We start from the raw sequence: 55403 nt of genomic DNA, 5'->3' as shown, positions 1-55403 counted from the left end.
GGTCATGGTGGGGCTGGTCCTGGCCTCGACCCTCATCAGCCCCTTCACCACCCCGGTGACCATCGGGTTGTTGTCTCCACTGCTCCAAGGGGACTACCAGGGGACACTGTCCCGGGCCGGGTACGGCAACGGCTTCGCGCTCACTTTCGTCCTGCTGCCCTGCGGGGCGGGCCTGCTGGCGAGGACCCTCCTGTCCGGTGGTTCCCTGAACCGGCTGCTTCGGACCGCGGTGCCCGCGGCGCTGTGGGGCTCGTTGGTGCTGACCTACGTCAATGCCAGCGGAGCCCTGGGCACCTTTCTCACCCATCCGCGTCCTGTGCTGCTGGCAGCGGCCCTGGCCGTGGCCTCGACCGTGTGCGTCCTGTGCTTCGCAGTGGGCCGCGTCACCTCGCGGCTGCTCCGTCTGGACGCCTCCACAGCGTCGTCCGTCACCCTCGCCTGCGGCATGAACAACAGCAGCGCCAGCGCTGTTCTCCTCACCACCGCGCTTCCCGACCGCCCGCACCTCCTTCTCCCCGTCCTCGCCTACGGCCTCCTCCAGAAACTCGCCGCCGGTCGCGTCGTACGCGATCAATCGCCCCGCTAGCCTGAGGCTGTGGCGCGCATCGTGCTTGTCGAGGACGACGAGACCATCGGGGGCCACCTCGCCGCGGCGCTGCGGGGTGCGGGGCACGACAGCGAGTGGTGTCCGGATGGTGCGTCGGCGCTGGCCCGTGCTGTTCGCGGGCCTGCCGACCTGGTGCTGCTGGACCTCGGGCTGCCGGACGCCGACGGCTTCGAGCTGTGCCGGCAAGACGCTCGACGTCCACGTGGCGGCATTGCGCCGCAAGCTGGGCGACCAGGTGCGCATCACCCAGAGAAGACAGCGAAGGGCGCCAAAGCAGTAGTGAAGAGGGCGAAGGGCGCCAAAGCAGTGAAGAGGGCGAAGGGCCCGGCGCCGGTCACGGCGAAGAGTGCGAAGAGCACCGTGAAGAGAAGGGGATGACGAGGACGAGTGGGTGCGGGCCAGCCGGTGGAACGGCATGGGTGCGCAGTCGCTTGCGCGCACGGCCGTGGCCTCGGCGGTCTGTTCAAGGGCGGTGGCGTTGCTCGAGGGCGCGGCGACCGAGGTCGGTAGAGCATGCCGAGTCCGGTGAGTGCGACGCAGGGCTACACATAGACGGGCTGGACGTTTCCGGTGACGAACATCGGACGATCTCGCGGAAAAAATCTCCGAAGAAATCCGGCGCGCATGTCGATCCGCCCGGCTCCCGTTCGACGCAATGGGTGAGCGGCGGGGAACGGCCCCGCCTGAACCGATGGAGTCACCATGCCGCGTTACCTCTCCCTCGTGAAGATCGACGAGAAGACCGCCCCCGCCGAGGGCCCCAGCCCGGAGCTGATGCAGCGGATGGGGGAGCTGATCGAGGAGATCACCAAGGCCGGGGTGATGCTGGACACCGCGGGCCTGACGCCGACCGCGCAGGGGACGCGGGTGCACTGGGAGGGCGGGAAGATCTCGGTCACCGACGGGCCGTTCACGGAATCGAAGGAGGTCGTCGGCGGGTACGCGATCATGCAGTGCAAGGACAAGGCCGAGGCGATCGAGTGGACGAAGCGGTTCCTCAAGACCCACGAGGAGTTCTGGACCGTGACCTGTGAGGTGCGGGAGATCGCCGAGGGCTGAGCGTTCCTTGGCGTACGGGCGCCGGGGGTGTTCGATGGTGGGCTGTGGAACCACAGCCCACCCCCACCCCCGGCACGCCTGCCACCACGGCCATCGAAACCGTCTTCCGCCTGGAGTCCCCCCGTCTCATCGCCGCCGTCACCCGCATCGTTCGCGACGTCGGTATCGCCGAGGAACTCGCGCAGGACGCGCTGGTCGCGGCACTGGAGCGGTGGCCGCGGGAGGGGGTGCCGGACAACCCGGGTGCCTGGCTGACGGCGGTCGCCAGGCACCGCGCCGTCGACCTGGTCCGGCGCCGGGAGAACTACGCCCGCAAGCTCCAGGAGATCGGCCGCAGCCTGGAGACGACGGCGCTGCCACAGGAACCCCCCGACCCGGGCGACATCGACGACGACCTGCTCCGCCTGGTCTTCACCGCCTGCCACCCGGTGCTGTCCGCCGAGGCCCGCACCGCCCTCACCCTGCGCCTGCTCGGCGGCCTGACCACCGCCGAGATTGCCCGCGCGTTCCTCACCCCGGAGCCGACGATCGCCCAGCGCATCGTCCGCGCCAAGCGCACCCTGGCCACGAGGAACGTCGCCTTCGAGGTGCCGTACGGCCCCGACCGCGAGGCCCGCCTCGGCTCCGTCCTGGACGTCATCTACCTGATCTTCAACGAGGGGTATGCGGCCACCGCAGGCGACGACTGGCTGCGCCCCGGCCTGTGCGAGGACGCGCTGCGGCTGGCCCGCCTACTGTCCGGCCTGATGCCGACGGAACCGGAGGTGCACGGACTGACCTCGCTGCTGGAGTTCCAGGCATCCCGCACCGCCGCCCGCACCGGCCCGAACGGCGAGCCCGTCCTCCTGAAGGACCAGAACCGCCGCCGCTGGAACCGCATGCTCATCGCCCGCGGCATCACCGCCCTCGCCCGAGCCGACGCCACCTTCCCCAAGCTCTCGGCTTCTTCCCCGAGTTCTCGGCTTCGTTCGGACAGGGGGGACCCCCATGAGCAGGGGGGACCCCCATCGGGCGCCCCGGGGCCGTACACCCTCCAGGCGGCCATCGCCGCCTGCCACGCGCTCGCGTACACCTACGAGGAGACCGACTGGCGCCGTATCGCCACCCTCTACGGTCTCCTCGCCACCCAAACCCCCTCTCCTGTCGTGGAGTTGAACCGCGCGGTCGCCGTCTCCATGGCCGACGGCCCTGCCCCCGCCCTGGACATCGTCGACACCCTCGCCGCCGAACCCGCACTGCGCGACTACCACTTGCTCCCGAGCGTCCGCGGCGATCTGCTCCAGCGGCTTGGCCGTACGGAGGAGGCTCGCACGGAGTTCGAGCGGGCCGCCTCCCTGGCCCGCAACGAGCGGGAGCGCGGACTGCTGCTGGCCCGGGCGGAGGAGTGCCGGCTTCCGGTCGGTCCGCCGGACTCCCCGCATTCGTAACTCGTTCCCACCGGTCCCATCAGGATCGGACGTTCGTTGGCGGGGCATGACTGTGGAGATGGACATGGAGATGGACATCTGGCCAGTCGCGGTGGATCCTCCACGACTGGCGCGCATGAGCTGTTGGCTGCCGGGTCAGGGCGATGGGCGACCAGTTCGTCCTCGGCCCGGAGCACCTCCTGACGACGTCGACGTGCGTTGGCGGGGCGGCGTGCTGGACGCGGGAGCGAGCGTCAGCGGAATGCCACGGCGCGGAAGGCATCGTGGACATCGGCCAGAGGCCCGATCGCGGGTGCAGTAGAGCTTGTTGGCCAGCAGTACGGCCCAGCGCCCTATCGGGGGTGTGACCCACATGCCGTGCCGGTGAAGCCGTAGTGCACCCAGATGCCGTCGGTCTTAAGGTGCGTCTGGGCGGCTGCGTGCCTGTCTCCGTGGTCGTCGCGTCGACGCCGGTAGTGCGCTTTGGCGCCGGGTGAGGCGGTGATCGCGGAAAAGGCCGCTGCGCTCGCGGCCCGCATCACCGCCAGTAGGGCCAGACGCCGGTGGGAACGGTTCCGCCCTGGCCCATGTGCCCGCCGAAGATCCCGAAGAGCGAAGACGCGCCGTGGCAGGCGAAGAGCAGGCCGATGACGATCCGGAAGAGACCCAGCGCATAGGGCGTGGCCTTGTCGGCGTTCTTGCGGAGGGATGACATCGGTGGGCCCTTTCGACGGAGGTGACAACTTCGACGGGGGCAGCCACCGGCATAGGTTAGGCGTACCTAAGTGTAAGGGCAAGTGTGTGCGGCCCGCGCCCTGGTTCAGGTGCGGCCTGGCGCAACAGCTGTGCCGTCTCAGGGCTGTTGAGTCGACTGCCCTGCGAGAGATCGCAGGCCATACGCGGCAGGCGCCCTGCGGAACGCGCTCTTGTTAGGTAAGCCTTGCCTAGCTTATGGTCTCACCGGTCGGTTTCTGTCGCGCACTCGAAGGTGCGGCCGGTCCGACATTTCCTGCTGCGCAGTCCTGCCCGAATGGGAGAAATCGCCGTGCCCAGATCCGTGCCTGTCATAGGCGCTGCTGTCCTGTACGTCTCATGGGTCTTGGCAGTGCAGGGGGCGAAGTGAGAGGCAACCGGCTGGCGTTCGACACGGTCCTGACCGCCCTGGCTCCGGCGGTCTGGGGCAGCACCTACCTGGTGACGACGGAGCTCCTGCCGCCCGACAGGCCGCTGCTGGCCTCCACCGTGCGAGCGCTGCCGGCCGGGCTGGTGCTGCTCGCGGTCGGCCGGGTGCTGCCGCGCGGGGTGTGGTGGTGGCGTGCCCTGGTGCTGGGTGTGCTGAACATCGGCGCGTTCTTCTACCTGCTGTTCGTGGCCGCGTATCACCTGCCCGGTGGCGTTGCGGCCCTGGTGGTTTCGGTGCAGCCGATGCTGGTGCTGCTGCTGGCGGCAGCGTTGCTGAAGGACCGGATCCGGCCGATGCAAGTGGCGGCGTGCGTGCTCGGGGTGGTGGGGGTGGCGCTGCTGGTGCTGCAGCCGCAGGCGGGTCTGGACGCCGTAGGTGTGCTGGCCGGTCTGGGGGGCGCGGTCTGCATGGCGTCCGGCATCGTGCTCACCAAGCGCTGGGGTCGGCCGGCGGGGGTGAACGTACTGACCTTCACGGGTTGGCAGTTGACCGTCGGGGGCCTGGTTCTGGCGCCGGCCGCGCTGGTCGCCGAGGGACTCCCCGGTCGCATCACCGGCTCGAACATTGCCGGGTTCGGGTACCTGAGCGTGATCGGGGCCCTGGTCGCCTACGCGGTGTGGTTCCGGGGCATCGAGCGGCTTCCCGCACTGGCGGTATCGATCCTCGGGTTCGCCAGCCCGTTGGCCGCAACGGTCCTCGGCTACGCCTTCCTCGGCCAGGCGTTGTCGCCGCTCCAGCTGGCCGGCGCCGTGGCCGTCGTCGCCGCTGTCGTCCTGGCCCAGCCCCGGCAGCGGCCGAGAGTCCAGATATCGGCTGAGGAGCCCGTCGCTCATGCCTCGTGACCATGCATCAGTGAGTGGGGAGGAACCCGTGAAGACCGCACCGTTCGGCGCACGAATACGCCACACGCACCTGGGCAGTAGCCTTCCCGGCCTGCTGAAGGAGCAGGCGGAGGCTCAGCCCGAGGCCATGGTGGCCGCCTGCGGTGACCAGAGCCTCACCTACCGGGAGCTGGTGCAGGCGGGAAGCCGGCTGGCCGCCTGCCTGCAGCGGCTGGGCGTGGGCGCTGACGACAGCGTCGGTCTGTACGTCGAACCGTCCCTGGACCTGATGGCCGGCGCGTGGGGCATCCTGTTCGCTGGAGCCGCCTATCTGCCGCTGTCCCCGGAGTACCCCGAGGACCGGCTGCGCTACATGATCGAGGACAGCCGCACCCGCGTCATCGTCACCCAGGACCACCTGGCCGCGCGCCTGGCCGAGCTTGTCCCGCGAGGGACGCGGATCGTCACCCTGGCCGAGGCCGAGGCCCGCCGCGAAGAGCCCGGCACCGAGATGAGTCCCACGGTGCCCCGGCCGGACGACTTGGCGTATGTCATCTACACCTCGGGCAGCACGGGCAGGCCGAAGGGCGTGATGATCGAGCACCGCAGCATCATGTCCCAGATGCGGTGGATGCACGCCTGCGGACACCTGGGCAAGGGCACCACGGTGCTGCAGAAGACGCCGATGAGCTTCGACGCGGCGCAGTGGGAGATCCTGGCTCCTGCGGTGGGCGGTCGGGTCGTGGTGGGTGCACCCGGCATCTACCGGGACCCGCAGGCCCTGATCCAGACCCTCGTCAAGCACGAGGTGACCACGCTCCAGTGCGTGCCGACCCTGCTTCAGGCGCTGCTGGACAACGAGGAGTTCTCCCTGTGCACCTCGCTCCGACGGGTGTTCTCCGGCGGTGAGGCACTCTCCCGGCAGCTTGCCCGGACCTTCGCCGACGAGCTTCCGTGGGTCTCGCTGGTCAATCTCTACGGCCCGACCGAGTGCACCATCAACGCGACCGCGTATCTGGTCGACCCGGACGAGATCGGCGAAGGTGCCGGCACGATCCCGATCGGCGTGCCCGTCGACAACACCCAGTGCTTCATCCTCGACAAGGATCTCGCACCGGTGGACATCGGTGAGACCGGCGAGCTGTACATCGGCGGCGTCCAGCTGGCGCGCGGCTACCTCCACCGGCCCGAGCAGACGCGGGAGCGTTTCGTCCCCTCGCCCTTCGTCCCGACGGAGCGGCTGTACCGGACCGGGGACCTGGCCTACTGGAACCCGGACGGCACGATCCAGTTCTCCGGCCGGACCGACAACCAGATCAAGCTGCGCGGCTACCGCGTCGAGCTGGACGAAATCGCCCTGGCCATCGAGGAGCACACCTGGGTCAAGCGAGCGGCTGCCCTCGTCACCGACGACGCCCGGACCGGCTTCCAGAACCTGGTGGCGTGCGTCGAGCTGAACCCGAAGGAAGCAGCGCTGATGGACCAGGGGAACCACGGCGGTCACCACCAGTCCAAGGCGACCAAGCTTCAGGTGAAGGCGCAACTGTCCAACCCGGGCGTCAGGGACCCTGAGGAGCTCCACGCAAGACCAGTGGTGGAACTGCCCGGAAAGCAGGAGACCCAGCGTCAGCGGCGGGAGACCTTTGCCCGCAAGACCTACCGCTTCTACGAGGGCGGGCAGGTCACCCGGGCCGACGTCCTGGAACTTCTCGCCCCGCGGACGGTCAGCAGCTTCTCCTGCGGCCTTGATGAGGTGACGTTCGCCGAACTCGGCGAGATCCTCAGGTGGTTCGGCCAGTACCGCAGTGCGGAGCGGCTGCTGCCGAAGTACGCCTACGCTTCGCCCGGCGCGTTGTATGCGACGCAGATGTATCTGGAGGCCGGCGGGGCCGGCGGCGTGGCCGGCCTGGATGCGGGCGTGTACTACTACCACCCCGTCGACCACACCCTGGTCCGGATCGGTGATGCGGCCGACCCGTCGGGTACGTCTTTCGCGGTTCACTTCGTCGGCAAGAAGCGGGCGATCGAGCCGGTGTACAAGAACAACATCCAGGAAGTGCTGGAGTTCGAAACCGGGCACATGGTCGGCTTGTTCGAGGAGGTGCTGCCCGAATACGGGCTGAACATCCGCCCCTTGGCCTACCGCCCGTCCGTCAAGAACGGCCTGGACGTCGCCGACGAGGACTACTACCTGGGCACATTCGAGATTCACCCCAGCGACGGGATGCCCCCGCAGGACCCGACCGAGATCTTTGTGCAGGCCCACCCTGGAGGCGTGGCAGATCTGACGGCCGGTCAGTATTGTCATGTGCGCGGCGATCTCGTCCGCATTTCCGACGATCTGGTGCTCCGTAAGCATGTGATCGCCATCAACCAGAAGGTGTACGACCGGGCAGGCTTCGGCATCACCGCCGTCAGCCGGGCCGACCAGGAGTGGCTGGAGTACATCAGCCTGGGGACAAAACTGCACCACCTGCAGCGCAACGGCCTCGGGCTGGGCTTCATGTCGTCCGGCTACAGCTCCAGGACCGGCCATCCGCTGCCGGCGGCACGGCGCATGGACGACATCCTGGCCGCGTGCGGGATCGGGTCCGGCGCGTCGTACTTCTTCCTCGGCGGCAAGGTCAGCGAGGAGCAGATCCGCAGCGAGGGCATGCACGAGGACGCGGTCCACATGAAGGGCCCGGCGGAGATGATCAAGGACGAACTGGCCCATCTCCTGCCCGACTACATGATCCCGAACCGGGTCCTGGTGCTCGACGAGCTGCCGCTGACCGCGAACGGGAAGATCGACGGCAAGGCCCTGGCCGCCTCCGATGCCGTCCGCTCGGCCGATACGGCCGCTCCCTACGTCGCCCCCGCGACACGGACCGAGTGCTGGCTCGCCGAGGAGTGGGGCAAGGCGCTGAAGTACGAGAACGTCTCCGTGGAGGACGAGTTCTTCGCCTCCGGAGGGAACTCGCTGACCGCCGTCGCGCTCATCAACAAGATCAACAAGGAGTTCGGTACGCAGCTGCCGCTCCAGGTCGTCTTCGAGTGCCCGAAGCTGGCCGATCTGGCGGCCCGGATCGGGAGCGACGGCAGTGAACCGTCCTCACGGCTGGTGCTGCTGGACAACGAGGGTGCGGACAGCCCGGTGTTCTGCTGGCCGGGACTTGGGGGCTATCCGATGAACCTCCGCCTGCTGGGGCGCGAGGCGGGCATCGGCCGGCCCTTCTACGGGATACAGGCCCATGGCATCAACGCCGGAGAGACGCCCTACCCGACGATCCGGGAGATGGCCGCCGCCGACGTGGCCGAGATCCGGCGCGTGCAACCCAGGGGCCCGTACACGCTGTGGGGGTACTCCTTCGGCGCACGGGTCGCCTTCGAGGCGGCCTGGCAACTGGAGCAGGCCGGCGAGCAGGTGGCGAACCTGCTGTTGCTCTGCCCCGGGAACCCGAAGGTCCGCGAGGCCGACGGCGACCGCCACGGGCGTGCGGCCTCGTACCGCAACCCGGCGTATGTGACGATCCTGTTCTCCGTCTTCGCGGGCACCATCAGCGGACCCGAGCTGGATCAGTGCCTGGAGGTAACGCGGGACGAGGACAGCTTCTTGGCCTTCGTCCACAGCGTGTCTCCCGCCCTCGACGAGCAGCTCATCCGGAGGATCACCCGGATCGTGGCGGAGACGTACGAATTCGAGTACACCTTCCGCGAACTGGCCGAACGACGCCTGAACGCTCCGGTGGCCATCTTCAAGGCCGCGGGAGACGACTACTCGTTCATCGAGGGCCGCTCCGGTTACTCCGCCACGCCCCCCGCCGTGGTCGACCTGGACGGCGACCACTACAGCGTGCTGAAGGAACAGGGCGTCGCCGAACTGGTGTCGGCGATCCGATCCCACCTCGGCACACGCCACTCTCCCTCGTTCCGGTAAGCCCACCCCACAGCCCTCCGACGAAACCAAGGAGCCCTGAGCCCCTATGCCGCACGTCAACATCAAACACTTCCCCGTGGACTTCACCGACGAGCAGAAGAAACAGCTCGCCGAGACGGTCACCGCTTTCGTCACGGAGCACTTCGGCGTCCACGAAGGCGCCGTCTCGATCGCTCTGGAGCCGGTGGCCGAGCCCGGCTGGAACGAGACGGTCTACGTACCGGAGATCACGGGGCGTCAGCATCTGCTCATCAAGGCCCCGAACTACCGCGACAACTGACCGGCCGGCTCGGACAAAGCCCAGGTGGCACCATGCGCGACTTGGGCTTCAGCCGGAGGCGATTGCCGCGCTGCACCGTTGGTACCTCGGTGCCTGGCGGCGTGGCCGCGCGAAGCGGCGGACCGCACCCGGTGGATCGAGGAGCTTGCCGCCCACCCCACGTTGATTCAGCGGCCGATCATCACCGCCGACGACGGCACGATGGTGCTGGGACGGTCACCGGAGTCGGTTCGGTCCGTCCTCGCGTAATCCCGGGGTGTCGTTGCCGCCGCCGCGGGGTGGACGCCGCGAGGGCGGCTGTCCCCCCTCGCAGCGAGGCGTGTTCGCTTCCGGTGTTTCAGACGTTTCAGACGCCGGCGGCGGTGACGACGGCGTCGGTGGCGAAGCCCAGGAGCAGGCCGACGAGGATCATCCAGGTGGTGAGCTCCTTCAGGGCCGCGCGGCGGGCGACGGCCAGGAGTTCGATGACGACGTAGAGGATCGATCCGGCCGCCAGCCCCAGGAAGGCGATGGAGAGCGTGTCGCTGACCAGGTGCTGGCCCAGCAGGGTTCCGGCGAAGGTGGGGCCGCCGCCGATCAGGCCGAGCAGCGCGAGACTTATCCAGGAGGGGCGGGTGCCCTCGGCGGCCAGAGGCGCGACGATGCCGAAGCCTTCGGTGGCGTTGTGCAGACCGAAGCCGATGATGAGCAGCACGGCCAGCGAGATCTCGCCCTTGGCGGCGGAGTTGCCGATGGCCAGGCCCTCGGCGAAGTTGTGCAGCCCGATGCCGATGGCGATCATCATCGCCAGGCTGCCGGCCTGAGACTGCGGCGCCGGTGCCGGTTCGGTCCCGGCGGCCGCCCCCGGACCGTCGGAGGAGGACACGACGGCGGAGGTCTGGCGGCGTGCGGTCCAGCGGTCGTAGTAGACGAGGCCGGCCAGACCGGCAGCGAGACCGGCGGCGAGGACCAGCCCACCGGTGGCGGCGGTACCCCAGTGCTTGTCGCCCAGCGCGGCGTCGGTGGGCTCCCAGGCTGCGCTGAGAACGTCCCAGAACAGGAAGAGCAGGATGCCGATGGCGACTGCATTGAGCCCGGCCCTCAGCCGGGGTGCGGGGTTACGCAGGCGGCCGATGGGCAGCCCGAGATAGATGGTGAAGCCGGCGATGGCGCCGAGCAGAGCGATCTGAGAACCGGACACGATGCTCCAGGTGACTGCGGAACCGAGGGGGAGCGGCGCGCAGAACATAGAGCAGGCAAGGCTTACCTAACAACCATTGATTCGTCAGATCTCGGCAACATCTCGACGAGGCCACGCTTTGGGTGCCCGCGGGCCGATCCGGCCTTTCGGTGTTGACCGGGGCGGCGACATTTAGGTAAGCCTTGCCTTCTTTATGTGTGAGCCGCCTGGAGACCGACGTGCCATCGCTGTCCGCAACCAACACCTCTGCAGGTCAAAGCCCTCCCCTGCGCCTGCACGACTCATGGTGGGCCCTCGGTGTTGCCGCTCTGCTGGCCAGCCTCACGCTCGCCAGTTGTTTGTGGGTTTCTGCCCATCTGCACCCCGACCCGGCTCTCCACACGGTGGCCCTCTTCATCCACCTGGCCTCCCTGGTGCTGGGGTTCGGTGCGGTTGTGGTGATCGACTACTACGGCCTGCTGTGGCTTACGGGCAGGTGTTCGCTGTCCGAAGCGCTCACCACCGCCAACCGTCTCCATGCGCCGGTCTGGGCGGGCCTGGCCGGACTGGTTGGCAGCGGCGCCATGCTCCACCCCGACCTCGGTTCTCCCCTCACCTGCACCAAGCTGGCCCTTGTACTGATCCTTACGCTCAACGGTCTGCAGGCCAAAGTGCTTGCCCACCGTCTGTCCCAGAGCGCAGCCTGCACACCATCGCCTCGGGTCCTGATATGGGGCGCGGCTACCGCGGGTGTGTCTCAGCTTTGCTGGTGGGGAGCGGTCGCCATCGGCTTCCTCAACAGCCGGCACTGACGCGGCCGGCCGCAGTGACGAGGGCATGATCTGCCGCATCATCGAATCCGTACCCACGGGCATGCGTGATCCTGGAGTCATGGAGATCGAGCTTGTGGTGGTGGCCGACTGCCCGAACGAGGAGCCCGCGGCCGATCTGCTGCGGCAGGCGCTTGACGACATCGGGCAGCGCGAGATGTCGTTCACCACCCGCGTGATCAGTGAACAGGCCGAGGCCGAGCGGACTGGTTTCATCGGTTCCCCGACCGTCCTGGTCGACGGCCGCGACCTGTTTGCCGAGCCGGGCCGCCAGCCGGGGCTGACCTGCCGGATATACCGAACCGAAGGCGGGCTGGCCGGCCTGCCCGCCCTCGGCCGGCTGCGGCAGGCCCTGAAGTCCGCCGCCGGCGGCAGCGCCGACGACGGCCGGCAGGAAGAGCTGGCCGAAGCGCAGCGCGCACACTGGCAGCAGACCTACAGCACGCACTCGGGGTTGTACGGTCAGACCCCGTCGGCGCCCGCCCGCCACGCGGCGACGGTGTTCCGTGCCGCCGACGCGAAGGACGTACTGGAGCTGGGAGCCGGGCACGGCCGCGACGCACTGTACTTCGCGCGGGAAGGCTTCACCGTTCTCGCCACCGACTTCAGTGCCACCGGCCTGGACCAGCTGCGTACCGCTGCCCACGAGCACGGTGTCGCCGAACGGGTGACCACCACGGTGCACGACGTCTGCGACCCGCTGCCGCTGGCGGACGCCTCCGTGGACGCGGTCTTCGCGCACATGCTGCTGTGCATGGCCCTGTCCACCAAGGAGATCCACGCAGCAGTCGGTGAGGTCCGCCGCGTCCTGCGGCCGGGTGGGGTGTTCGTCTACACGGTGCGGCATACCGGCGATGCTCATTACGGCGCCGGCACAGCCCACGGCGATGACATCTTCGAGCACGGCGGCTTCGCCGTGCACTTCTTCCCCCGCCACCTGGTCGACGACCTCGCCGACGGCTGGACCCTGGACGAGGTCCACGCCTTCGAGGAAGGCGACCTGCCCCGCCGCCTGTGGCGCATCACCCAGACCCTGCCCCGATAACCGCCGCCCCGATACCGACGCCGGACACACCTGATGGTGACCAAGCAGTTCAGCGGCTCGCCCGAGGATACGGACCTGAGGCGTGCGGACTCGCTGGCGCGGGAGATCTTCTCGAACGTCGCCAACAAGTGGGCGCTCCTGATCATCGAGTCTCTCGGTGAACACACCCTGCGCTTCAGCGAGTTGCGGAACGAGATCGAGGGCATCAGTCACAAGATGCTCACCCAGAACCTGCTCGTGCTGGAGCGCAACGGTCTGATCGAGAGGACGGTGCACCCCGTCGTGCCGCCGCGGGTCGAGTACACCCTTACCAAGGCGGGCCAGGCCCTGCGGGTGACGATCGACGGACTGTGCGACTGGACCCACCAGTACCTCGGTCACCCGGGAACGTCCGAGTCCCTCGTCAGGGCGGTGCTGCCGGGGTGTGGCGTCTTTTCTCGGCAGTCGCGGGGCTTCTTGCAGCCTCCGGCGGCGTGCTGGTGAGCTCGGCAAGAGGTGGAGTCTACGCTCACCATCGACCAGTCGATGCGGCCCTCCGCGTCAGCGTCGGCCAAGACAGCGGCGAAGAGCCTGTCCCGCGTGCCGTCCGCCGACCAGCGTCTGTGCCGCTCGTGCAGGTCTTCCAGGGACCGAAACGCGCAGGCAGATCCGCCACGGCGCCCCGTCCCGGTTTCGGTCGTTCGGTCCTTCAGGGCCCACGGCTCACCGGCGCTTCGCCGAGTGGTCGAAGGCCCGGGTGTGGGCGAACCTCCATCGCCTGGTCCTTGACGAACTCGGCTCCCGCGGTGAACTGGACTGGTCTCGCTGCGCGATCGACTCGGTTAAGAGGTCGCGCAGATAGGTGCGGTGGTTGTGTTCGGCAGAAGCAGGCACAGGTCTTGGCGATCACGGAGTTGCGACGCTCTGTGATCAACGGGGTGACTTGTGCCTGTCCTGTCATCAGGGGTCAGCCGATGACGGTCAGGCCGAGGGCGGTGCAGATTTGGGCGGCTTGGCTTGGGGAGATGACGGCGCCGCGAAGCTGTGTGGCGGTGGCGGTGGTGAGTTCGCCGAGGTCGGAGCCGCGTAGGTCGGCTCCGGTGAAGTCGGTGGCCCGGAGGATGGCGTCGGCGAGTCGGCAGTCTTCGAGGGTGGCGTCGCGGAAGTCGACGCCGCCGAGGTTGGCTTCGGTGAGGCGGATGCCGATGAGGTGGGTGCCGCGCAGGCTCAGGCCGTTGAGGTTGGCGACGGCCAGGTTGCAGCGGGTCAGTTGGAGTCCCAGGCCGCGGTGGCCGGTGAGGCGGGCTCCGATCATGCGGCAGCCGGTGAAGGTGGCATCGGCGAGCAGGGCGCCGCCCCATTTGGTGTTGGCCAGGTCGACGCCGTCACAGGTGAGATCACCGCAGTCGGCGTCGGTGAAGTTGGCTCCGGCGGCGCTGCCGCCCTGCCAGCGGGCCTGATCGAGCAGGGCGCCGGTGAAGTCGGCTGCTGCAGCGGTGCAGTCGGTGAAGACGGCTTCGGCGAGGTGGGCGCCGCGCAGGTTGGCTTCGGTGAAGGTGCAGCGGGTGAACGTGCGGGGGCGCGGAGTGCCGCGCAGAGCTTGGCGCAGGTCCAGGCCGGTGAAGTCGAGACCGGTCAGGTCGCCTTCGGTGGCTAGGAGTGTCAGCGGGTCGCCTGTCTGCGCGGCCGGCTCGGTGTCGTGGTCGTGGAACGGCAGGGGTGCTTCGGTCATGGGTTCGGCCTCGTTCTGGGGTGTCTAGTGGGCGTGTGCCGGGGGGGCGTGGTCAGCGCGAAGGGGTGGGTTCAGCTGCCTGGCGGGGCACGGCAGTTGTGTCGCATTGGTGACCGGCGCGGCGGGCCTTGATGGCGTCATACGCGACGGTGAGGGCGAGGCCGGTGATGGTCCACAGGGCGAGGGTGAGCCAGTAGCGGCTGATGCCGTCGCCGGCGAAGTACATGATCTGGCGCAGGCTGCCGGATGTTGAGGTCAGCGGCAGCACGTCGTGCAGAGCACGGATGGGCGTGGGCATGGTCTCGATGGGCAGGGCCGCTCCGGAGGCGGGCATGGCGAGGAACATGAAGACCCCGACGGCGGCCAGCGGGGTCATCCGTCCGCAGAAGCGAGACAGGAACAGGGTGGCCATGGCGAGGGCCATCACGGTGAGCCAACCGGTGACGAGGATGGCGGGGGCGGAGCCGTGCACGGCTCCCAGAATCGGGCTGGTGATGAGCCAGACTGCGGTGGCGGCAACGGCGCCGAAGGCGGCGAGCGTGGCCACCGTGCGCCTGCGGGTGAGAGAGGTGCCGAACACGGTCGCGAGCATGATGGCCGACAGGTAGCCCGCGAGGGTCAGGCCGACCGAGGCGTACATGGTGCTGGTGTCGCTGGTGTCGTGGGCACTGAGCGGGACCAGGTCGCGTACCTGGAGGAACTGGTGCTGCTGGGCGGCGGCGCTCTGGAACGGCAGGGCGGCCAGGTTGGCCCGGGCGGCGCCGGCGGCTGATGCGACGTAGAGCACAGGGCCGTCGGGATGTGGCGGCTGGGCGAAAGTTGTGCTCGCCGTACCGGCGCTGCGGTCGGCGGGTGTCGGTGCCGGGATATAGGCGGCGGCCACGGCTCGGTGTGCCACCAGCTGCCGGGCCTGGTCGGCGGAGGTGACGGTGCTGACGTCGTAGGCGTCGCCCAGAGCTCTGCGTAGGGAAGCGGTCGGCGGCCCGGTCTGCGCAGGTGCTCCGGCGATCGCGATCTTCAGGTGGTGCGGGGTCGGAGCGTGCATGGCGGCGGTGTAGATGCCGACGAGCAGCGCGGCCATGGCGAGTGGAAACAGCAGCACTCGGACTATCGGGCGGGTCATGTCTCCTCCTGGGGGCGCCTTGGCGCTGTCTGTGCGACCGAGGTCCATCACTTCAGATACATCTATCGTAATGCATTACGCCAGATGTATCATTGGTGATGTTCCCGAAGGAGGGGTGTGCGTGACACCACAGGCCAGTCTCATGAACCTCGCTGAGCTGCACCATCTCGGCAGGCGGCTCACCGCTGCCGCGACCTCGGCGATGAAGGGCGCCTCCGACTTGGGTTCGACCGAGCTGCTGGTGCTGGAGTGCCTGGACACCATTGGTCCGCAGCCGGTGGGGGGCATCGCGCAGCGGACCGGCTTCGCCCAGAGCCGGGTATCCACCGTGGTGGCGTCACTGCACGAACGGGGCCTGGTCGAGCTGCGAGCCGACCCGGCCGACCGGCGCCGGACCGTCACCAAGATCGCCGACCATGCCCGCACCCAGGCCCGGGAGGCCAGGAGCCGGGATGCCGAATCAACTCTGCGGCAGATGCTCCCCGCACTCGCCGACACGGAGGTCGACGCGGTGATCGCCGCACTGAAAACGCTCAACAGTGCCCTCGGTGAGGCACCACCAGACGCCTCCACCGGTACTGACCTCCAGTCGACCGGCCGCCCAGGGTAACTACTACAGCTGGGCCGGAAGGCCGAATGCCACCTGCCGCCCTGGGCCGCTGACGCTCATGGACGCCGGTTCGGGCGTTCGTCCCAGCGGTGAGTCGTCCAAGCCTGACGGATCAGCCTACGCACGGTGATGATGGTGTCGGCGAGGTCGAAGAAGGCGTCGATGACGCTGGCACGGCGTTCGTAGCATCGGGCGAGGCGGTAGAAGGCGTTCTGCCAGGCGTGGGTCCGTTCGACGTGCCACCTCTGGCTCGCCTGGATCGGTGCCTTCTCGCCCTTGCGTGCGATGCGGCCGTGCAGGCCGCGTTCGTCGAGCAGGGCGCGAGTCTTGTCCGAGTCGTAGCCGGCGTCCAGGTGCACGGTGATGTCGTCGGGCAGCGGTCCCAGGTTCTCCAGACGCTCCAGGGTCGGGGCGAGCAGTGGGGAGTCGTGACGGTTCGCTCCGGCCAACACGCGGCCCAGCGGGATCCCATAGCCATCTGTCATGCCCGAGCGTTTCAGGCCCTGTTTGCCGCGATCGACTGGTGAACGTCCTGCGACCTCACCGCCGCCGGGAGCCTTGGTGATGCAGCCGTCGACGGCGATCTGGTCGAGGACGAGGCCCACGATCCGGTCGTAGGACTCCAGCGCGATCTCCTTGAGTTCGGCGAGAACGCCGAGCCGGATCCACTCGTCGCGACGATTGCGGATCGTGGTGGCTGAGCAGGTTGTGTCGGCGATCGCCTGATAGGAGCAGCCGAATCGCAGGAGCTGGAGCATCTTGTCGAAGACGATCCGGTCGCTGATGCGCGGCCGGTGGCAGCCCAGCGGATGGGTCGCCGCGTAGGTCGACCGCTCGGGCAACAGAGCCGCGAATTGCCCCCAGAGTGGTTCGGTCAGCCATGACGGCAGGACAGGCACAGATCTCCCAGGTGATCACAGAGTGTCGTAACTCCATGATCGACAGGACCTGCGCCTGCTTTGCTGCGGGTACGCCACCACCGCGCCTATCTGCGCGACTTCTAACATGCGAGCCCTGAAAAGGGGGACCTGACAGGTCCGAATCCGGTGGATCGCGGCAAGTATGGCTCAAAGATCGAGCTTGAGGCGGGCGCCGCTGTCGATCAGCTGTTGCAGGGCCTTCGGGATGGCCTCGGTGCCGACCAGATGGGTTCCGGGGGTGGGGACGAAGTGTGCGTTCGGCTCGTACAGCGTGGCGTTGCCCCTGTCGTCAGCGGTGCGAGTTCGTGGTGCTTCTGGCGGGAGCGTCGAACTGTTCGGCGATCCAGGAGGCTGCGAACGTGGTCCAGGCCGTCGCGTCGCCGGCCCCTTGGGCGAGCCCGAGACTGTGGGGGCCGTGCGCGAAGACATGGGCTGTGTGCGGGACGTCGTGCGCGGCCAAGGCCGTGGCGAGGCGGTAGGTGTGCTCCGGAGGGACGTAGATGTCCTCGGCGGTGTGCCACAGGAAGAACGGTGGTGATTGGGCGGTCACGAGCTTGTCCAGCGATGTCTCACGCCGCTGGTCCGGTGAGGCGTCCTCGCCGAGCAGGATGATCCGCGCGGGCCGGTAGGTCTCGGTCTCCATCGACGTGATCGCGTAGCCGAGCACGGCGAACTGGACCGACTCGTGCGGGTCGGCGGTCGGTGCGAGCGCGGCGTGCCCGGCCAGGTGCCCTCCTGCGGAGAACCCGATCAGGCCGATGCGCTCGGCGCCCTGTTCGTGGCGGCGCCGGATCTCGGCTCGCAGCGCCAGCAGGGGCTCGGGATGGCGTGCATGGAGCGGGTACCGGAACACGCTCGCCGAGATGCCGAGCCCACCGAGCCAGCTGGCGATCGGCTCCGCTTCGTGTGCCGCATGCGCCGCGTACCCGCCGCCGGGGAGCACGATCATGTGGATTGCCGCAGCCTGAGCTGCGCCGACGTCTGCGCGGTGGGACCGCGTCGGTTCGGGCTGATTCCTCACCACTGAACCTCCGTATGCGTCCATGGGCGGCGTCGCCGGCCTGCTCCCGTGGGACCGCACCCAGGTCATGAGCCAGCCGGACGCCCCGGCATCACGCGAAGAGGTGAGCGCGCAGATCTGGTGCACAGCGGCCCGTCGGGAGTGCCCGGTGCCGACGCTACGCCCTGCGGCGTGGTGTCGCCGTCAGGAGCCCCAGCGGGAGGCTCGCGCCGCGAGTTCGAGGGCGGTAACGGCGCCGGGTTCGCCTCGTTCGCGGAGGAATTCGCCTGGGACGGTGTAGCGGGCACCGGCCTGCGGGGAGCGGGCGGCCTGCCGTACGACGTCGTCGACCAGCACAGTGGCCATGTCCAGCCGCGGGTAGCAGCCGTGGAGCGCCTCGCCCTGGGCGTCGGTGACGAACTCGGTTCCGAAGCCGATGTCGACTCCGATGCCCCGGCGGGTGAGGTAGGCCAGCACGCCACGGCGTTCGGCGATGCCGTCCGAGGTGTGCAGGGCGATCGCCTCCCACACCGGGTCGGTCTTGTCGGCGCCATAGCCGTGCTCGGCGAGGAACCGGGCGGCCATGTCGGCGCCTTCGACCTCGAAGCGCGCCTGGCCCGGGGCCGACGGCGAGGCCCCGAGGTCGTGCAGGACGCAGGCGTGGAAGAGGAGTTCTGCGTCGAAGTCGACGCCGGGCTTCAGCCCTTCGTGTTGGGCCAGCAGCGCGGCGAACACGTAGCTGCGGATGCTGTGGTTGGCGACGGGCTCGCTCTCGCGTGACCGAACGAGCGCGACGGCGGCACGGGCGACGGGAGTGTCAGGCAGTGCCGTCAGGCGGCTGGCTTCAGTGTCCATGAGGCGACCGTAGGCGCGTATCGGACTCAACTGTCAGTGGCGCATGTGCCATGTATCGATAGGATAGTGCCATGACGGGTCGGGTATCAGGCGGGGGACACCACGTGGTCGTGGTGGCCCTCGAAAACGTCCTCGCGCTGGACATCGGGATCCCCTGGCAGGTCTTCGGGAGCTGGCGGGACGGCCCGTACACGCTCACGGTCTGCGCCGAACGGCCCGGCCCCGTCCCGGTGCACGGCGGCCCTGCGTTGTCCGTCGCGCAGGGTCTGGACTGCCTGGCATCCGCCGACACAGTGATCGTCCCGGGCTACCTGGAGCCGGACGTGCCCGGCGCCGAGGTGACCGCCGCACTGGCGGGGGCGGCAGCCCGCGGCACCCGCATGGTGTCCATTTGTACCGGCGCGTTCGCCCTCGCCGCCGCCGGTCTGCTCGACGGCCGCCGGGCCACCACGCACTGGCTGTACGCGCAGGCGCTGGCTCGGCGGTACCCAAGGGTGACGGTCGTGCCCGAGGATCTGTACATCGACGAGGGCCAGGTGCTCACTTCAGGTGGCGTGTCCTCCGGCCTGGACCTGTGCCTCCACCTCATCCGCCGCGACCACGGCCCTCACCTGGCGAACCAGCAGGCCCGCCTGCTGGTGGCCGCCCCGCACCGCACCGGCGGCCAGGCCCCGTTCATCGACCTGCCGGTGCGACCCGAGCCATCCGGCAGCCCTGCTCTGTACGACTGGGCCCTGCGCAACCTGCATCAGCCGCTTACCGTCGACCAGTTGGCGCGCCGGGCCGGCGTGTCCCGCCGGACCCTGATCCGCCGCTTCCACACCGACACCGGCCTGCCGCCCATGCGGTGGCTGCTCGACGCCCGGCTTGCCCGCGCACGCGAACTCCTCGAATCCGGCGACCTCACCGTCGAAGCTGTCGCACGCCACTGCGGCCTGGGCACCCCGGCCAACTTCCGGACGCTGTTCAAGGCGCACGTCGGGGTACCGCCGCGCACTTACCGCGAGACATTCAACTCCGCTGCTGTGAACGGCCGTTGACCCCTTGATCCTGGTAGGTCGCCGCCGGTCGCGAAATCCAAGTGCTCTACGCCGACCTGGAGCGAGGTCACCGGCTGGAGGAGGAGCGGCGTGCGCAGGGCGTGTACTCGGCCCGCGAGCTGCTTCGCATAGCCACGGCGGAGGCGGCCGACCATGTCGAGCGGTTCGTCGCGGTGTACCGGCACGCCCCCGCGGATCCGGCGGGCAGCGGCGTGTACGAGGCACTCGTACGCCACTTCACCGACTACGCACTGGCGTTCATGGCCCGCGGTGGCCCGGAAACCAGGTAACTACCTGGCCTTTCTCGGACTGGAAGCCGCTCTCTGCTGCTACAAACGACTACTCAAGCTGGCCATGTAGGACACGGTCTAAGTGGTCAGCTCCGGAAGTCCGTCGGGGGTTGACTTCGATGGTTCCAGGTTCACCCCAACCCGGGGAGGCTGCGCAGCTCCGCGATCCGCGAGATCCGTGCAAAGAGCAGGAATAGCAGGACCATCGCAATGCCGCCCGCAGCGAGCGAAAGCGCGGGAGTCCAAGAGGCTGATGCCAGGTTCTGACTGCAGGAGTGGGCGATGAGCCACCCGGCGCCCCCAGCTGCGGTGGCAGCTGCGGTGAGTTTTGCGTAGGTACGGCAGATTCGCCGCCCGTCGAGTAGTCCCTCTGTGCGTCGCCGCAGGCGCAAGGCGGTCAGTAGTAGGCCGATCGCGTAGGACAGCGCGTAGGCAGCGGCCATTCCCGTGACCGCCCAGCGCGGGGGCAACAGAAGGTGGCATGTCGTGGCGAGAGCGATGTTGACGGCGCTGATCCACACTGCCATCCGGAACGGGGTTCGGGTGTCTTCGAAGGCGTAGAAGCCGCGCAGCAGGAGGTACTGGGCGGAGAATGGGATGAGTCCCAGGCCGAAGGCTTGCAGCATGTGCCCCAGAGGGACGGTGGCGGCCGCCTTGGCGGTGCCGTGGGCGAACAGCAGTTGTGCGATCTGCGGGCCGAAGGCGAGGAAGAAGAAGGCGGCCGGGACGATGATGACGCCGCTGACCCGCAGCGCGCGGGACAGGTCGGCGCGCAGGTCGTCGATCCTGTGCTCCGTCACCGCCCGGCTCATGCGTGGGAGCAGGGCTGTCACGAGGGAGACAGTGACGATCGACTGGGGCAGCGTCCAGATCTGCTGGGCGTAGCTGTAGGCGCTGTAGCCGACGCCGTCGTGAGGCAGAGCGGCGTCGGCGGCGGAGGCCAGGCGGGTAACCACCGTGCTGGCCACGAGGTTGGCCAGTACGAACAACAGGGTCCAACGGGCCGCGTTCACACTCTTGCGCAGGCCGGTTCCTCGCCAGTCGAAGCGCAGCCGGAATCGGAAGCCCGCCGCGAGGGCGTAGGGGATCAAGGCGAGGGCCTGGAGGGTCAGTGCGAGTGTGGTCCCGGCCCCGAGCAAGCGGACCTGGGTGTCTGTGATGTCCGAGACCTGTTCTGGGGCGGTCATCAGGCCGAGGTAGAGGCCGAACATGGCGATCAGGACGAGATTGTTGAGGACCGGCGTCCACATCATCGCGCCGAACCGGTCCCGGGCATTGAGGACTTGACCGAAGATACTGAACACGCCGTAGAAGAAGATCTGTGGGAGCAGGAAGCGAGCGAAGACCACGGTCAGCTCGAACGCGTCGTGCGTAGCGGGCGTGTCGCGCTGGTAGACACTGATGATCTCAGGGGCAGCCCACGTCGCCAGTGCCGTCCCCACGCCGAGGACGCAAAGCACCAGACTGACCAGGCGTTGCTCAAAGGCGGCGCCGCCGTCGGGGTCTTCCGAGCGGGCCCGGACCAGTTGGGGAACCAGGACAGAGTTCAGCGCGCCGCCGATCAGCAGGAAGTACAAGCTGGTCGGCACCGTGTTGGCCTGGTTGTAGGTGGTGGCCAGCAGCCCGGTGCCCAGCGCAGCACCCTGCAACACCATCCGTATCAGTCCCGTGGCACGCGAGGCCACGGTGCCCGCTGCCATCAGCGCAGACGAACGCAGCAGTCCGCCACCGCCTTTCGCCTTCTTTGGGGCGGCGTGCCTCCGTCTTGTAGACCGCTCTATCCGATTGGGCGACGTCTCCTCGATCATGGGAACAATCTACGATCCAGAGCTCGCCTGTCTGGAGGGCCTCGAGTTCGAGGTCCAGGACGCACCGCCCAGGGCTCCTTGGCTCCAGCACTGCGCTGCATCTCCTGCCCGATCCCCGCCCGCCGCGACGTGTGGGTCCCGCCCCGGCGGCGGGCGGGGCAGGCTACGGTTTGCCAGTGATCCACTTCGGCCGATCGGTTCGCCCGCCATGCCCGTCCGCACTGCCTGTCCGATAGCCCTGAGCGCCGCCGAACGAGTGCGGTTGAAGAAGATGGCCTACGGCCACAAGACCGAGCACCGGCTGCGGGTGCGTGCGCAGGTGGTGCTGCACGCCGCGCGCGCCCGCTCCAACGCGCGCATCGCCCGGGAGACGGGGCTGCACCTGGACACCGTACGCCGCTGGCGTGGCCGGTTCGCCCAGGCGGGCCTGCCCGGGCTCAAGGACCGTCAACGCTGCGGGCGTCCCGCCTCGTTCACCCCGCTGCAGGCCGCCGAGGTCAAGGCGCTGGCCTGCCGGATGCCCGCCGAGACCGGAGTGCCGATCTCACGCTGGTCGTGCCCGGAACTGGCCCGCGAGGCCGCCCAGCGGGGCATCGCCACGTTCATGTCAGCGTCCACCGTGCGCCGCTGGCTGGCCGAGGACGCACTCAAGCCTTGGCACCACCGCTCCTGGATCTTCCTCACCGGCCCCGGCTTCCGGCTGAAGGCCGCCCGGGTGCTGGACCTGTACGCCCGCACCTGGCAGGGCGAACAGATGGGCGATGACGAGTACGTGATCAGCGCCGATGAGAAGACCTCTATCCAGGCCCGCTGCCACCCCACCCTCGCCCCCGGCAAGGCCCGCGCGATGCGCGTCAACCACACCTACGGACGCGGCGGCGCCCTGGCCTACCTCGCCGCCTACGACGTCCACCACGCCCGCGTGTTCGGCTGTACCGAGCCCAGGACCGGCATCGTCCCGTTCATGCACCTGGTCACCCAGGTCATGAGTCAGGAGCCCTACGCAAGCGCGAAACGCGTGTTCTGGATCGTCGACAACGGCTCCTCTCACCGCGGGCAGAAAGCCGCCGACCGGCTGGCCGCGGCCTTCCCGAACGCCGTGATGGTCCATACTCCCGTGCACGCCTCCTGGCTGAACCAGGTGGAAATCTACTTCTCCGTCGTCCAGCGCAAGGTGGTCTCGCCCAACGACTTCACCAACCTCACCGAGGTCAGGGACCGGCTCCAAACCTTCGAAGACCGCTACAACGCCGCAGCACAGCCGTTCCAGTGGAAGTTCACCACCTCCGATCTGGACGATCTACTGGCCAGGCTCGACCGGCACACCGCCGATCACCACGAGGAATCCTCCGCCGAGGCGGCAACGTGATCAACCCCCGAAGGATTTACGGATCCGACCACTAAGTGGGTCGGTCTCTCCGCTGTAGCGAAGAGACCGACCCACTCCTGCGCTCGAGGGTGTGGTCAGGTGGTGGCCGTGAGTTCTTCGATGCGGGTGGCGAAGTCGGCTTCGGGGAGGGGGAGGTCGACGTCGTCGACGAATCCGAGGGCGTCGGGGACGTAGGCGATGACGGCGTTGGCTGCCGCGGAGACGCCTGCGTTCTCCTTTCGCAGGACGTCCAGAATCCTCAGGGCGGCGACCAGGTCGCTGCAGTGGGCGAATTCGGGGGTGGAAGGGTCGCGGACTTCGAGTCTGGCCTGGTCCCGCCAGAGCTTGGCTTCGTGGCGCTCGCCGAGGGCCATGTGGTGCAGGTATAGGCAGCAGGCGGCTCCGATGTCTCCGGCGCCGGCGGCGAACTGCCACCAGAATTGGGCGCTGTCGGATCGGTTGGCCAACTGCAGCACGCATCCCAGTACGCGGGCTGCTTCGGGCTCGAGGATGCGGCGGGAAAAGAACGTGCTGAGCTTGTGCAGGTCCCGGGCGACGACGGTCTCACACAGGGTGTTCAGGTGCCGGGTGTGGACGCGGTGGGGCAAGCCGGCGCGCTCCGCGGCCCGGGCCGCGGCGGTACGGGCGGGTTCCATCTGGTCGTCGAAGGACAGTGCACCTTGCCACATCCGTTGGTTGATGCGTGCGGTCAGTCGAGCCTCGGCTGCCGGGGTCCCTGTGTAGGGGCGCCTGGGCAGCCGGGCCTTGGCCAGTGCACGGTCGAGTTCGTGAGATGCGCTCATCGTTCCTCCTTGTCAAGGCCCAGGGCGCGCTGCAGTCGGTGCCGGGCGTAGCGGGTGGTGGAGCGGACACCCGCTGGGGTGACGCCGAGGATGTCGGCGGTCTCCTGGGTGCTGTAGCCCAAGCAGTACTGCAGGACGATCACATCGTGCTGCCGCTCGGGCAGGGCCTGGATCGCGGTGTAGATGTGCATGCTCTCCGACAGCTCGCCGATCGGGTCGACCGCGTCGCGCAGCGCCGCGGTTTCGAAGGCAGCCTGGTCAACTACGGTCGGGCGGCGGCCGCGTGCACGGGCAAGGTCGATGGTGCGGTGCTTGACCACCACCCAGGCATACGCGTTGGGGTTCTCCTGCTCCAGGACGTCCGACCAGCTGAGGTAGAGCTGCTCGAAAGCCTCGTCCACGGCTTCCTCGGCGTCGGCGAGATTGGCCAGATAGAGCTCGGACCAGTGGATGTAGACCCCTCGGAAGAGTTCGTGGAAGGCCCGGAAGTCGGCGGGCAGTTCAGTCATGGGGAGCGTCCGGAGACGGCGGTTGCGGGTCACCGCTCACCTCCTCGGCTTGGACGCCGGCCTCGCAGCTCTGACAGGCCCATCAGTACGCCGGCGGCCGCGGCACGGCGTAGTGCGGCCAGAGCGTCCCTACCGAAGACACGCGCGGCCATCGCCGCCGTCAGTAGGTCGCCAATGAGATGAAGCTTCACGGACTTGGGAATCCCCTCCGGTGGTGAGAGAGACGTCCTCCCCTACGCCTCAGAGGCACCTCGTTGTCCCTCTGCCCCTATAGCGTTCGTCGGCCCCGGATCGTGCAACGGGTAACCGGAAAATCTTATGGAGCGTCTCAGCCCGCGCGGGGACCTGCCGGGTCGAGCGGGGCGCCGCGATAGAACCACGTGGGTGTTCCCCTTGGGGCGCCTGGATGGATGTATAGGGAGTCGCATTGACGCTGTTGAGCGCGGGGGAGTGTGCGCCTGGCACGGTGCTGTTGTGTATATGTCTGTGTTTCGTAACACCAAACCGGATTTCTCCTGGCAAGGCATGAAGTGGCGTCACTGTGTGGGGGCCCGGTCGAACCGGCCGGGCTTCCGGTTTCCGGCACCACGGTGGGGTGCGTTAGGGCTGGACCCTCTCCGACAAGTCCGGTCACACCTACCGGTTCGGCAACGTCCGCCTGGCCGGCCGCAGCCAGGTCCGCGTCCACACCGGCATCGGCCGCGACAACCGCTGGGACCTGTACCAGAACCGTCGCGCCTACGTCTGGGACAACGACGGCGACACCGCCACCGTGCGCAACGACCACCGCCGCATCGTCGACTCCAAGACCTGGGGCCGCCACGCCCACTGACCACTCTGCGGGCAAACCGGTGAGACCTGGTCACCATCACCGGGCCACTACGGTGCGCCGCAGGCTTCTGCCTGCGGCGCACCGCCGTGTTCAGACCTCCGGAATCGCGCCGCGCCGGGGCGGCGCGCTACACCCGGTCGTACTCCACGTCGGTGTCCTCGCAGTCGACCGCGCGTGCGCGCAGGGTGTCGCGTTCGTCGCGGTCGACGGTCAGGGACCAGCGGAGTTTGGTGGCGACCCAGTCGGCGAGGTAGGTGCACTGGGCGTCTGCGGCCGGCGGCATCCACGTGGCCGGGTCCTGGTCGGCTTTCTGGCGGTTGCTCCTGGCGGTGACGGCGACCAAGGAGCGCTCGGAGCCGAGGTCGTTGGCGTAAGCCTGGCGGCGGGCTGCCGTCCACTGCGAAGCGCCGGAGTCCCACGCTTCGGCGAGGGGCACCATGTGGTCGATGTCGAGGCCGGAGGGGCCCTCGACGACCTTGTCGTCGTAGTAGGAGGACCACGTGCCGCCAGTAAGCTTGCACCCGGCAGTGACGGTCGGCGGGGTGAGGGCTTCAGCGAGAAGGACCTCGTTGCGGGTGTTGCAGCCGTCCTTGTCTTCGTCGATCCAGTGCTTGAACTTGGAGCGCTCGTAGCCGTCGCGGGACTCGGCGGCTTGGGGGAGGGCTTTGATGGCGTCGTGGAGGCTGAGCGTCTCGGCAGCATGCGCGGGGACGGTTGCAGCCAGGGGCAGCAGGGCGAGGGCCGCCGCGGCGAGCGCGCGGACAGTCGTCTTGATCATGGTGTTTTGATATCGCCAGCGTGTCGGCGGCTGTGCGGAATCCGGATGGCGGTCACTCGGGGGAGTGGGTAATCATACCGGCCCCGATAAACTCGCGCTGATGTCCATGCATGACCAGCTGGAGACAACAGGCCCGTGATACGGAATCAGCTCCACGAGATCGACGTCCTGGAGCAGGAAGTCATTGGCGCGGCTCCAAGAAGATGGTCGACGGCTCCCTCGACCCCGCGGACGGCGCCTTCCGGATCCGGCGGGACGTCGCCTGGGAGCTCGACTACCCCGACGCGCTGCACCCGCTCGTCGTGTGCGCGCACAACCTCGACGACTGGGACGAAAACTGGAACGTTCCTGTCGAAAAGCTCAAGAACGATGCGGTCGTGGCAGCCGCACACTTCCTGAACCACCAACTACTGGCCGAGGACGACTGACTGCCAGCTTGGGTTCCTCAGTTGACGTGCCCGATCGCGATGGGTAGACGCATCTGCGGGCCGTGGCGCTCCTGGCGTCCCTGGGCGAGACCATGTCGGCCGTCGTGCTCGGCCGCGTGGCGCCACCGACGAGCCTCAAAGGGGGACTTGGGACGGCGATGGCCTGGACAGGTTCCTCTCCTCCCTGGCCGAAGGCTTTCGGGGGAGGGAGCGCGCACCTGGCACTCGTTGGAATACGGCCTGACGATCTTGGCGGAGCGCCTTTCCCGCGGCCGCCCCCCGTTATAGGGGCTTCGGTGAGACGGCGAAGCCCCGCCGGCGCTTGGGTTCTAATGGTCGGCCTGCAGTGTCCGTCGGGGGCTCCGCCGTACTCCAGCTCCCCGCTTTCGAGTGCACGGAGGCGTCCCGAGAAGTGCCCTCACCCAGAGGACTTGGTTGCAGGGGCGGTGCGACACGGTGGTGACGGCCACCATGGATGAGGTGCTGCCGGTCCTGAATCGAGCCGACGACGAGTTGGGGGTGTCGCTGGCATTGGCGCTGCGGTCGATGAGCCTGAGCCTGTTCATGTGGGGTGAGGTGCGTACATCGTTCGCCGACGCGCGGGCATAGCTCGCCGCGGCAGAGCGCAACAACCGCCCGGTACCGGTCAGCCAGCGCCTGATCTCCCCTGCGGACGTGCATGAGGCGCCCGGCGCACGGGCGGAGGCGCGGGCGGTGGTGCTGCATGCTGCGGGAGACAGGCAACACGCTGCTGCTGGCGTTGACGTTGACACGGATGGGGTCGGTCGCGGATGACCTCGCGGAGGAGGATCGCTGCCAGCGCTAGGCGTTGGCGCTGCACGCAGGCATCTCGAGGAATGATGCGCGCTGCCCTGAGCATGACGAGAACCTTGGGCTGTCTGGCCTTCAGCCCATGGTGTTCTTGGGTGCGGCCGGGTGTGGGGCTCGCTGCAGGGGGACAGTGCCCGCGAGGCGGTGAGGAGGGGCCTGCGATAACGGGCGTCGACGGTGGGAGAACAACACCCTGCACGGCGTCATCTGACCCGGAGCTGGAACCTCCTGACCGACGGCGCCGTGGATGATAGAGGAATGCTTGACGAACCGCATGCCCGTACACCAGATAACGGAGGACCGTGGTGCGGAAATGGATAGCACGATCTGTCGCAGTAGCGGCGCTGTTGGCCCTCGCAGGGTGTGGCACCGGTATGTCATCGGCAGACCGCAAAGACGCGAACCGCGCGGAAGAAGCAACGGAAAAGCGCATGATGGGCGTTGCGAAAGACTTCGACAAGGCCGTCGACGGCTTAGCACTCAAGGACCGCAAGGTAGACAAGGGCTGCGAGGAGAAGTCGCCGAACCTCGACCCGCATCCGGCGGACGCCCCCGAGGTCAACTGCAAGGTGAAGATTGTTTCCACGTATTCGACGCGCCTGAGCCCGTCCGAGGTGGTATGCGCTGTACGGAAGCATCCCGAGGTGATCAAGTGGAGTTCCCCGAAGCGCGGCGTATGCGGCGATCCCGACGACGTCATAGGTGATACGCACTTGATTCAGAAATACCGCATTCACAATGTGATGTTGAAGTGGACTCCGAAGAAGTCTGGAGAGTATGTGCTGGAGCAGAGTGAAGGCTACTTCTATTGCGAGAAGGGTGACGACGACAAGCAATATTGTCATGAAGGAGACTGGGATGTTGTCCGGTAGGAAGCAGCATGCCCCGGTCGTTGATCCGGCCGGGGCATGCTTGTCTGGCTAGCGGCTCAGTACCAGCCGTTCAGGCTCCGCTCCAGGACGTTGGCGTACAGGCGTGCGCCGCCGATCTTCGGGTGGAAGGACTGGGCCGACAGACCGTACTCTCCGAGAAGAGGGAAGTCGATCTTCGGTTCGTCGCTGTCGACCGTCTTCAAGACGATCCCGTGGATCGACTCGGGATCACCGCAGATACCCTTTCCGGCGAACTCGGAGATGGGGTTGGCGTACTTGACGTCAATACCCTTGGCCTTCGCGTCCGCCGCCGCTCCTTCCATCTGCGTCGCCAGGGTTTTGGCGACACTCTTGAGCCATACATTCGACTGCGGTGAGATGCCGTACGGCAGGAACTCGTCGAGCTTGATGCAGCTCGCGTCGCCGGAGATCAACTCCGGGTAGCCCATGAGCGTGATCTTTGCGTTGGGCGCCTTCTCGTGGATCTTCTGCAGGGTGGAAGTGATGTCGGTGCGGACGATGTCGGAGATCAAACCGGGGACGGCGGCCTTCATGGGCTGATTCTGATATTTGCCGTCACGGTTCTCGCCCGGGGTGGAGTCGATGTCCGCGTCGTGGTCCCTGAAGGGGCTGTCAGCGCAGTTTTTGTCTCCAGCGAGGATGCATGCCTGGATGATCGGAGTGAACCGGGAGTCGTTGCCGCCGATCGACATGGTCACCAGGGTCGTGTTCTTGTCGAGGTAGCCAGACTCGAGCTGGGGAAGTTCCCCGTACTCGTTCTTCTTGGTGATGTTGTAGGTGCGTGCACCGGAGCAGGCCACCATGTGGTAGTCGAGTGACGCGTCCCGCCCGTCGGCCATCTCCCCGATGGACTTGCCGGCCCCGGGCAGTTTCGCCTGACGCGACCATGCCTTGTCGGAGCGGTGGCAGGCGTCACGGGCCGACTTGTTCTGCGCGTCCCGGTAGTTGGTCTCCGGGTAGTAGTTGGCGTTTCCTTCCGAGGCGCCTTCGCCGGAGGAGAAGGAGTCGCCCATGGCCACCACGAAGTTGGCAGGCTTCTTCGGGAGCGGCTGGAAGGCTACGGCGTCCCAGGCAACGTCTTCGTTTCCGGCGCCGTCCTTGGTGAAGTTGGTCAAGGAGATGCTGGGCTTGCCGGTGAAGTTGAAGACCCCCAGGGGGACCCAGGTGTTCTTGCCGATGCGCTGCTGTACGACGCGGGTGGTGCTGGAGGAGGAGTCGGTCCCACCCACCTCGTAGGAAGCCTGGCGGGTGTGCGCCCCGTGGTCGGGGATGTGCACATACGCCCGCGCCCAGCCGCCGATGTTCTGGTTCAGGGTCCAGGTGCCGGTGACCTTCATCCGCCCGGCATTGCCCGGGTAGGACTCAGGCTTACGGGTGTGGGCGAAGTAGAAGTGGTTCTGGTACCCGGCCCCGATCTGATGGGTGTCGATCTTGGACGGGAAGGCGCCGTTCCACTCAGGGAAGGAGAACTTGAACGTGCCGTGCGAGGAGATCGATCCGCAGAACCGTGATCCGTCTCCTGCGGGGATGGATCCTGCCTGAAGGTCGTCAATGACGAGGCTTCCATTGGGCAGGCCGTGGGAGCAGCGGGGCGGGTAGGCGTTACCGTCGGGCTGCTCGGGGTAGGTGGTGTTGAAGCGATGGACGCCGTTGCCGCAGTCTGCGGCGGTGTCACAGTTTTTCCAGGCGGGTGCGGTTTTGTTCCACCAGCAGTGCAGCCGGTGTGGGTTGGTTTCGTCGCTGCCAGTGTCCAGGGTGCAGGCGCCTTGGCCCTGGTCGTTGGAGTCGTTTTCGCTGATCTTGCCGGGGTTGCAGAAGTTGGACTCGTTGCAGAACAGGTCGACGGGCGGCTTGGCGGTGTTCCGTGCGATGTTGTTGTTCCACCACGCGGGACGGTAGCCGGCCTGGAAGTCGCCGGGGGCGAAGAGCGCGGAGATGGGGCGCCCGGCCCAGCCGATGACCTTCTCCTCGTACGGCCAGTCCTGAGGGTGGGCAGCATGACTGTAGTCATCGCCCACGCCGTCAGCGGCCGTCAGGAAGGGGAGGCGGTTGGACTTCCACAGCGGGTTGGCGGGGTTGTTGGTCCAGCCCAGGCCCCAGTGGGTTTCCTTGCCCTTGGGGTGGAAGCCGGAGTTGTAGGCCCACAGCGCGAAGAACCAGTTTTCGATCCACTGGGGCTTGCCACCATTGAGGGTCAGGCCCGCGTCGTAGGTGTCGTTCCATTTCTCGGACAGGATCTGGGCTCCGGCCGCGATGTTGGCGGCGTAGTCCAGCGCGATGGCTTCCTGCTCGAGGGGCGTCTTGGTGGTCTGGCCCTTGTCAGGGAGACGCATGCCGTCGGTGGCCTGGGTGATGCCGTAGCCGCAGTCGGCCTTCGACCAGTCGATTTTCCACGGGTCGAGCTGGTCGCCGTCGGCGCTGTACTCGATGCCGTAGTAGTTGCCGATCAGGGAGTTGGCGGTGACGCCGGGTACGGCGTAGCGGGTGGCCTGCCACATGTTGGACTCCTGCGCAGTGATCCCGAGGAGGATCTGTGCGGGGATGTGCCAGTGGTCGTTGCCGTCGGCGTCTTCGGGGTCGAGTTTGTGGTTGGGGTCACCGGAGAGCACGAAGCCGGGGAACAGGCCCTGGGGGCTGTAGCTTCCCATGCCGGTGTTCTTCCAGTTCGCGGAACGGGTGATGTTCAGCTTGCCGACAACGGCCTGGTCCACAGCCCATTCGACCTGGCGGGGCGTGGGCTGGAACGCCTGCTTTTTGAAGTCGTTGCGCGGTACGGAGCACGTACGGTCGTCCTCGACCGGGTTGGTGGGCGAGCCGGCGGCCAGGGCCTGTGTGCGTGCGGTCTGCGTGGACGGGCCGGTGGCCTTCTTGCGTCCAGGCAGTGTGGGCGAGGGCCCCGTTCCGTTCGCGTCCTGACGCGAAGCGTCGGGGTGAGCATCCAGGGTGACGGTTCTTCCGCTGGCCAGGACGTGCAGTGTGGTGCGGGCGGTGCGTTCGCTCAGCGCTTCCTCGGGCCGGATCCGGCTGTCCTTGCCGTCCGCCCATGCGGTGGTGACCGCGGCTTGGGCATGGGTGGAGATACGGGCACCCATGGCGATCTTGCCGGGGTTCTTGACCGTCTTCGGCAGCGCGGTCTTGGTGGTGGCCTTCCCGGTGATGACCACCGTGCCGCTCGCTGAGGCGTCCAGGTCCCAGGCGGAGAGTTTTCCGCTGGCGAGAGTGACCGGCGTGGAACGTCCCTTGGTGATCTGAGCGGAGGTCAGATGCTGGGCGCTGCTGATGGAGTTCTTCTTGACGGTATCGGCGGTGCGGTCGATGTAGGTGACGCCGCTGTCCGAGTCGGTCTTGATCTGGAAGGGAGAGTTGTTGCCGACTGCCAGAGTGGTGAGCTTGCCGCCCGCGGCCTTGACGAGTTCCTTGCCGTGCGCGGCGATGATGCCGTGGCGGGTGGGGATGGCGGAGGTGACCTGTCCGGGGTAGGTGACGGGCTGGGCGGTCTTCCCGGTGGCCGCATTGACGGTGATCAGGCGTGTCTGCTGCTTCTTGTCGCCGTCATGCGAGAGCTGGGAGAACACGGCGCTGTCACCGGTTCCGCAGCCGGGGGAGAAGTAGGCCAGTGTCGCCTGATAGGGCAGCTTGGTGACCTTGCCGGTGGCCAGGTTGACGACAGCGGTGAACGCGCCGCGCACCATCAGCTCAGGCTTGTTGGTGAAGGTGCGCGGCGCGTAGGCGACGGCGGCGTACTTCCCGGATCCGGTGACGCAGGCGTTACCGATCCAGGCGTCGGTGTCGAAGCCGTCCTCAGACAAGGTGGCTACGGTCTTCCACGCGTAGCCGTCCCTGGCGTTGGCAGTCAGCAGGTGGAAGCCGGTTCCGTCACCGGAGGTGGTGAATGCAGTGTCCTTGGAGGACGCGTAATTCTTGCCGAGGATGCGGGCGCGGTCCTCGGCGTCGATGGCGCTGGGCTTGTCGACGTCCTGGGTTTTGGGCTGCTGCCACTGCGCCGCGCCCTTGGGCGGTGTATCAGAAGCTTCTGCCTGGAGTGAGGACAGGGGTATCAGGGTCGCCCCGAAGGCCAGGGCCGTGCACAGGTGCACGGCGGTCTGCCGTCTTAATCGTTTCACTGCGCTCCTTGGAATGAAGCTGGGCATAGGCAAGCCGCACCGCCCGCATGGTGCGGGGTGGTGCGGCTTGGGTTCCTAGTTGCAGGCGCCGACGGTGAAGCTGCCGCGCGCAAGGTCGCTGCTGGTCTTCGTCTTCTTCATGAAGAAGTAGTACTTGCCGCAGTAACCATGGGTTTGGCGGACCGGTCCGGCGTAGGTGGCGTAATAGCCGGCGTCGGTGGCGCAGGGCGTGTCGACGTAGTTGTCGCACAGGGTGGCGCTGAGGTACATCGACTTGCCGGAGTAGTTGCCTTCGGAGTAGAGGAGGCCGCAGGTGGGGTCCTCGTAGAAGCCGTTGTCCGGGATGTCCTTGTACCAGGAGTAGGCGGTGACTATCGGCACGCCACCTGAGTCAGTGATGCGCTGTGCGCCGCCGGAGTGGGTGTAGCCGCTGCCGCAGGGGTTGCTTCCCATGAGGCGTTGGGCGCCGAGAGGGCTGCCGTGTTCCCGGGCGAAGAGCTTCTCGGCTTCTTCGGGGCTGTACTCGATGGTGTAGGTGCCGTCGGCATTCTTCGTGGTCCTGCTTTCTGCTGCGGAGGCCGGACTGGCCATGGCCGCGGTGGCAGCGAGGAGCAGCAGGACGGAGAGAACTAACTTGGTGGTGCTGCGCAGGACGCGCATCGATCCCCCTTGCGATGTAGTCCTCCTGACCCAGGGAACATTCGATCTCTTGTTCGTGGGTCAGGTGGGTGGATCCTTACAGATCGGGGGCACACCTGTCCTGCGGTTTATGGCTTTTCTGTGATGACGTTGTAAATGACCACATGCGGAGTGTCGCCCTCCTCGATGCTGGTACCGCCCTCGTCACGGGCCGTATAGACACCGGAGACGGTCTGGCCGGGCTGCACTGTGTCGGTCCTGACCTGAAGGAATGCCAGGTAGCCCCGCGGGCCGATCAGTCGCACGTTGACCTCGTACCGTGCTGGTTTCTTCCCGCAGTTGGGCACATCGACGCCGAGGAGGAACCCGTTCGTATCCTTCTGGCGTACCGGGGCGGCAATGCGTACGCCGTCCTTCTCCGCTGCGGGCGCCGCGGCCTTGGGGTTCTTCGGTGGGCAGTGCGGTGACGGTCTGGAGGTCGGTGCGGACGTCTTGGTGGCGGTGGCGACCGGGTGCGCGTCGCGCTTGGCCGACGGGGAAGTGCAGGCGGTCAGAGTGAGCGCGCAGGCGGTGAACGCCAGCGCTGTCCGCGATATGGGCTTGAACAAGACTCCAGATCCTTCTACTTGACGGGCATGGCACGCGAATGGCTGGCATGGGATCCTGCCACGGCTCCGCTCGAGTTGCCGACGGCCCCTGGAATCCCCCACGACGCGGTGCGGGCCTTTGATCCGGCGTCGGCGCTGCTGGAGTGGGCCGGAGGGCTGGGTGCGGTGCGGCGGGCCGGGGTTGAGGGGACGGGTGCCTTCGGGCGGCCTGTCCCGCTGCCTGTTGGCCCAGGGCGTGGAAGTGATCGATGTGAACCGGCCCGACCGGACGGACCGACGCCGCTGCGGCAAGTCGGATCCGCTCGATGTCCAGAACGCGGCCCGGGCGGTGCTGAGCGGGCGGGCGTGCGTCCATGCCAAGTTCAGGCGATGGACCGGTGCAGATCGCCCGGATGTACAAACTCACGAAGGGCTCGGCCGTCAAAGCCCGTACCCAGGCCATCAATCAGCTCAAGGGCCACCGCGCAAAGAAGCGGTCCTGCTCCTCGGAAGGGAGGGCAGACAGCATCGGATCAGCCCCTTGCGGAATCCGGTATGCCACTGACAGCGGCACACCACGGGATGTGCGCCGCAGCGGGCCCCCGGCCCGTGGAGCGGGGCCCGCTGCTATATTTCCGCTCCGCGGCGCGGTGGTACGAAGCGCGAAGCGAGCCATCGGGCGGCTTCGTGCCAACGGAGTTCGAGGTTCGGCTGGGGTGCCTGCATCAGATGCGCAGGCAGCTGCCGCTGGGGCTTCCTTCGTGGTGCCCGGAGGCGGTCGTGGTAGCGCGCGGTCCCGACTTGGACCCTCGCCCCATCGGGCCCTCTCCTTGCTACCTGCCCAGAAGCCGCGTGAGGGCTACCAGGAGACCGCCGCCGGTTAAGGGCGTTGGGGTCAATAGATCTGACCTCGTCTGGAAAACGACTGTCCGTGCCGCCTGGTATTCGCTGTCCTGTCGGATACACCGGATCGCCAGGAGGCGCGATTCATGCCCTTCACCGCGCTGCACGCTGACTTCGGCCGCCTTAACGCTGCCCTCCCCGGCCTCGGGCACAACCTGGACTGGTCCCAAGTCCACAAGGCCCGCCCCCGCATACCGCTCACCTGCCCTGAATGTGAATGGGCCCTGCACGCCAAGGTCTCGCCTTACGGCGTGCGGTTCTTCTGCCACGATCCCGGACGGCCGCCGTCGTGCAGCCTGACGAATGAGTCATGGGAACACCACATGCTCAAGCTGGAAATGGCAGCCGCGATCCGGGAGGCCGGATGGTTCGCCGCGCTGGAGGTGCCGGCCCAGGACGGCTCATGGCGCGCGGACGTCATGGCCATCTCCACAGACGGCTCCCAGCGCATGGCATGGGAGGCGCAGCTGTCCCCGATCACCTTGGATGACATCCGCGCCCGCACCGAGCGCTACGAAGCTGAGGCGATTCGGGTGTGCTGGGTCTCCCCGCACGAGAAACCGCCGCAGTGGATCAGCGCGGTGCCTGCAGTCCGGGTGCGCGCGCCGCAGGGCAGGGGGCAGGGCTGGGTTGTCGATGACGGCATCGCGGGTTTCGACTACGCCGCCGGCGGCTGGAGCTTCCGCGAAGAGCAGCTGGAGCGGTTCGTGCGGTGGGCGCTCCACGGGCAGCTCGTCTCCGTCGAAAGCTATCCGCGCTACCGGCGGGTCTACCGCACCGTCGACGACAAGCAGCTGCGGTTTCGGCGGAGCCGATGGTGGACATCCCTGCAGTCGGCCGACGCGCAGACGAAGCACGAGCTGATGCGCCAGCGCCAGGAGGCGGCGAAGGAGGAACGCGAGGAGGCAGAGAAGCAACGGCAAAAGGATCTGCAGGAGCAGGAGCGGGTCCGGCGTGCCGAGGAGGAAGAACGCCTTCGCAAGCAGCGGGAAGAAAGGGCCGAAATCGCGTGGCGGGAGACGCAAGGCAGGTGGGCGGAAGCCTACGCGCGCCGTGCCCGGCAGCAGGCCGAGGAGGAAGGACGCCTCGTCCGGGAGAAGGCCGAGCAGGAGGAGAAGGAGCGCCACGCTCTGGAGACAGCGAACGTGTGGTGGCGCCGGCTGTCGAAGGAGCAGTCCGAGGAGCTGTTCGCCGTGGTCGCCGAGCGGGCCTGGCGCGAGGACAAGCTCCGGGTGGAGATCCCCGAGATTCCGCGGATGTCACGGCAATACGCCTACGGAGTACCGCTCTACACCCAGGGCAAGCGCCGCTCCCTGTACGGGATCGTGCGTCCGTGCCCCGGTCTGGTCCCGGTCTCACCCCAACTGGAGCTCGAACACGCCTTGGTCCGCAGCGCCCAGGAAGCCCAGGAACTGCAGGAGGCCGGGCACGAGGGCCGGATCACCCATTTCGACCTTCCCGAGCACGAGCAGCTCGCCATGTGCTGACGTCCGCCCTGGGACTCGTCTATTGCGCTTTGAGCGAGACCCGTTCTCGTGAACAAAGCCACGACGGCTTGTTCCGGGGGAAGTTCATGTGTGACGGGTTACGACGGCGTGCAGTATCCGGTGTGGGCACCCTTGTACTCCGGCTCTCCGCCTTCGAGGACACGGAGCAAGGATGCGGTGACGACACGTGTGCTACGCCCGATGCGTAGCACTCGGTACGGGAACTCACCGCGGCGAACAAGGTCGTAGCCCTTCGCCCGCGAGAATCCGGGCGCTGTCACTGTCGTGCACCTGGACTTTGTACCCCTCATGCTCTGGAGGCGACATCCGGCTCGCCGTCGGCCGCGTCCAGCGTTGGTGCGTAGGCCGTCCAGGTAGTCGGAACCGTCTTCTGGCGTCCACGTGGTCCAAGTCTGGAGCGTTTGACCTGGTCAGGGCCTTGTGGTTCAGGAGCGTCGACACTGTTGGTGACACGCGCGTGACAGGTGTGACCGATGTGGACCCCCGTCGGCTTGATCCGGCGGGGGTCTCCGCGTACGGGGACGGGCCCGGTTGAGCGGTGGTCGACGGGGTTTGCTCTGCTCCGGTTAGCTGTGCGCGATATCCTCGGGCCGATCGCGCGGCCTCACGCCACCACTGGTGAGAGCGCCGTGTGCACATTCGTGTCGGCTTCGGGGGTGGGATGGCGTCGGGTAATGGTCGACAATCTGCGGTCAAAGAGGGTGCTGTTTCGGATGGCCATGGCGGCGTTATCCGTTTCACCTATGGGAAGGACGTCAATGACGTCCTTGGGACCTCTAGGGCAGTCGCTCAGTGCCTAGCGGAAATTCGCCTCCACCTCGCGGCTGGTGCGGACGCCCAGACCGTTAAGGCTGTGGCGCTCGTATACCGCGCGTTCGACGAGATCGCCGATGCGGAACGAACGGTTGGAACGGTCGCACACCAGCTGGATGATGCTTTGGCAGCCACCAGCGTCCCAGAGGCGCTGATATCGCGCCTTCGAGAGTTGATGGATCTCGCTGCGGGAGCCCGCAGGCGTCAGGGGACCGTTCCTCGTCCTGCGATGGAGCTGTTGGCCCAGGCAGAGGCTGGCCTGCAAGAGGCATCTGAGATGGAGTCTGCGAATGGTCGTTTCGCCACGGCTCATCTGGCAGCACTACGCACCGCCGCCGCCGTGCTTGCTGCCCGAGGGCGGCCGGAAGGCGCGAGCGATGGATGCCGCAGGCGGATCCGCAGCGCATGGGAGGTGCTTCCTGAAGTAGCTCCGGAGCTGACCGAGTGGAGCGTTCTATTCGCGGCTAGGGCTCAAACGCGCGCTCGCGCCGAGGCCGGCCTCCCGGGCGCGGCGAGTATGCGCGAAGCGGAGGACCTGCTCCGCGATGCTGGGATGTTTCTCCGGATTAGCCAGCGGATACTCCTGTCTGACTCTCGGCAGCTTGGGGATCTGCGACTGTCGGACCCGGAGCCCGCGTTCCGAGACGCCGAGGAGCGCGCAGCGCTCGAAAGCCCACCGCTTGACATACCCCTTGGTCACACCCCGCCGGGCCCTCCACTGGGCGATGACGACGATGAATGGGACGAGTAGTTGGGGGATATCGCCAAGGGCGTTCTCGGCGGCGGGTGGAGCCTGTTGGTCGGCTGGATCCTGCCGACAGCCATCAACTTGGGCATTCTGGCCATCACCATGGGGCCCAGCCTGCGCCAGGCTCCGGTGGCGAACCAGATATTCACTGCCTCACCGGGCGCCAAGGCACTGCTGTTACTGATTGCTTCCGTATTGACGGGCCTCATCCTCAATGCCTTGCAAGTCCCCCTCTATCGAGTTTTGGAGGGGTACCTGCTCTGGCCGGCGCGACTGTATGCGCGGCGCAGTCGCCACCACCGCAAGCGCCGTAGCGAACTGGCCGATGAACTGACACGGACGCGCCGCGCGCGTCGGGCCGCAGCTGAGCGGGTGCAGTCGGCAGGCACTGCACCGAGGCCAATTGCCCCTGACGGAGAAGCCCCAGCCGTGCCGGATCCACGCGACGAAGTGCTAACAGCGACGCAGCAGGCGCTGCTTGGTGAGCGGCTGGCCAGATATCCGGTGCAGGACGACCAGGTCACTCCTACTAGGCTCGGCAACGCCATTCGGCGCTTGGAGGAGTACGGATATGACCGGTATCGCCTAGATTCTCAGGTGCTTTGGAACGAGCTCACCGCGATGGCACCCGAGCAAGCTCGCCGGCAGGTCGACACCGCGCGCACCAGCGTTGACTTCTTCATAGCCCTGCTGTACGGGCACGCAGTCCTCGTCGCCATGGCCCTGTGTGCCACATCGGTTGATAGTGCCGATCCTCCAGTTCTCCTCGGCACGGCCAGCGTCCTCTGTGTTCTGTGCCCGCTTTGGTATCGAGCCGCGGTTGCAGCGACTGATGAATGGGCGGCAGCCGTCCGCGCACTGGTCAACCTGGGGCGTCACCCATTGGCTCAGGCCATGGGCCTTGACCTGCCACAGGACATCGCAGAAGAGAGGGAAATGTGGCGGATGGTCTCTCGGATGTCCCGTTCCCGGTTCCACGACCGAGCTGTCGCTTTGAACCGCTTCCGTTCCCCGCCCGGCACGGGCGAGCCTCGGTGAACGACCGCCCGGTGACGACGGGAGTCAGCGCTGGCATCTGTGGGCGAGTTGCGTCTCGCGGATGCGACTTCTCGTCTGACGTGGACGTGGAGGCGGGCCGAACAGCTGCTCGCAGGATCGTCTTGCCGTGGTCCCAGGCGGGGTGGACGAGGTGCTCGTATACGTCGACCGTAGTTTTGATCAGCCGCGTCGACCCCGCGCCCCTGCGGGGATGCTCTGCGGATGGTGATGGTGATCGCTCCTGCGGGGCCGTCGACCCCGCGCGCGACTCCCACGGCGCCGAGGGACGCATCCGCGCGGCCCGTCTCTCCTCCCGCAAGTCGCTGGGGGACTTCGACTTCGACCACTAACGATCGGTGAAACGCGAGGTCATTGCCTATCTGGGGGACGCTGGACTTCGTCGTCGGGAAGGAGAACGTGATCTTCCTGAGGCCGCCCGGCATCGGCAAACCCCAGCTCGCCACTGGCCTCAGTATCCGGGCCTGCCAGGCTGGTCACCGGGTCGCCTTCGCAACCGCCGCCCAGTGCGTCACCCGCCTCGCCGAAGCCCACGGTGGATTCGCGCGTCGCTGACACCGTCGCACCGTCAATGACGTGCGAGGCGGTCTGCTGGTCACGCCTCGTGCGGCGGCTGGGGCTGCGCTGGGTTTGGGGTGATGAACACCGCGAGGCAGCGGAACTCGCTACCTGGGCCTTCCAGCTGGGTGTACGGACGCCAGGCAAGCATGTAGGCGCTCCGCAGTACTCGGGTGTTGTTTGGGAAGGAACCGCCGGCCCACAGCAAGGTGCCGCTGAGTTCGCGGCCGTGGTGGATGCGGAAATCCTCGTCCCTGGTGGGCATCCTGCGTTGCCTGGGGCGCCACAGGGCCGCCTCGTTTGTGATGAGCAGGGCCAGCCCGTTCTGGTCCTCGCGGTCGCAGAAGCGTTCCAGCCTTCCTACGTCCCGTAGGAAGTCCCTACGAGCGACGTCCGGCGCGTTGTGTCCGCGCAAGGCGTACTCCTCGGGCGGCATCCCTGCTGTACCCGACCACTGTCGGGTCACGTATTTGAACTCGATTGCCGTACGGCCCGCCGGCCCCAGGCATAGTAGGTCCAGGTACTCCGAGGCGTCGCTTCCGCGCACCGGGACCTCGAGACGGCATCTGACCTCCGGTGCGACCTCACCTACCGCGAGGGCGAAGCTGTGCTGGAGATCGGCCTCGGAGTGGAATACAGGCCGCCGCGCGCGTAGACACTCCAAGACTTCGTCCAGCGTGGCGCTACCCGCGATCGTCTCCAGGGTGGCGGGCGGGGGTTCTGGTATAGACGTGGCCACGACGCCATTGAAGACTGTGCGGCCTGTCGTTGTCAGCTGATTGTCGATCACAGTCGACAGGACGTCGGCTCCGCGCGATGCGGAACGATCTAGCCCGCCACCGTCTCTTGCGCCTGCCCCGTCTCCTCAGCCGTCCGCTCGGCCAGCACGTCGGTGGCCGATCGGCCGAGCCACTCCCTGATCGCCTCGGTGCCCCCGTAGGTGTTGCCGTCGTCGATCACTGTGGCTTCGCGGGTGAACGCCGTGATTGCGGTGGCGGTGTCGTGGGCGCGGTGCGCTGTCAGGTAGTGGGTGATCACCTCTGGCAGGGTGTCCGGGGTGCTGGTTCGGGGCTGGTTGTCGTGCATGACGCTCCTTGGGGTGGTGGCGGGTTCAGACGGTGGGGGTGGTGCCGCCGTCGATGACGTGTTCGGCGCCGACGATGGCCGAGGCGCGGTCGGAGACGAGGAAGGCGACGAGCTCGGCGACTTCCTCGGGCCGGTTTGGACGGCCCAGCGGGATGCCGCCCAAGGAGTCCATGAGCCGGCCCAGCGCCGCTTCCTGCGTGATGTCTGCGTCGTGTGCGATCCGGGTGATGAGGTTGTCGGCGGCCGAGGTCTGCACGAAGCCGGGAGAGACGGTGTTGATGCGGACGCCGTGCGGGGCGACCTCGTTGGCCAGGCCCTTGCTGTAGGTGGTCAGAGCGGCCTTCGCGGCTGCGTAGGCCAGGGTTCCGTTCCACAGCGGCATGCGGCGCTGGATCGAGGTGACGTGCACGATCACGCCCTTACCTGTGGCGATCATGTGTGGCAGGAGTGCGCGGTCCAGGCGGACGGCGGCCAGCAGGTTCGTGTTCAGCTCCCTGGCCCAGTCGTCCTCGCCGAGCGCGGCGAACCCTCCAGCCGGCGACTCGGACCCGCCGAGGTTGTTGACCAGGATGTCGACGCCTCCCAGGCGGGCGTCCGCCTCGACGGCTACGTGGGCCGCGCCCTGGGCGGTGGACAGGTCGGCGGTGATGAACGCTTTCTCCTCGACGTCGTCGGGGCGGCTGCGAGCCGTGACCAGCACGGTCGCGCCGGCCTGTGCGAGGCGGCGGGCGATGGCGGCTCCGGTGCCCTTGGTGCCGCCGGTGACCAGGGCGCGTCGGCCTTCGAGGGATTCGCTGAGGGGTGTGGTCATGGTGCGCTCCGCTCCCGGGCGCGGGCGAGAAGGCACCGCTCCCGCCGTTACTGCTAAAGTAGAAGCTACTAACTTCGACTTTAGCAGTAACCGAGGGGATGGCGGCCATGGCAAGCCGGATCAGGCTGGAGGACCGGGAGTGCCCACTGTCCACGACGGTGGAACACGTAGGCGAATGGTGGACGCTGCTGATCCTCCACGACTCCTTCGACGGCTACACGCGCTTCGACCAGTTCCAGGAGAATCTGGGCATCTCCTCCAGCATGCTCACCACCCGGCTGAAAACCCTCGTCGCCGACGGACTACTGGAGCGCCGGCCCTACCAGACCAACCCCGTACGCCACGAGTACGTCCTCACCGAACTCGGGCGCTCCCTGCGACCGGTGGTCGTCGCCCTGGCTGCGTGGGGCAACTCCCGCCTCACACCGGCCGAACGCAGCATGATCCTCATCGACGCGCACAGCGGCGAGGAAGTCGAGCCCGTCGTCGTTGATGCCAAGACCGGCCGCCGGCTCGACGACAGCGACACCTACGTCTTCACCGCAGGTCCCGCAGCCAGCGACGCCATGCGCCACCGATACGCGGCACGACCGACCACCCCCGCGGAGGCGGTAGGGCTGCCCCAAGCCGGCACCGAACAGCCGTGAGCAGTGCCGGTACGCACCCTCGTACCTGATCGACCAGGCAACACCGGATCGCCGTTTGCATCATGCATGCCAATCATCCCGAGCCGTTGATAACTGGGGCCTGTCCTGCGGATCACGCCTGGGATGCGGCGCGCTCGCGTGGGTGGGCGACTGTCACCCGAGCTGTGCCGAGGCGGACTTGCAAGCCCTCGGGAAAGAATCTCGGGATCTCGTGGCTGTCGATCAAGCCGGGGCGATCACAGCTTCCCGGCTCCGCATGTGTGCAGTTTTGAGGGAGTGTCAGCAGTATGTCCGTTACACAGCCTGCCGCCGAGCGCGTGCGTGTCTCCGCGGAACCCGACTGGTACGAGTCGGCCGGTATATCGCTCGGCGTCCGGGTCGGGAACTTGGTCTTCACATCGGGGCAGGCGCCGATTGATGCCCAGGGAGCCACGGTCGGCGCGGGGGACTTCGAGACGCAAGCCCGTCAGGCGCTCGCGAATCTGTCGACGGTCCTCACCAACGCGGGCTCCAGCCTCGCCGAGGTAGTCAAGGCGACCGTGTTCGTCACGGACATCGCGCAGCAGGACATCTTTGCCAAGTTGCGCGCGGAACACTTCCCGGACAAGCCTCACCTCGCGGAGTCGTTCGTGGAGGTCTCCTCACTCGCCAACCCTGAGTCGATGATCGAGATTGAGGCCATCGGACTCGTCCGGTGATGCTGGGTACTTAGACCGTGTCCTACATGGCTGTTGATCGTTGGCGGGAGAACAGGCGGCCGCGAACGCGTGGGGTGTAAGTATGACGTCCGTTTCCCCTCGTCAGGGACCGATTCGTGTCGGTGTCGTAGGTCTGAGCGTGAGCGGTGGGTGGGCGGCCAGTGCCCATGTGCCGGCGCTGGCCGGGCTCGACGGATACGAGTTGCGGGCCCTTGCCGCCAGCAGCACCGAGTCGGCGCGTGCGGCCGGCGAGAAGTATGCGGTGCCATTGGCCTTCGGCAGCGCAGAGGAGCTGGCTCGCAGTGAGGAAGTCGATCTCGTGGTGGTGACGGTGAAGGTTCCGCATCACCTGGACATCATTCGACCCGCGCTGGAAGCGGGGAAGGTGGTGTTCAGCGAGTGGCCGCTCGGTGCCGACCTCGCGCAGGCGGAGGAGCTGGCCGACCTCGCGCATCGCAGGGGTGTGCTTACGGCTGTCGGTCTGCAGGCCCGGTCGGCTCCGCCGCTTCGGTATCTGCGGGACCTGGTCGCCGACGGCTACGTAGGGCGGGTGCTCTCGACCAGCATGCTCGGGTCGGGCTGGATCGGGGGCGCCACGTACGACGACAGCCACGCGTACATTCTGGACGTCACGAGTGGCGCCACGCTGCTGTCGATCCCCTTCGGGCACTCGGTCGACGCGCTGGCCATGGTGCTGGGGGAGTTCCGCGAGGTGTCGGCTCATGTCGAGAACCTGCGACCGGAGGTCACCCACGTCACGAGCGGGGCGGTCGCGGCCAAGACCGCAGAGGACCAGATCGCCGTCACCGGTGTGCTGGAGTCGGGGGCCGTAGCCGCTGTGCACTTCCGCGGTGGGACGTCCCGCGCCACCGCGTTTCATTGGGAGATCAACGGCACGGAGGGCGATCTCGTCGTCAAGGCCGACCAGGCTCTGTGGTTCCAGGGGCGGCTGCGGCTGTACGGCGCCCAGGGAGAAGACGGCGCCTTGGCCGAACTTCCGGTTCCCGCCCGCTATCAGCGCTCACTGACGCAATGGACCGAGCGATCCGCCGAGCCCGCCTGCAACGTCGCTCACGAGTACGCGCTTCTGCGCGACCAGATCACCGGGAGCCTTGCGCCGGACGAGGACGGCGTTCCCGACTTCTGGCACGCGGTCCGGCGGCACGGGATGCTGGAAAAGATCCGAGAGGCGGCACGGACCGGTCGGAAGGTCACGCTCGCAGAGCAAGGCTCGTAGGAACGTGCCCTACGTGGTGAGATTGCGTAAGCGTTTGTAGCAGCAGAGGGCGGCCGCCAGCCCGAGAAAGGCCAGGTAGTTGCCCAGGTGACGCTCGTAGCGGTGGTTGAGTCTGCGGTAACCGGTCAGGCAGGACATTGTCCGCTCGATGACCCAGCGGCGTCGGCCGAGTCGTTCGCTGGAGTCGATGCCCTTGCGGGCGATGCGCACGCCGATGCGTTTGCCCCATAGCCATTTCCGCAGGTGGGGGACGTCACACGCCTTGTCGGCGTGGAGACGTTGGAGTTTGGAGCCGGCTGCGTGGGATTCGTGTCCCATGTGGAAGTGGGACAGCATGGGCTTCAGCGCCTGGCTGTCGTGGGTGATAGCGGCGGAGAGTCCGACGCGTAGGGGCAGTCCGTTCGCGTCGGACAGGACGTGCATCTTGGAACCTGGCTTGCCCCGGTCCACGGGGCTCGGACCTGCAAGTTCGCCCCCTTTTTAGCGCGTACGCGGGCGGAGTCGAGGATCACACGTGACAGGTCCACCAGGTGTCGTTCGTCGAGGAGCTTGAGGATCTTCTGGTGCAGTCGGCCCCAGACGCCCGCTCTGGACCAGATGAGGAACCGGCGGTGGACGGTCGACTTCGAGGCCCCGAAGCACGGGGGCAGTGCTCGCCAGGCGCAGCCGCTGACCAGCACGTAGATGATGGCAGCGAAGACTGCTTCATCGTCGATGTTCGATATGCCGCCGCCCTGCGGTCGCACCTTGGCTGGCGGCAACAGGGGCTTCGCGCTCTCCCACAGCCCGTCCGGAACAATCCATCCCCACCGTCCACTCCCCGTATCTGACACAACCACCAACTGACCATGTAGGACACGATCTAAGTGAGCGTTTCCTGCAGGGGCTACCCGGAGGGGCAGTTGGGCAGGCGGGTGCGCATGGAATGGGCGATGCGGGTGGCCAGGTCCTTGGCATACTCGGCGGCCGGCCCGACGAAGGCGGCGTCGACGCTGTCCTGCCACATGTATAGCCAGCGGGTGAAGTGCGCGTCGGTCAGCGGGTGTGTGGCGTGCACGCACTGGTGTGCTTCCAGCAGCGCGCCGCGCCAGCCCAGGTGCCCGAACAACTGATGGCACCAGAAGTCGGTGAGAGTGTCGATATGAGGTATCAGTGGGGTCCCCCTGTGGGCAAAGACGGGGGCGAGCAGGTCGTCGTCGGCGGCGGCCTCGTAAAAGGTCTCCACCAGGCGCCGCACGCCCGCGCGGGTCGTCAGGGTCGACGGGGGCGGCGCTTTTGCGGGCTGGGTGAGGTGCTGCTGCAGTGCTTGGCGCAGCGCGAAGACGGCATGCGGGTCAGGGCTGTTGGCCACGGTCAACAGCAGGGCGTCCACCGTCTGATCGTTACCGCTGCGTATCGCGGCCACGATCGCTGAAATCACCTTGTCGGTGGTGAAGCTTTGCGATGGCGGAATTGGCATGGGCGGCATCCTCACCCGGGACCACTTGGGAGTCGAGAGGGTGAAGCGGGTTTCACTGGTTCGAGTGGCCAGCCTGTAAGCAGGCCCCGCCGAGCAAGGAACGTGCGCCCCCGGCCGTCACCCGGGCGGTAACACCAGCCGTCCGAAGTCGCAGTGGGACGAGTGCGACTACACCAACCCCGGCAAGCAGTACGACGGCCTGGAGCTGCCCGCCGACCCGGCCGAACGCGCCGCGTTCCTGAAGAAGGTCGGCACCAACCCTGATGCCTACGGCAAGGGCAGCCCGCGGCGCGTGTACGCGTGCTACGTCAAGGAGATCGCCAAGCCGGGCAGCAAGTGGAAGACGGACTGCTGATGCGTCCGGCCCGCTGCTCTGGCCGGAGAGCCGCTGGACCGGCGGCCAGCCTCGATTCATAGGCCGTCCAGGGTGCGCCTTCTGGTTTCCAGCAGATGCGACGTGCCTCGATGAGCAGGTACCGCGAGCATTAGCCCGGGGCGGCGACCCCAGCGCGAGAACCCAACGCACGTCTGTTTGTATTTTTATCTGCGATCGGGATTCTAATCGCACTCTTTCGGGGGCGTGTTCACGTGTCGATGTCCGCCTACGCTTGCATGAGCGGTGCATGCGATTCCCATATGGGAATCACATGCACGGAGTTCGGGTTGGGCAACCAGGAGAGCGAGGGCGGCAATGACGATTGCGAACGGTATCCCGTCGGATGAGATTGCGGGTGTGACCTGGCTGAAGGCGCAAGCGAGCTTGGGGGCGGGGGAGTGTGTTGAAGTGGCAAGCCTGCCGGGCGGTGAGGTCGCCGTCCGCAATTCGCGGCACCCCGAGGGGCCGGCCTTGATTTTCACCAAGGCGGAATTGCGGGCCTTCCTGGAAGGTGCGAAGAGCTCTGAGTTCGATGGGATCGCTGCCTAGCGGGACACTCAACGCCATGCTTTGGCCATAGTTTGTGATGGCGGGCATATGCGCGGCATTCTGGGGGCTAATTTTTGTGCCCTCAATCTTCGGAGTACGTATGCCCGCCGCTCACAAGCACCGTCGGGAGCCCAGCGCGTCCGTTGTCCGCCTGCAGGCTTCGGAGGAGCAGCGTCCCGCCGGCAGGATGCTTGGTGATGAACTGCGCTTCCACCGTGAGCGCTTGGGGTACACACTCGCCGACGCCGCGGATGTGATCCGAGCTTCGACCTCGAAGGTGAGTCGGCTGGAGCGGGGTGAGAGTCCGGCCAAACCTCGAGATGTCCACGATCTTGCTTCGTTCTACGGTCTCTCCCGTGAGCAACACAGTCAGCTTGACCAGCTCATGGCTCAGGCCGGTAACGCGGACCTCTACTCGCGCTTCGCCGACGTCACGCCCCACTTCCTTAAGCGTCTCATCCGCTTGGAGAGGACGGCGCAGAGTATCTTCGTCTACGAACCACGTGTGGTTCCGGGGTTGTTGCAGACGGAGACGTACGCGAGGGCAATCGTCCGCATGATGGAGGTCGGTGTATCCGACGGAGACATCGAGCGCATCGTCGCTCTGCGGATGGAGCGGCAGGTCATGCTCGACCAGGACGTGCCCACTCTGGCTGCTCTCATTGACGAGGAAGTGCTGTACCGCCTTTACGGCGACGCCGTTGTGATGGCCGAGCAGACAGAGCTGCTCCTCAAGGCCACACGGACGAACCGGGTCAACATCCGCATCGTCCCCCGGGGGGCCCAGATGCCTCCGTACCCGATCTTTCACCTGAAGTTCGCTGATGGGGACTTCCAGGAGCTGGCCTACGTGGAGCACCTCGACGGAGCGAACTACGTGACGCAAAAGGGCCAGCTCGACAAGTACCGCAAGCTGATGGTCAATGTGCGGGCGTCTGCTTATGACCGTGAGGGCAGCACGGAGGCACTGGAGCGTGCCCTCCTGCATTGGGGGCAGCAGGACGCCGCGGAACGGCTGGACTGAGGTACTGGGGCCGGCTGTTCCGCGGCGGCTTTGCTAGGGGTGTTTCGTTTTTCGAACCCGGCCGACTCCGCCCCATTCGACCCAGTCGGTGGGACGTAGATGCGGGGGCGGTGGTGGGGAGTCCGGCCGCCAGTCGATCACGTCGACCAGGTCTGGTTTTTCGATCACCAGCGGGTCGAAGAACCGCCGCACTTCGTGGGTTTCACGGACGCGTCCCCATTGGCCGCCGGTGACGTCGGCCATGAGCTGGGTGACGCCTTGACGTACCAAGGGATCGTCGCTGACGAGCTGGCAGATGACCATGTAACTTCCAGGCGCCAGATCGTCTGCGATGGCTCTGATGAGGGCAGCGGGGTCGCTCTCATCGTCGGCGTCAGGCAGGCAGTGCAGTACGGACACGAACAGGACCGCAATCGGCTCGTCCCAGTTGAGGAGCGCCTGCGAGGCACGCTTGATGTCCCGCGTGCGCCTCATGTCGTAGTCGAGAACCATGGTGTTCTCGTTGTCGTCGAGGGTCGTGCGGGCGTGGGCGAGGACCATGGGGTCGTTGTCGACGTAGACGACTTTGGCGCCTGGACAGGTTCGCTGTGCCACTTCATGCACGTTGTCCTGCGTGGGCAAGCCCGACCCGTGGTCGAGGAACTGGTTGATCCCCCTCTCGGCCAGGATGCGCACCACGCGCCTGAGGAAATCCCGGTTGGTGCGGGCGAGTTGCTGTGTGCTGGGGGCGATCTCCAGCAGCTTGGCACAGGCGTTGCGGTCTACCTCGTAGTTTTCGGTTCCCCCTAAGAGCCAGTCGTACATACGTGCTGCACTGGCTTTGCTCGTATCGATGAAGTGAGATTGGGGATTCTCCCCGTGAACCATGCGCACTCCTGTGGGCCTGGTGCGGCTGGTGTGCTGGATGTAAGGGCACATCGTAGGAGTCCGCGGGACGCGTCGGCTAGTCGCTCAAATGGACCTGGACCGTGCGCTGTTGGTTAATCCGGGGAGGGTGAATTTAAACCGCAGGCGCACACCGCAGCCGCGCGGTGTGCGCCCTCTCGTCCAGGATCCCTTCAGCGGTTCAGCAGGGTGATGAAGTCCCGCTCGGCGCCGCGGAGAAGAGCATGGGCGTCGTGGTCTGCAATCCCCATGAGGCATGCAGCGTGATCGACGGGCAGCCGGAGGTGATGGTGGAGGAGCAAGATGTCGGCCTGGTCGTCACGTAAGATGGCGTGAAGTCTGCCGGTACGCTCTACTGCGCCGATCGTCCGGTGAGCGGCCTCGGTGCGCAGGTTTTTCCAGACCCGCGCGGCCGGACATTCGCTGGCCAGCACTGCGACCCAGCTGGACCGCAGGGCCTCAAGCACGGCGTTGACGCAGCGCCTGGCCTCTGCTTGGTCTTCGATGCGCACCAGGGCGTAGCGAAGGTAGGAATCCTGGTTCGCTTCACAGAAGGCCGCGTACTCCAGCCGGAACAAGTCGGGGCGGTGAACGCCTTGGTGGTCTCTGATCACGTTCCTCGCTCGCCTTCCGTGAGACCCGTGTGTTGACCGACATCGCAGGCCCGTGGTGGTCCAGAAAGCGGGCCGGATTCGGTGCAGGAAGCCGGCGGCCGCTCCTGGTGCGGCGGCCGTGTCGAGGAGAGCGGTACGCGCGCGGACAGCAGGCGGGGGACGCGTACTCCGCCCCACCGGGCACGAGCGGACGCTTCGGTCAATCCGATTGCGCCGGCGACTTCTTTCCAGGGTGAACCGGCAAGCCGCGCCGAGCTAACCGCCACGGCAGCCAGGCATTCCGCGTCTTGGCGGAGGAGTTCGGTCGCCTCCAGCACGGTCGCCAGCGGCAGCTGGTCAGCGCCGGTAGCGTTTAGCTGGCGGGCCCGGAAGGCCAGGTCGTCGGCGATCTTGTGCCAGGAGATGTCGGAGGGCCTTGAGGTCCGAAGCTCTTGGTCACGCCGGCGTTGCGCTCGACGCCGGCATGGGACGGTGCAGTAGTCCTTCCGGCGCCCGCCGGTTGTCGATTGCGCGATGCCCTTGCCGCAAAATGCGCAAGGCGTACGCGATGGCGCTGCCATCGAAGATTCCCTTCGCCAGCCCCGAGCGAGAGCCGCCCGGGGGCTCCAGCATTCGGCCCTGGGAGGGCGCCGTAGGACGGCGCCCTCCCAGGGAGCAGGCTCAGCCTCGTCGGATGCGGGCGACGCGGATGTAGGTCCGGCCGGCCGCTCCCAGCAGGCTCAGCGCAGCGGCCACGAAGACCGGCCAGGAGCCGGGGACGTCTCCCACGACGGGCCACACCGTGGGCCACACGATGATGATCGCGACGAGGATCAGGAGGACGATCGGCAGACTCGCGCACAGGCGAATGTCGAGCAGTGCGACCGCGGAGGTTTCACTGCGGCGCAAGGCAGGGATAATCGAATGGGGAAATCCCGGGGAGGTCATAACAGGCTCCCGGCTCTCTCCGTAGGTCATGAGCAAACCTCATTTTGGTTGTCGATGGCCTGTCAGGTGGCCTCGGGGTCGGATCCCGGGGCCACCGCTATGCAGCTTGCCATCTGTCAGCTGCACGCGGTCACGCCACCATATCGTCGGACATCCTGCATTCGCCGCGCAATCTGGGGAATTCCCGCGCTGCAAGCCCATCCTCCTTGCAAAATCGCTCCAGCAGTTACGGTTCCACGTCGACCGTGCTTTCTGTTGGCTTAAACAGCCTGCTTTGCTTTTCGTTTACTGGTGTCAACGTGTGTGAACTTGATCGACTCTAGATCGAATCTGACGAAACTCCTGGTGAAGCGATAGGTGATGGTTGCCTTCCGTCCTCGTCGGGGGCGCGTGGAAGAGGAATCGTCACTTCCGCCCCGGATTCCCGTGCGTATGGGAAATATGCAAACGTGCAGTTGTAAATTTCTTTGCTTGAGGTGGGAGGGGCAAGGGTGGATTCGCTTCGGGGTCAGGGTGAGTGGGCGCGGCGCCGCGGCGTGAGAAGCAAGGAATGCAAGTTCGCTCGGCAAAGCCTCCGGCTCCCATGTCGCGATAGATTTGACGGTGATGGGCTAGTCGACTTTTTGCGGAACGGATGCCGTACCGGCCGCAGGCAATCACCCTAAGGGGGTGGTATGCGCGCATGCTTTCGAGCGGGATGTGTAAGGGGTGTAGCACTTCCCCGCACCTGTAGCTGCGGGGCATGGGGCATCCGAGAGAGTTCTCGATACTGCTCTGCTGTCGACGCAGCACGGCTTGGCCCTTGGCGACGACCCGTTGTTAGAGGTCATCTCGATTGGTGCGTGTGACCTGGGGCGATGGCCATGTGGCCCTGGTCTGCCGACCTGTCATGATCACCTCGACGTGTTCCATGGTGGGAGGCAAGAGATGGCGACACTGCTGCCCGATGGGCTGGCTACGCCGGCGCTCGTGGTCGATCCGGATGTGCTGGAAAGCAACATCTCGCGGATGGCTGAGGCTTCGCGGGCCCAAGGGTTCGCCCTGCGTCCGCACGCCAAAGCCCACAAGTGCGCGCAGATCGGGGACCTTCAGCTTCAGGCTGGCGCGCGCGGGCTGTCGGTGGCCACGATCGGAGAAGCAGAGGCATTTGCCCGGGTCGGCGTGGACGACCTGTTCATCGCGTACCCCGTGTGGCTCGATGCCGACAAGGCGCAGCGACTGCGCCGACTGGCGAACCGCGTTGCCCTGAGAGTCGGCGTGGAGTCGGTCGAAGGCGCGCAGCGGCTGGGGAACGCAGTGCGCGGCAGCGCCCGGCCCGTCGAGGTACTTGTCGAGGTCGACAGCGGGAGCCGTCGCACAGGAGTGCAGCCTCAAGTGGCTGGTGAGGTCGGGAAGGCGGCCGCCGACGCGGGACTCATTGTGGCTGGCGTGTTCACGTTCCCGGGACACGGCTACGGTCACGACGCGCGGGCACGTGAGCGCGCCGCACGAGACGAGGAGCGCATGCTGGGCCAGGCCGCACAGGTGTTGCGGGATCTCGGGCTCGACGTCCATGTGGTCAGCGGCGGGTCGACGCCGACGGCGGGGCAGTGGCAGCCGGGCGCAGTGAACGAGTTGCGGCCGGGTGTCTACGTCTTCAACGACGCCACCCAGCTGGCCATCGGCACCTGTGGGGTGGAGAACCTGGCGCTGGTCGCTGCGGCGACGGTGATCAGCGTTCCCGCCCCGGACCGCTTCGTGCTTGACCTCGGTAGCAAGGTCCTTGGCTCCGACCGATCGCCTTGGGTGACGGGCCACGGCTACATGCCCCAGTTCCCGCAGGGATCCATCACTGGGTTGTGGGAGCACCACGCCGTGGTCCGCCTTCCGGAAGGCGTGAGGGGGCCACGCCTTGGGTCGGTGGTCGCTGTCGTTCCCAACCACATTTGCACGCCGGTGAATCTCGCCGATGAGCTGCTGGTCGTCCGAGACCGCAAGGTGATCGACCGCTGGCAGGTCACGGCACGAGGGGCCAATACCTGAGCATCACTTCAGGCGGGAGAGACGGCGGTAGCAGATCAGAGTTGCGGCTATCCCGGCGAAGGCTAGGAAGTGTCCGGCCTTGCGCTCGTAGCGACGGTGAAGTCGGCGGCACCCGGCCAGCCAGGCCACCGTCCGCTCCACGGTCCAACGGTGGCGGCCCAGCCGCTGCGAGGACTCAATCCCCTTGCGCGCGATGCGCGGGACGATATTCCGGCTGCGGAGCCACCGTCGCAGGTAGTCGTAGTCCTACCCCTTGTCCGCGTGGAGCTTGGCGGGCCGCCGCCGGCGCGGTCCACGGCGAGAGCGGATCGGCGGGATACCCCGAACCAGGGGTTCCAGTCCCTGACTGTCATGGGTGTTCGCGGCAGAGATGCCGATCGAGAGGGGCAGACCGGACCGCTCGGTGATCAAGTGGATCTTCGCGCCCTTCCTGCCGCGATCTACGGGATTCGGACCCGTCAGATCCCCCCTTTCGCCGCTCGCATGTTCACCGAGTCGATGGCACATCGCGACCAGTCCAACTCGCCGCGGGTGCCGAGTTCATCCAGCACCAGGCGGTGAAGCTTGCCCCATACCCGGGCCCGGCTCCACTCCGTGAACCGCCGGTGCGCCGGTGCGCGGTCGGCCCAGACGGGCCGAAGTCGTACGGCAGTTGGCGCCACGTACATCCCGTCGTGGCCACGAACACGATGGCCGCCAGCACCTGCCGGTCCCCATACCTGCGTCGGACCCGCCCTGGGGCCGCACCGGAGCGGTCGGCACCACCCGCTGAAACAACTCCCACAACCCGTCCGGCACCAGACGCTCCACCATCGCCGTCACGCCTACCAGCCTAGTGATCAAGCCAGTTGAGACGATCTCTTAGTCGGCTCGTTCGGTGTCAGGTGGGCCTGCGGGTGGTGTGGTGGTCGAAGGAGTCCCGGCCGCCTTCCGTTTCCCTGCCGCCCCTGACTGGCCCCGCCTGCCCGTCGGCTCTTCCCCACGGCCCCTGGATGTCGGTGTCCAACTGCCGGGCGTTGGTGTTGTTTTGATCCCCGTGCGGCGTCCCGCTCTCGCCCCGTCGCGGGAGGGAGTGCTCGCGGGGCTGGGCGGGACGTGCCAGCGCTAAATCGGCACAGCACCATCGCGGCGACCTCGACCCGAAGCCCCGGCTTCTCCTGGCGCCACCCGCAACGTCGCATCAACTACAAATTCCGGGAGGAAACACTGGGAGAAAACGACCTTTAAGTGTCGATGAGGCGGCGATGACGACGGACGGGTTCGGGTAGGCACGGTGATGCCAGGATCTATGGACCCGAGAAGAAGGGCCCCACCGTGGACCTCACCGACAAGTATGGGGAGGGCTGGTGCATCACGCTCGCCCAGCTCCCCAAAACCGACACCCTCAACCTTATGGGCGTCCTCGAACCCCGCTCCGAGCCCGACGGAGTCGCCAAAGCCTCCGACCGTATCGCCGACCACGTCACCGAAGGCGGCGTTCTCCTCCTCGCCCGCGAGCTGCCCCGTGGCTGGTCCCTCGTCCTCGAACTCGAAGGCACCGCCGGATGGATCGGCGCCGGCAACTCCGTCCTCGGCCTCCTGACGGCCGACGGCCGCACCGCCGTAACCGTCTTCTGCGACCCCAACCAGTGCATGCTGCTGGCCGCCGCCGACGGCGCCGTCATCGGGAAACTCGACCTGGACACCGGAACCTTCACCGACGACGTTGACCAGGCCCACCCCCTCATTGCCGCCCTGGCCGCCCTCGGCTTCGACCCCACCGACGAGGGCGACCCCACCGGCGCAGCCGACACCGAAGACCGCGCCACCCTCGTCACCCTCGCCGTCCAGGCCCTGACCGGCGTCACACTGACCGACGACGACTTCGAAGGCCACTGGGCCGGTGGCCTGTGCGCAACTGGGCGGTAGCCGGGGCCTAAAACCACCTTGTGACCGCCGGTAAAGATCAGGCAACGTAGCTGGCCGTTAGCCGATCACCGGGGCCTCGGGGGGAGTCCAGGCCCGGACCCCGGCGAACACAAGGGGGAAGAGGCGACGTATGTCGTGGAGAGCTAAACCGCGTACGAAAACCCTGATCGTCGCAGCTGTGGCTGGAGCGTTTCTGCTCCCCACCGGCGCGGCGACCGCCCAGCCCGACCCGGAGCCCGCGGCCAAGCCCGTGGCCACGCCGGCGAAGTCCAAGGCCGGTGAAGAGCCGGTCATCATGGGGCGGGTCGGCCTGACGAAGGACACCCTGGAGGGCCTGCGCGCCAAGGGGAGGGAAGCCCGCGCCAAGGGCCTGAAGTCCCTTCCGGTCTCCGGCGCACCCACGCTCACCAACAACACGAAGCGAAGCGGATCGGGGGGCGAGCCCCTGAGCCTGGCGCAGGGCGCTGAGCTTTCCAGGAAGGGGGCCGCCGCCAACGTGGGTGATCCCGCCCCGGTGAAGGCCGGGGCTCCCAGCGCGGCGGCGGATGACGACCCGAACAACAACCAGGGCTACGTCCCCATCGGCAGCCAGCCGCACGACAAGCGCCTCAAAGCCTGCTTCTCCGACCCCAAGGTCAACAGGGACAAAGGCCGGATCTACAACCGGTTCACCTACTGCGGACGCCACCGCATCGGGCTCGAGTACTGGGAACTGGACTCCAAGGGCAACCCGGTAGAACTCGAAGGCACCACCTACGCCACGATCAAGGTATTCGGGCAGGGCGACGCGAAGGACCGGCGCACCCGCATCTTCTCCACCATCGAGAAGGACTCCGTCGATTACGACTGGGCCCCATTGACGACTGGTGGACCGCGCCCGGCGTCCCGCTGACGCTGACCGGCAAGTGCGACCAGGGCACCAGCATCTGCAACTACAGCCCCGGTGGCTACACCGCCCCGTGGGCGAGCTGGGACAACAACCCCCGTTGGGTGCACTGGGACATCGCCAACTTCGAGGGCAGCGGCCTGGGCCGCGACAAACTCTCCTACAACCAGTGGCATGTGGAGGCGTCCACCGACGAGCCCGGCGGGCGCAAGACCCTGGATCCGGCCGACACCCCCAGTCGCGTGCAGCGCTGCGACTCCGCCGACTACATGAAGCACGGCAGGAATCTGTACCCGAAGGCGTGCGTCTTCTCCGAGGTCACACCGTTCCTGACCTACACGCTCGGCTCCGACCATGACGGTGTAGCCCGTCACCTGCGGGATGCGTACAAGAGCCCCAACAACACCTACCCGCTACCGGTGGGCACACATACGAAGAAGTTCCCCGGCCAGTACAAGCCCTCCGACCCGAACGCCCCGGGCCTACACCGCATCACCGAGGAGATGCACCGCAGCATCTACCGGGACAACCGTCGGCACAAGGACGGCGCCTGCTACCACAGGGGCCGCTACAAGAAGCTGTACGAGAAGACCGGTCTGCCCAACCCGCCCGCCGCCGGTGAGGACTGCGACGAGTACCCCTTCGCCGCCACCCTCGAAGGCGCCGCCAGCAAAAAGTGGGACTTCTCCGTCCGGCCCGTGGACAGCACCGAGAACCAGAAAGCCGGAGCCAAGCTCCGCGCCTACACCACCGATGACCGCATCCTGGCCTGGGACAAGTCCCTGAGCGAGAGCGAGAACGACCGCTACTACGTGCGCATCAAGTAGCACCATTACAGGCGAGAGCCCCCTTCACCGCACGGGCGGTGAAGGGGGCTCTCTCACGCCCAGCGACAGAAGGTCATGTCGGCAGCGAGGTGAACCGGCGGCGCCTCCTCGGGCAGGTTCTCCGCACCCGCGCGGGCTGCCGTCAGCGCCGGGTGGGCCGTTGCTGCGCGCAACTGCCGGTGATCGCTGTGCCTCTGCACCGGCTCGGGGTGTCCCGCGAGGGTGCCTCGGGTGGCATGGCGCGGGGCAACTAGGGCGTTTCGTTTGGATCACCGGGCGGACCACAGGAAGATGCCCGCGATTGAGTTCGTCGCTGGCGGGACTGCGTGACGATGTGGCACGCGGGCAGGGGAAGCTGAGTCTCAGGCGGCCGGAGCGCTGGCGGTGTCCGCCTGGTGCCGG

The 55403-nt window shown here is 67.1% G+C and carries 51 protein-coding genes and 8 pseudogenes (1 of these 59 running past the window's edge); 33 read left to right on the top strand and 26 right to left on the bottom strand.

What is annotated here, in order from left to right:
• From ADL29_RS18620 to ADL29_RS18610, 4 genes are all read left to right on the top strand, one after another.
• On the top strand, positions 1 to 586 hold the 3' portion of the coding sequence (locus ADL29_RS18620) for a bile acid:sodium symporter family protein (protein ID WP_053924778.1). The gene continues 458 nt to the left of window position 1, outside the view; only the last 586 of its 1044 coding nucleotides appear in the window; the start codon falls outside the window, past its left edge; it ends in the stop codon at positions 584 to 586.
• A gap of 9 nt (positions 587 to 595) precedes the next feature.
• Positions 596 to 985: a response regulator transcription factor gene (locus ADL29_RS41180; protein ID WP_078971108.1), complete on the top strand. Its 390-nt coding sequence runs from the start codon at positions 596 to 598 to the stop codon at positions 983 to 985.
• A gap of 324 nt (positions 986 to 1309) precedes the next feature.
• On the top strand, positions 1310 to 1666 hold the full coding sequence (locus ADL29_RS18615; RefSeq protein WP_053924777.1) for a YciI family protein: 357 nt from the start codon (positions 1310 to 1312) through the stop codon (positions 1664 to 1666).
• 44 nt (positions 1667 to 1710) lie between these two features.
• Positions 1711 to 3093 (top strand): RNA polymerase sigma factor, encoded by a 1383-nt coding sequence (locus ADL29_RS18610; protein WP_053924776.1) that lies wholly within the window; start codon positions 1711 to 1713, stop codon positions 3091 to 3093.
• Positions 3094 to 3326: 233 nt separating this feature from the next.
• Here the strand turns inward: ADL29_RS18610 and ADL29_RS46625 are convergent.
• Positions 3327 to 3590 (bottom strand): annotated as a pseudogene (locus ADL29_RS46625) (hypothetical protein); the annotation flags it as partial.
• Positions 3591 to 3616: 26 nt separating this feature from the next.
• Positions 3617 to 3787 (bottom strand): annotated as a pseudogene (locus ADL29_RS41170) (DoxX family protein); the annotation flags it as partial.
• 404 nt (positions 3788 to 4191) lie between these two features.
• Here ADL29_RS41170 and ADL29_RS18605 point away from each other — a divergent pair.
• The 4 genes and pseudogenes from ADL29_RS18605 to ADL29_RS41165 all read left to right on the top strand — a co-directional run.
• The gene (locus ADL29_RS18605) at positions 4192 to 5097 is read left to right on the top strand and encodes an EamA family transporter (RefSeq protein ID WP_053924775.1); all 906 of its coding nucleotides are present in this window, start codon (positions 4192 to 4194) and stop codon (positions 5095 to 5097) included.
• 28 nt (positions 5098 to 5125) lie between these two features.
• Entirely contained in the window at positions 5126 to 8995 is a 3870-nt protein-coding gene (locus ADL29_RS18600) for an amino acid adenylation domain-containing protein (RefSeq protein ID WP_053924774.1), read from the top strand.
• Positions 8996 to 9041: 46 nt separating this feature from the next.
• Complete coding sequence (locus ADL29_RS18595; RefSeq protein WP_053924773.1) at positions 9042 to 9275, top strand: tautomerase family protein; 234 nt, start codon at positions 9042 to 9044, stop codon at positions 9273 to 9275.
• 93 nt (positions 9276 to 9368) lie between these two features.
• Positions 9369 to 9524, top strand: a pseudogene (locus ADL29_RS41165) (arsenate reductase family protein); the annotation flags it as partial.
• Positions 9525 to 9621: 97 nt separating this feature from the next.
• Here ADL29_RS41165 and ADL29_RS18590 read toward each other — a convergent pair.
• Positions 9622 to 10455: a ZIP family metal transporter gene (locus ADL29_RS18590; RefSeq protein WP_053924831.1), complete on the bottom strand. Its 834-nt coding sequence runs from the start codon at positions 10453 to 10455 to the stop codon at positions 9622 to 9624.
• A 197-nt stretch (positions 10456 to 10652) separates the two neighbouring features.
• Between ADL29_RS18590 and ADL29_RS18585 the strand changes: the two genes are divergently transcribed.
• From ADL29_RS18585 to ADL29_RS18575, 3 genes and pseudogenes are all read left to right on the top strand, one after another.
• Positions 10653 to 11246: a hypothetical protein gene (locus ADL29_RS18585; RefSeq protein WP_211274343.1), complete on the top strand. Its 594-nt coding sequence runs from the start codon at positions 10653 to 10655 to the stop codon at positions 11244 to 11246.
• 79 nt (positions 11247 to 11325) lie between these two features.
• Entirely contained in the window at positions 11326 to 12309 is a 984-nt protein-coding gene (locus tag ADL29_RS18580) for a class I SAM-dependent methyltransferase (protein WP_245689507.1), read from the top strand.
• A gap of 33 nt (positions 12310 to 12342) precedes the next feature.
• Positions 12343 to 12690: pseudogene (locus ADL29_RS18575) on the top strand (winged helix-turn-helix transcriptional regulator); the annotation flags it as partial.
• On the opposite strand, the pseudogene ADL29_RS41160 reads toward ADL29_RS18575, so the two are convergent.
• Positions 12691 to 12984, bottom strand: a pseudogene (locus tag ADL29_RS41160) (transposase); the annotation flags it as partial.
• A gap of 4 nt (positions 12985 to 12988) precedes the next feature.
• Here ADL29_RS41160 and ADL29_RS41155 point away from each other — a divergent pair.
• A pseudogene (locus ADL29_RS41155) lies at positions 12989 to 13132 on the top strand (IS5/IS1182 family transposase); the annotation flags it as partial.
• Between the two features lie 123 nt (positions 13133 to 13255).
• Here the strand turns inward: ADL29_RS41155 and ADL29_RS18570 are convergent.
• Positions 13256 to 14020: a pentapeptide repeat-containing protein gene (locus tag ADL29_RS18570; protein ID WP_053924772.1), complete on the bottom strand. Its 765-nt coding sequence runs from the start codon at positions 14018 to 14020 to the stop codon at positions 13256 to 13258.
• 52 nt (positions 14021 to 14072) lie between these two features.
• The gene (locus ADL29_RS18565; RefSeq protein WP_053924771.1) at positions 14073 to 15143 is read right to left on the bottom strand and encodes an ABC transporter permease; all 1071 of its coding nucleotides are present in this window, start codon (positions 15141 to 15143) and stop codon (positions 14073 to 14075) included.
• A gap of 142 nt (positions 15144 to 15285) precedes the next feature.
• Here ADL29_RS18565 and ADL29_RS18560 point away from each other — a divergent pair, with 142 nt between their 5' ends.
• Positions 15286 to 15753, top strand: coding sequence for a MarR family winged helix-turn-helix transcriptional regulator (locus tag ADL29_RS18560; protein WP_245689505.1), 468 nt, complete (start codon positions 15286 to 15288; stop codon positions 15751 to 15753).
• Between the two features lie 56 nt (positions 15754 to 15809).
• Here ADL29_RS18560 and ADL29_RS18555 read toward each other — a convergent pair whose 3' ends face one another.
• From ADL29_RS18555 to ADL29_RS18545, 3 genes are all read right to left on the bottom strand, one after another.
• Positions 15810 to 16652 carry an IS5 family transposase gene (locus ADL29_RS18555; RefSeq protein ID WP_053924770.1) on the bottom strand — a complete coding sequence of 281 codons (843 nt, stop codon included), beginning with the start codon at positions 16650 to 16652 and terminating at the stop codon, positions 15810 to 15812.
• A 310-nt stretch (positions 16653 to 16962) separates the two neighbouring features.
• Positions 16963 to 17622 (bottom strand): alpha/beta hydrolase, encoded by a 660-nt coding sequence (locus tag ADL29_RS18550; RefSeq protein WP_053924769.1) that lies wholly within the window; start codon positions 17620 to 17622, stop codon positions 16963 to 16965.
• 255 nt (positions 17623 to 17877) lie between these two features.
• A complete protein-coding gene (locus ADL29_RS18545; RefSeq protein WP_053924768.1) occupies positions 17878 to 18528 on the bottom strand; it encodes an HD domain-containing protein in 651 nt (216 codons plus the stop codon).
• Between the two features lie 71 nt (positions 18529 to 18599).
• Here ADL29_RS18545 and ADL29_RS18540 point away from each other — a divergent pair, with 71 nt between their 5' ends.
• Both ADL29_RS18540 and ADL29_RS18535 read left to right on the top strand, forming a co-directional pair.
• On the top strand, positions 18600 to 19568 hold the full coding sequence (locus ADL29_RS18540) for a GlxA family transcriptional regulator (RefSeq protein ID WP_053924767.1): 969 nt from the start codon (positions 18600 to 18602) through the stop codon (positions 19566 to 19568).
• A 41-nt stretch (positions 19569 to 19609) separates the two neighbouring features.
• Entirely contained in the window at positions 19610 to 19858 is a 249-nt protein-coding gene (locus ADL29_RS18535) for a hypothetical protein (protein ID WP_211274342.1), read from the top strand.
• Positions 19859 to 19989: 131 nt separating this feature from the next.
• Here the strand turns inward: ADL29_RS18535 and murJ are convergent, their stop codons facing one another.
• Positions 19990 to 21666: a murein biosynthesis integral membrane protein MurJ gene (murJ, locus tag ADL29_RS18530; protein ID WP_078971103.1), complete on the bottom strand. Its 1677-nt coding sequence runs from the start codon at positions 21664 to 21666 to the stop codon at positions 19990 to 19992.
• A 208-nt stretch (positions 21667 to 21874) separates the two neighbouring features.
• On the opposite strand from murJ, the gene ADL29_RS18525 reads away from it, so the two are divergent.
• Positions 21875 to 23035: an IS630 family transposase gene (locus tag ADL29_RS18525; RefSeq protein WP_245689502.1), complete on the top strand. Its 1161-nt coding sequence runs from the start codon at positions 21875 to 21877 to the stop codon at positions 23033 to 23035.
• A gap of 95 nt (positions 23036 to 23130) precedes the next feature.
• Here ADL29_RS18525 and ADL29_RS18520 read toward each other — a convergent pair whose 3' ends face one another.
• Both ADL29_RS18520 and ADL29_RS18515 read right to left on the bottom strand, forming a co-directional pair.
• Positions 23131 to 23838 carry a hypothetical protein gene (locus ADL29_RS18520; protein WP_053924765.1) on the bottom strand — a complete coding sequence of 236 codons (708 nt, stop codon included), beginning with the start codon at positions 23836 to 23838 and terminating at the stop codon, positions 23131 to 23133.
• Positions 23835 to 24347 carry an RNA polymerase sigma factor gene (locus tag ADL29_RS18515; protein WP_053924826.1) on the bottom strand — a complete coding sequence of 171 codons (513 nt, stop codon included), beginning with the start codon at positions 24345 to 24347 and terminating at the stop codon, positions 23835 to 23837. Before ADL29_RS18515 ends, ADL29_RS18520 begins: the two co-directional genes overlap by 4 nt.
• A 604-nt stretch (positions 24348 to 24951) precedes the next feature.
• On the opposite strand from ADL29_RS18515, the pseudogene ADL29_RS45355 reads away from it, so the two are divergent.
• Positions 24952 to 25179: pseudogene (locus ADL29_RS45355) on the top strand (lamin tail domain-containing protein); the annotation flags it as partial.
• Between the two features lie 127 nt (positions 25180 to 25306).
• On the opposite strand, the gene ADL29_RS18510 reads toward ADL29_RS45355, so the two are convergent.
• Positions 25307 to 25957 (bottom strand): HNH endonuclease family protein, encoded by a 651-nt coding sequence (locus tag ADL29_RS18510; protein ID WP_053924764.1) that lies wholly within the window; start codon positions 25955 to 25957, stop codon positions 25307 to 25309.
• Positions 25958 to 26160: 203 nt separating this feature from the next.
• Here ADL29_RS18510 and ADL29_RS18505 point away from each other — a divergent pair, with 203 nt between their 5' ends.
• From ADL29_RS18505 to ADL29_RS18500, 3 genes are all read left to right on the top strand, one after another.
• The gene (locus tag ADL29_RS18505; RefSeq protein WP_053924763.1) at positions 26161 to 26385 is read left to right on the top strand and encodes a hypothetical protein; all 225 of its coding nucleotides are present in this window, start codon (positions 26161 to 26163) and stop codon (positions 26383 to 26385) included.
• A 456-nt stretch (positions 26386 to 26841) separates the two neighbouring features.
• Entirely contained in the window at positions 26842 to 26994 is a 153-nt protein-coding gene (locus tag ADL29_RS43525; RefSeq protein WP_157878530.1) for a hypothetical protein, read from the top strand.
• 596 nt (positions 26995 to 27590) lie between these two features.
• Positions 27591 to 28088, top strand: a complete 498-nt coding sequence (locus ADL29_RS18500) for a hypothetical protein (protein WP_157878529.1) — start codon at positions 27591 to 27593, stop codon at positions 28086 to 28088.
• A 56-nt stretch (positions 28089 to 28144) separates the two neighbouring features.
• Here the strand turns inward: ADL29_RS18500 and ADL29_RS18495 are convergent, their stop codons facing one another.
• The 3 genes from ADL29_RS18495 to ADL29_RS18485 form a co-directional block, all read right to left on the bottom strand.
• Positions 28145 to 32233, bottom strand: a complete 4089-nt coding sequence (locus tag ADL29_RS18495; protein WP_245689500.1) for a golvesin C-terminal-like domain-containing protein — start codon at positions 32231 to 32233, stop codon at positions 28145 to 28147.
• A 75-nt stretch (positions 32234 to 32308) separates the two neighbouring features.
• Complete coding sequence (locus ADL29_RS18490; protein WP_053924761.1) at positions 32309 to 32893, bottom strand: hypothetical protein; 585 nt, start codon at positions 32891 to 32893, stop codon at positions 32309 to 32311.
• A 107-nt stretch (positions 32894 to 33000) separates the two neighbouring features.
• Positions 33001 to 33480 (bottom strand): hypothetical protein, encoded by a 480-nt coding sequence (locus tag ADL29_RS18485; protein ID WP_053924760.1) that lies wholly within the window; start codon positions 33478 to 33480, stop codon positions 33001 to 33003.
• 968 nt (positions 33481 to 34448) lie between these two features.
• Here ADL29_RS18485 and ADL29_RS18480 point away from each other — a divergent pair.
• The gene (locus tag ADL29_RS18480; protein WP_053924759.1) at positions 34449 to 35849 is read left to right on the top strand and encodes a competence protein CoiA family protein; all 1401 of its coding nucleotides are present in this window, start codon (positions 34449 to 34451) and stop codon (positions 35847 to 35849) included.
• 817 nt (positions 35850 to 36666) lie between these two features.
• Here the strand turns inward: ADL29_RS18480 and ADL29_RS46045 are convergent.
• Positions 36667 to 36792: a hypothetical protein gene (locus tag ADL29_RS46045; protein WP_281181888.1), complete on the bottom strand. Its 126-nt coding sequence runs from the start codon at positions 36790 to 36792 to the stop codon at positions 36667 to 36669.
• 66 nt (positions 36793 to 36858) lie between these two features.
• Here ADL29_RS46045 and ADL29_RS18475 point away from each other — a divergent pair, with 66 nt between their 5' ends.
• The 3 genes from ADL29_RS18475 to ADL29_RS46040 all read left to right on the top strand — a co-directional run bounded on the left by ADL29_RS18475 (position 36859) and on the right by ADL29_RS46040 (position 39042).
• The gene (locus tag ADL29_RS18475) at positions 36859 to 37434 is read left to right on the top strand and encodes an SAV_6107 family HEPN domain-containing protein (RefSeq protein WP_157878537.1); all 576 of its coding nucleotides are present in this window, start codon (positions 36859 to 36861) and stop codon (positions 37432 to 37434) included.
• Positions 37435 to 38469, top strand: a complete 1035-nt coding sequence (locus ADL29_RS18470) for a hypothetical protein (protein WP_053924758.1) — start codon at positions 37435 to 37437, stop codon at positions 38467 to 38469.
• Positions 38470 to 38886: 417 nt separating this feature from the next.
• Entirely contained in the window at positions 38887 to 39042 is a 156-nt protein-coding gene (locus tag ADL29_RS46040) for an ATP-binding protein (protein WP_281181887.1), read from the top strand.
• A 40-nt stretch (positions 39043 to 39082) separates the two neighbouring features.
• On the opposite strand, the gene ADL29_RS18460 is transcribed toward ADL29_RS46040, so the two are convergent.
• The 3 genes from ADL29_RS18460 to ADL29_RS18450 form a co-directional block, all read right to left on the bottom strand.
• Entirely contained in the window at positions 39083 to 39784 is a 702-nt protein-coding gene (locus ADL29_RS18460; RefSeq protein WP_245689498.1) for a hypothetical protein, read from the bottom strand.
• A gap of 89 nt (positions 39785 to 39873) precedes the next feature.
• Positions 39874 to 40131, bottom strand: coding sequence for a hypothetical protein (locus ADL29_RS18455; RefSeq protein ID WP_078971101.1), 258 nt, complete (start codon positions 40129 to 40131; stop codon positions 39874 to 39876).
• A 25-nt stretch (positions 40132 to 40156) separates the two neighbouring features.
• Positions 40157 to 40942 (bottom strand): SDR family oxidoreductase, encoded by a 786-nt coding sequence (locus ADL29_RS18450; protein ID WP_053924757.1) that lies wholly within the window; start codon positions 40940 to 40942, stop codon positions 40157 to 40159.
• 107 nt (positions 40943 to 41049) lie between these two features.
• Between ADL29_RS18450 and ADL29_RS18445 the strand changes: the two genes are divergently transcribed.
• The 3 genes from ADL29_RS18445 (at position 41050) to ADL29_RS18435 (ending at position 43524) form a co-directional block, all read left to right on the top strand.
• Positions 41050 to 41589, top strand: coding sequence for a winged helix-turn-helix transcriptional regulator (locus tag ADL29_RS18445; protein ID WP_211274340.1), 540 nt, complete (start codon positions 41050 to 41052; stop codon positions 41587 to 41589).
• Between the two features lie 287 nt (positions 41590 to 41876).
• Entirely contained in the window at positions 41877 to 42287 is a 411-nt protein-coding gene (locus tag ADL29_RS18440; protein ID WP_053924756.1) for a RidA family protein, read from the top strand.
• A gap of 82 nt (positions 42288 to 42369) precedes the next feature.
• On the top strand, positions 42370 to 43524 hold the full coding sequence (locus ADL29_RS18435) for a Gfo/Idh/MocA family oxidoreductase (protein ID WP_053924755.1): 1155 nt from the start codon (positions 42370 to 42372) through the stop codon (positions 43522 to 43524).
• Between the two features lie 9 nt (positions 43525 to 43533).
• Here the strand turns inward: ADL29_RS18435 and ADL29_RS42720 are convergent.
• Positions 43534 to 44357, bottom strand: a protein-coding gene (locus ADL29_RS42720; RefSeq protein ID WP_211274349.1) for an IS5 family transposase whose coding sequence is annotated in 2 segments (ribosomal slippage) — positions 43534 to 44006 and positions 44006 to 44357 — 825 coding nt in all. Because the reading frame shifts where the segments join, the coding sequence is not laid out codon by codon here.
• 53 nt (positions 44358 to 44410) lie between these two features.
• Positions 44411 to 44983: a group III truncated hemoglobin gene (locus ADL29_RS41130; protein WP_053924753.1), complete on the bottom strand. Its 573-nt coding sequence runs from the start codon at positions 44981 to 44983 to the stop codon at positions 44411 to 44413.
• 691 nt (positions 44984 to 45674) lie between these two features.
• Here ADL29_RS41130 and ADL29_RS18420 point away from each other — a divergent pair.
• Together ADL29_RS18420 and ADL29_RS18415 are read left to right on the top strand one after the other, a co-directional pair.
• A complete protein-coding gene (locus ADL29_RS18420; protein WP_053924752.1) occupies positions 45675 to 45908 on the top strand; it encodes a DUF397 domain-containing protein in 234 nt (77 codons plus the stop codon).
• Positions 45909 to 46008: 100 nt separating this feature from the next.
• A complete protein-coding gene (locus ADL29_RS18415) occupies positions 46009 to 46932 on the top strand; it encodes a helix-turn-helix domain-containing protein (RefSeq protein WP_053924751.1) in 924 nt (307 codons plus the stop codon).
• A gap of 33 nt (positions 46933 to 46965) precedes the next feature.
• Here the strand turns inward: ADL29_RS18415 and ADL29_RS18410 are convergent, their stop codons facing one another.
• From ADL29_RS18410 to ADL29_RS18400, 3 genes are all read right to left on the bottom strand, one after another.
• Complete coding sequence (locus tag ADL29_RS18410; RefSeq protein ID WP_053924750.1) at positions 46966 to 47799, bottom strand: SAM-dependent methyltransferase; 834 nt, start codon at positions 47797 to 47799, stop codon at positions 46966 to 46968.
• Positions 47800 to 47990: 191 nt separating this feature from the next.
• Positions 47991 to 48431 (bottom strand): hypothetical protein, encoded by a 441-nt coding sequence (locus ADL29_RS18405; protein WP_053924749.1) that lies wholly within the window; start codon positions 48429 to 48431, stop codon positions 47991 to 47993.
• A 660-nt stretch (positions 48432 to 49091) separates the two neighbouring features.
• Complete coding sequence (locus tag ADL29_RS18400) at positions 49092 to 49319, bottom strand: hypothetical protein (RefSeq protein ID WP_157878528.1); 228 nt, start codon at positions 49317 to 49319, stop codon at positions 49092 to 49094.
• Between the two features lie 966 nt (positions 49320 to 50285).
• On the opposite strand from ADL29_RS18400, the gene ADL29_RS18395 reads away from it, so the two are divergent.
• Positions 50286 to 51380: an alanine racemase gene (locus ADL29_RS18395; RefSeq protein ID WP_053924822.1), complete on the top strand. Its 1095-nt coding sequence runs from the start codon at positions 50286 to 50288 to the stop codon at positions 51378 to 51380.
• Positions 51381 to 51383: 3 nt separating this feature from the next.
• On the opposite strand, the pseudogene ADL29_RS42715 reads toward ADL29_RS18395, so the two are convergent.
• A pseudogene (locus ADL29_RS42715) lies at positions 51384 to 52193 on the bottom strand (IS5 family transposase).
• Positions 52194 to 52694: 501 nt separating this feature from the next.
• Between ADL29_RS42715 and ADL29_RS18390 the strand changes: the two are divergent.
• From ADL29_RS18390 to ADL29_RS18380, 3 genes are all read left to right on the top strand, one after another.
• Entirely contained in the window at positions 52695 to 53288 is a 594-nt protein-coding gene (locus tag ADL29_RS18390; RefSeq protein WP_053924747.1) for a DUF6461 domain-containing protein, read from the top strand.
• Between the two features lie 178 nt (positions 53289 to 53466).
• Positions 53467 to 54180 (top strand): hypothetical protein, encoded by a 714-nt coding sequence (locus ADL29_RS18385; RefSeq protein ID WP_053924746.1) that lies wholly within the window; start codon positions 53467 to 53469, stop codon positions 54178 to 54180.
• A gap of 98 nt (positions 54181 to 54278) precedes the next feature.
• On the top strand, positions 54279 to 55001 hold the full coding sequence (locus ADL29_RS18380) for a NucA/NucB deoxyribonuclease domain-containing protein (RefSeq protein ID WP_053924745.1): 723 nt from the start codon (positions 54279 to 54281) through the stop codon (positions 54999 to 55001).
• The last annotated feature ends 402 nt before the right edge of the window (positions 55002 to 55403 follow it).

The sequence above is a fragment of the Streptomyces chattanoogensis genome, assembly GCF_001294335.1.
Taxonomy (GTDB): domain Bacteria; phylum Actinomycetota; class Actinomycetes; order Streptomycetales; family Streptomycetaceae; genus Streptomyces; species Streptomyces chattanoogensis.
This window is presented reverse-complemented; position numbering and strand designations above follow the sequence as displayed.

Excerpts from the sequence above, each read along its gene's own strand:
- ADL29_RS18415 (WP_053924751.1), top strand. The coding sequence starts at position 46,009 with ATGCCCGCCGCTCACAAGCACCGTCGGGAGCCCAGCGCGTCCGTTGTC.
- ADL29_RS18410 (WP_053924750.1), bottom strand. The coding sequence starts at position 47,799 with ATGGTTCACGGGGAGAATCCCCAATCTCACTTCATCGATACGAGCAAA.
- ADL29_RS18565 (WP_053924771.1), bottom strand. The coding sequence starts at position 15,143 with ATGACCCGCCCGATAGTCCGAGTGCTGCTGTTTCCACTCGCCATGGCC.
- ADL29_RS18615 (WP_053924777.1), top strand. The coding sequence starts at position 1,310 with ATGCCGCGTTACCTCTCCCTCGTGAAGATCGACGAGAAGACCGCCCCC.
- ADL29_RS18490 (WP_053924761.1), bottom strand. The coding sequence starts at position 32,893 with ATGCGCGTCCTGCGCAGCACCACCAAGTTAGTTCTCTCCGTCCTGCTG.
- ADL29_RS18525 (WP_245689502.1), top strand. The coding sequence starts at position 21,875 with ATGCCCGTCCGCACTGCCTGTCCGATAGCCCTGAGCGCCGCCGAACGA.
- ADL29_RS18395 (WP_053924822.1), top strand. The coding sequence starts at position 50,286 with ATGGCGACACTGCTGCCCGATGGGCTGGCTACGCCGGCGCTCGTGGTC.
- ADL29_RS18545 (WP_053924768.1), bottom strand. The coding sequence starts at position 18,528 with ATGGACACTGAAGCCAGCCGCCTGACGGCACTGCCTGACACTCCCGTC.
- ADL29_RS18550 (WP_053924769.1), bottom strand. The coding sequence starts at position 17,622 with ATGATCGTGCTCCCCGGCGGCGGGTACGCGGCGCATGCGGCACACGAA.
- ADL29_RS18580 (WP_245689507.1), top strand. The coding sequence starts at position 11,326 with ATGGAGATCGAGCTTGTGGTGGTGGCCGACTGCCCGAACGAGGAGCCC.
- ADL29_RS18445 (WP_211274340.1), top strand. The coding sequence starts at position 41,050 with ATGGCAAGCCGGATCAGGCTGGAGGACCGGGAGTGCCCACTGTCCACG.
- ADL29_RS18505 (WP_053924763.1), top strand. The coding sequence starts at position 26,161 with ATGGTCGACGGCTCCCTCGACCCCGCGGACGGCGCCTTCCGGATCCGG.
- ADL29_RS18450 (WP_053924757.1), bottom strand. The coding sequence starts at position 40,942 with ATGACCACACCCCTCAGCGAATCCCTCGAAGGCCGACGCGCCCTGGTC.
- murJ (WP_078971103.1), bottom strand. The coding sequence starts at position 21,666 with ATGATCGAGGAGACGTCGCCCAATCGGATAGAGCGGTCTACAAGACGG.
- ADL29_RS18480 (WP_053924759.1), top strand. The coding sequence starts at position 34,449 with ATGCCCTTCACCGCGCTGCACGCTGACTTCGGCCGCCTTAACGCTGCC.
- ADL29_RS18455 (WP_078971101.1), bottom strand. The coding sequence starts at position 40,131 with ATGCACGACAACCAGCCCCGAACCAGCACCCCGGACACCCTGCCAGAG.
- ADL29_RS18500 (WP_157878529.1), top strand. The coding sequence starts at position 27,591 with ATGTCATCGGCAGACCGCAAAGACGCGAACCGCGCGGAAGAAGCAACG.
- ADL29_RS18475 (WP_157878537.1), top strand. The coding sequence starts at position 36,859 with ATGGATCTCGCTGCGGGAGCCCGCAGGCGTCAGGGGACCGTTCCTCGT.
- ADL29_RS41130 (WP_053924753.1), bottom strand. The coding sequence starts at position 44,983 with ATGCCAATTCCGCCATCGCAAAGCTTCACCACCGACAAGGTGATTTCA.
- ADL29_RS18595 (WP_053924773.1), top strand. The coding sequence starts at position 9,042 with ATGCCGCACGTCAACATCAAACACTTCCCCGTGGACTTCACCGACGAG.
- ADL29_RS18435 (WP_053924755.1), top strand. The coding sequence starts at position 42,370 with ATGACGTCCGTTTCCCCTCGTCAGGGACCGATTCGTGTCGGTGTCGTA.
- ADL29_RS18560 (WP_245689505.1), top strand. The coding sequence starts at position 15,286 with ATGAACCTCGCTGAGCTGCACCATCTCGGCAGGCGGCTCACCGCTGCC.
- ADL29_RS18540 (WP_053924767.1), top strand. The coding sequence starts at position 18,600 with ATGACGGGTCGGGTATCAGGCGGGGGACACCACGTGGTCGTGGTGGCC.
- ADL29_RS18570 (WP_053924772.1), bottom strand. The coding sequence starts at position 14,020 with ATGACCGAAGCACCCCTGCCGTTCCACGACCACGACACCGAGCCGGCC.
- ADL29_RS18520 (WP_053924765.1), bottom strand. The coding sequence starts at position 23,838 with ATGAGCGCATCTCACGAACTCGACCGTGCACTGGCCAAGGCCCGGCTG.
- ADL29_RS18515 (WP_053924826.1), bottom strand. The coding sequence starts at position 24,347 with ATGACTGAACTGCCCGCCGACTTCCGGGCCTTCCACGAACTCTTCCGA.
- ADL29_RS18440 (WP_053924756.1), top strand. The coding sequence starts at position 41,877 with ATGTCCGTTACACAGCCTGCCGCCGAGCGCGTGCGTGTCTCCGCGGAA.
- ADL29_RS18420 (WP_053924752.1), top strand. The coding sequence starts at position 45,675 with ATGACGATTGCGAACGGTATCCCGTCGGATGAGATTGCGGGTGTGACC.
- ADL29_RS18510 (WP_053924764.1), bottom strand. The coding sequence starts at position 25,957 with ATGATCAAGACGACTGTCCGCGCGCTCGCCGCGGCGGCCCTCGCCCTG.